45 protein-coding genes (1 of these 45 running past the window's edge) are annotated in these 48,619 nt (G+C 44.7%); 33 read left to right on the plus strand and 12 right to left on the minus strand.

Annotated features, from left to right (window positions below; translation table 11 throughout):
- The 6 genes from AC1U9Z_RS09435 to AC1U9Z_RS09460 all read right to left on the minus strand — a co-directional run.
- Positions 1–897, minus strand: partial view of an NADH-ubiquinone oxidoreductase-F iron-sulfur binding region domain-containing protein gene (locus AC1U9Z_RS09435; RefSeq protein WP_479957247.1) — the 5' portion only. 813 nt of this gene lie to the left of the window's left edge; the window shows 897 of its 1,710 coding nt (coding positions 1–897); the start codon lies at positions 895–897; its stop codon lies off the left edge, out of view.
- A gap of 22 nt (positions 898–919) precedes the next feature.
- Positions 920–1,399 (minus strand): NADH-quinone oxidoreductase subunit NuoE family protein, encoded by a 480-nt coding sequence (locus AC1U9Z_RS09440; RefSeq protein ID WP_479957248.1) that lies wholly within the window; start codon positions 1,397–1,399, stop codon positions 920–922.
- A 200-nt stretch (positions 1,400–1,599) separates the two neighbouring features.
- Positions 1,600–1,809 (minus strand): hypothetical protein, encoded by a 210-nt coding sequence (locus AC1U9Z_RS09445; protein WP_333529524.1) that lies wholly within the window; start codon positions 1,807–1,809, stop codon positions 1,600–1,602.
- Positions 1,810–2,160: 351 nt separating this feature from the next.
- On the minus strand, positions 2,161–4,107 hold the full coding sequence (locus AC1U9Z_RS09450; RefSeq protein WP_479957249.1) for a [FeFe] hydrogenase, group A: 1,947 nt from the start codon (positions 4,105–4,107) through the stop codon (positions 2,161–2,163).
- A 27-nt stretch (positions 4,108–4,134) separates the two neighbouring features.
- Positions 4,135–6,018, minus strand: a complete 1,884-nt coding sequence (locus tag AC1U9Z_RS09455; protein ID WP_479957250.1) for an NADH-ubiquinone oxidoreductase-F iron-sulfur binding region domain-containing protein — start codon at positions 6,016–6,018, stop codon at positions 4,135–4,137.
- Positions 6,019–6,031: 13 nt separating this feature from the next.
- Positions 6,032–6,520 carry a complex I 24 kDa subunit family protein gene (locus tag AC1U9Z_RS09460; protein ID WP_479957251.1) on the minus strand — a complete coding sequence of 163 codons (489 nt, stop codon included), beginning with the start codon at positions 6,518–6,520 and terminating at the stop codon, positions 6,032–6,034.
- 583 nt (positions 6,521–7,103) lie between these two features.
- On the opposite strand from AC1U9Z_RS09460, the gene nadE reads away from it, so the two are divergent.
- From nadE to AC1U9Z_RS09550, 18 genes are all read left to right on the plus strand, one after another.
- Positions 7,104–7,829: an NAD(+) synthase gene (gene nadE, locus AC1U9Z_RS09465; protein ID WP_333530913.1), complete on the plus strand. Its 726-nt coding sequence runs from the start codon at positions 7,104–7,106 to the stop codon at positions 7,827–7,829.
- Positions 7,830–7,903: 74 nt separating this feature from the next.
- Complete coding sequence (locus tag AC1U9Z_RS09470) at positions 7,904–8,632, plus strand: YebC/PmpR family DNA-binding transcriptional regulator (protein WP_333530912.1); 729 nt, start codon at positions 7,904–7,906, stop codon at positions 8,630–8,632.
- A gap of 66 nt (positions 8,633–8,698) precedes the next feature.
- Positions 8,699–9,313, plus strand: coding sequence for a hypothetical protein (locus AC1U9Z_RS09475; RefSeq protein WP_479957252.1), 615 nt, complete (start codon positions 8,699–8,701; stop codon positions 9,311–9,313).
- 216 nt (positions 9,314–9,529) lie between these two features.
- On the plus strand, positions 9,530–10,021 hold the full coding sequence (gene ruvC, locus AC1U9Z_RS09480) for a crossover junction endodeoxyribonuclease RuvC (RefSeq protein ID WP_333530909.1): 492 nt from the start codon (positions 9,530–9,532) through the stop codon (positions 10,019–10,021).
- Entirely contained in the window at positions 10,018–10,617 is a 600-nt protein-coding gene (gene ruvA / locus AC1U9Z_RS09485; RefSeq protein WP_479957253.1) for a Holliday junction branch migration protein RuvA, read from the plus strand. The genes ruvC and ruvA overlap by 4 nt, the downstream gene beginning before the upstream one ends.
- Positions 10,618–10,632: 15 nt before the next feature.
- Entirely contained in the window at positions 10,633–11,667 is a 1,035-nt protein-coding gene (ruvB, locus tag AC1U9Z_RS09490; RefSeq protein ID WP_333530907.1) for a Holliday junction branch migration DNA helicase RuvB, read from the plus strand.
- Between the two features lie 542 nt (positions 11,668–12,209).
- Entirely contained in the window at positions 12,210–12,764 is a 555-nt protein-coding gene (locus AC1U9Z_RS09495) for an epoxyqueuosine reductase QueH (RefSeq protein WP_333530906.1), read from the plus strand.
- Entirely contained in the window at positions 12,765–12,989 is a 225-nt protein-coding gene (locus AC1U9Z_RS09500) for a DUF2905 domain-containing protein (protein ID WP_333530904.1), read from the plus strand. It abuts the gene before it with no gap.
- 147 nt (positions 12,990–13,136) lie between these two features.
- On the plus strand, positions 13,137–14,162 hold the full coding sequence (gene queA, locus AC1U9Z_RS09505) for a tRNA preQ1(34) S-adenosylmethionine ribosyltransferase-isomerase QueA (RefSeq protein ID WP_333530903.1): 1,026 nt from the start codon (positions 13,137–13,139) through the stop codon (positions 14,160–14,162).
- Positions 14,163–14,170: 8 nt separating this feature from the next.
- Positions 14,171–15,283: a tRNA guanosine(34) transglycosylase Tgt gene (tgt, locus tag AC1U9Z_RS09510; RefSeq protein WP_333530902.1), complete on the plus strand. Its 1,113-nt coding sequence runs from the start codon at positions 14,171–14,173 to the stop codon at positions 15,281–15,283.
- 75 nt (positions 15,284–15,358) lie between these two features.
- Positions 15,359–15,640 carry a preprotein translocase subunit YajC gene (gene yajC / locus AC1U9Z_RS09515; RefSeq protein ID WP_333530901.1) on the plus strand — a complete coding sequence of 94 codons (282 nt, stop codon included), beginning with the start codon at positions 15,359–15,361 and terminating at the stop codon, positions 15,638–15,640.
- Positions 15,641–15,796: 156 nt separating this feature from the next.
- Positions 15,797–16,459, plus strand: coding sequence for an HD domain-containing protein (locus tag AC1U9Z_RS09520; RefSeq protein ID WP_333530900.1), 663 nt, complete (start codon positions 15,797–15,799; stop codon positions 16,457–16,459).
- Between the two features lie 87 nt (positions 16,460–16,546).
- Complete coding sequence (secD, locus tag AC1U9Z_RS09525) at positions 16,547–17,779, plus strand: protein translocase subunit SecD (RefSeq protein ID WP_479957254.1); 1,233 nt, start codon at positions 16,547–16,549, stop codon at positions 17,777–17,779.
- Positions 17,780–17,792: 13 nt separating this feature from the next.
- Entirely contained in the window at positions 17,793–18,671 is an 879-nt protein-coding gene (secF, locus tag AC1U9Z_RS09530; RefSeq protein ID WP_479957255.1) for a protein translocase subunit SecF, read from the plus strand.
- A gap of 197 nt (positions 18,672–18,868) precedes the next feature.
- Positions 18,869–19,171 (plus strand): ACT domain-containing protein, encoded by a 303-nt coding sequence (locus AC1U9Z_RS09535; protein ID WP_333530897.1) that lies wholly within the window; start codon positions 18,869–18,871, stop codon positions 19,169–19,171.
- Between the two features lie 23 nt (positions 19,172–19,194).
- On the plus strand, positions 19,195–20,553 hold the full coding sequence (locus tag AC1U9Z_RS09540; protein ID WP_333530896.1) for a PFL family protein: 1,359 nt from the start codon (positions 19,195–19,197) through the stop codon (positions 20,551–20,553).
- A 133-nt stretch (positions 20,554–20,686) separates the two neighbouring features.
- Positions 20,687–21,601 carry an RluA family pseudouridine synthase gene (locus AC1U9Z_RS09545; protein WP_333530895.1) on the plus strand — a complete coding sequence of 305 codons (915 nt, stop codon included), beginning with the start codon at positions 20,687–20,689 and terminating at the stop codon, positions 21,599–21,601.
- Positions 21,602–21,777: 176 nt separating this feature from the next.
- Positions 21,778–22,071 (plus strand): DUF5665 domain-containing protein, encoded by a 294-nt coding sequence (locus AC1U9Z_RS09550; RefSeq protein ID WP_333530894.1) that lies wholly within the window; start codon positions 21,778–21,780, stop codon positions 22,069–22,071.
- A gap of 4 nt (positions 22,072–22,075) precedes the next feature.
- Here AC1U9Z_RS09550 and AC1U9Z_RS09555 read toward each other — a convergent pair whose 3' ends face one another.
- The 3 genes from AC1U9Z_RS09555 to AC1U9Z_RS09565 form a co-directional block, all read right to left on the minus strand.
- On the minus strand, positions 22,076–22,531 hold the full coding sequence (locus AC1U9Z_RS09555) for a DUF441 domain-containing protein (protein WP_333530893.1): 456 nt from the start codon (positions 22,529–22,531) through the stop codon (positions 22,076–22,078).
- An 85-nt stretch (positions 22,532–22,616) separates the two neighbouring features.
- Positions 22,617–23,432 (minus strand): phosphosulfolactate synthase, encoded by an 816-nt coding sequence (gene comA, locus AC1U9Z_RS09560; protein ID WP_333530892.1) that lies wholly within the window; start codon positions 23,430–23,432, stop codon positions 22,617–22,619.
- A gap of 123 nt (positions 23,433–23,555) precedes the next feature.
- A complete protein-coding gene (locus tag AC1U9Z_RS09565; protein WP_479957256.1) occupies positions 23,556–24,995 on the minus strand; it encodes an MFS transporter in 1,440 nt (479 codons plus the stop codon).
- 125 nt (positions 24,996–25,120) lie between these two features.
- Here AC1U9Z_RS09565 and AC1U9Z_RS09570 point away from each other — a divergent pair, with 125 nt between their 5' ends.
- Positions 25,121–25,396 carry a YqhV family protein gene (locus AC1U9Z_RS09570; protein ID WP_333530890.1) on the plus strand — a complete coding sequence of 92 codons (276 nt, stop codon included), beginning with the start codon at positions 25,121–25,123 and terminating at the stop codon, positions 25,394–25,396.
- Between the two features lie 26 nt (positions 25,397–25,422).
- Here AC1U9Z_RS09570 and AC1U9Z_RS09575 read toward each other — a convergent pair whose 3' ends face one another.
- A complete protein-coding gene (locus AC1U9Z_RS09575; RefSeq protein ID WP_479957257.1) occupies positions 25,423–25,614 on the minus strand; it encodes a helix-turn-helix domain-containing protein in 192 nt (63 codons plus the stop codon).
- A gap of 204 nt (positions 25,615–25,818) precedes the next feature.
- Here AC1U9Z_RS09575 and AC1U9Z_RS09580 point away from each other — a divergent pair, with 204 nt between their 5' ends.
- From AC1U9Z_RS09580 to AC1U9Z_RS09630, 11 genes are all read left to right on the plus strand, one after another.
- Positions 25,819–27,147 carry an acetyl-CoA hydrolase/transferase family protein gene (locus AC1U9Z_RS09580; RefSeq protein WP_479957258.1) on the plus strand — a complete coding sequence of 443 codons (1,329 nt, stop codon included), beginning with the start codon at positions 25,819–25,821 and terminating at the stop codon, positions 27,145–27,147.
- A gap of 432 nt (positions 27,148–27,579) precedes the next feature.
- Entirely contained in the window at positions 27,580–28,137 is a 558-nt protein-coding gene (gene pyrR, locus AC1U9Z_RS09585) for a bifunctional pyr operon transcriptional regulator/uracil phosphoribosyltransferase PyrR (RefSeq protein ID WP_333530888.1), read from the plus strand.
- A 235-nt stretch (positions 28,138–28,372) separates the two neighbouring features.
- Positions 28,373–29,311, plus strand: coding sequence for an aspartate carbamoyltransferase catalytic subunit (locus AC1U9Z_RS09590; protein ID WP_479957259.1), 939 nt, complete (start codon positions 28,373–28,375; stop codon positions 29,309–29,311).
- Positions 29,295–30,575 carry a dihydroorotase gene (locus AC1U9Z_RS09595; protein ID WP_479957260.1) on the plus strand — a complete coding sequence of 427 codons (1,281 nt, stop codon included), beginning with the start codon at positions 29,295–29,297 and terminating at the stop codon, positions 30,573–30,575. The genes AC1U9Z_RS09590 and AC1U9Z_RS09595 overlap by 17 nt, the downstream gene beginning before the upstream one ends.
- 158 nt (positions 30,576–30,733) lie before the next feature.
- The gene (carB, locus tag AC1U9Z_RS09600) at positions 30,734–33,955 is read left to right on the plus strand and encodes a carbamoyl-phosphate synthase large subunit (protein ID WP_479957261.1); all 3,222 of its coding nucleotides are present in this window, start codon (positions 30,734–30,736) and stop codon (positions 33,953–33,955) included.
- Between the two features lie 147 nt (positions 33,956–34,102).
- Positions 34,103–34,891, plus strand: a complete 789-nt coding sequence (locus AC1U9Z_RS09605) for a dihydroorotate dehydrogenase electron transfer subunit (RefSeq protein WP_333530884.1) — start codon at positions 34,103–34,105, stop codon at positions 34,889–34,891.
- Positions 34,888–35,802 (plus strand): dihydroorotate dehydrogenase, encoded by a 915-nt coding sequence (locus AC1U9Z_RS09610; protein WP_479957262.1) that lies wholly within the window; start codon positions 34,888–34,890, stop codon positions 35,800–35,802. The genes AC1U9Z_RS09605 and AC1U9Z_RS09610 overlap by 4 nt, the downstream gene beginning before the upstream one ends.
- Before the next feature lie 22 nt (positions 35,803–35,824).
- Positions 35,825–36,562, plus strand: a complete 738-nt coding sequence (gene pyrF, locus AC1U9Z_RS09615) for an orotidine-5'-phosphate decarboxylase (protein WP_333530882.1) — start codon at positions 35,825–35,827, stop codon at positions 36,560–36,562.
- Complete coding sequence (gene lspA / locus AC1U9Z_RS09620) at positions 36,563–37,012, plus strand: signal peptidase II (protein WP_333530881.1); 450 nt, start codon at positions 36,563–36,565, stop codon at positions 37,010–37,012.
- A 9-nt stretch (positions 37,013–37,021) separates the two neighbouring features.
- Complete coding sequence (gene pyrE / locus AC1U9Z_RS09625) at positions 37,022–37,597, plus strand: orotate phosphoribosyltransferase (protein ID WP_479957263.1); 576 nt, start codon at positions 37,022–37,024, stop codon at positions 37,595–37,597.
- An 89-nt stretch (positions 37,598–37,686) separates the two neighbouring features.
- Positions 37,687–39,156 (plus strand): alkaline phosphatase family protein, encoded by a 1,470-nt coding sequence (locus AC1U9Z_RS09630; protein ID WP_333530879.1) that lies wholly within the window; start codon positions 37,687–37,689, stop codon positions 39,154–39,156.
- A 36-nt stretch (positions 39,157–39,192) separates the two neighbouring features.
- Here the strand turns inward: AC1U9Z_RS09630 and AC1U9Z_RS09635 are convergent, their stop codons facing one another.
- Positions 39,193–40,965 carry an Rqc2 family fibronectin-binding protein gene (locus tag AC1U9Z_RS09635; RefSeq protein WP_333530878.1) on the minus strand — a complete coding sequence of 591 codons (1,773 nt, stop codon included), beginning with the start codon at positions 40,963–40,965 and terminating at the stop codon, positions 39,193–39,195.
- Between the two features lie 161 nt (positions 40,966–41,126).
- Here AC1U9Z_RS09635 and AC1U9Z_RS09640 point away from each other — a divergent pair, with 161 nt between their 5' ends.
- Entirely contained in the window at positions 41,127–43,877 is a 2,751-nt protein-coding gene (locus AC1U9Z_RS09640) for a calcium-transporting P-type ATPase, PMR1-type (RefSeq protein WP_479957264.1), read from the plus strand.
- Between the two features lie 223 nt (positions 43,878–44,100).
- Here the strand turns inward: AC1U9Z_RS09640 and AC1U9Z_RS09645 are convergent, their stop codons facing one another.
- Positions 44,101–45,915, minus strand: coding sequence for a methyl-accepting chemotaxis protein (locus tag AC1U9Z_RS09645; RefSeq protein WP_479957265.1), 1,815 nt, complete (start codon positions 45,913–45,915; stop codon positions 44,101–44,103).
- A 383-nt stretch (positions 45,916–46,298) separates the two neighbouring features.
- Here AC1U9Z_RS09645 and AC1U9Z_RS09650 point away from each other — a divergent pair, with 383 nt between their 5' ends.
- Both AC1U9Z_RS09650 and AC1U9Z_RS09655 read left to right on the plus strand, forming a co-directional pair.
- Entirely contained in the window at positions 46,299–47,492 is a 1,194-nt protein-coding gene (locus tag AC1U9Z_RS09650) for a pyridoxal phosphate-dependent aminotransferase (RefSeq protein WP_479957266.1), read from the plus strand.
- Between the two features lie 111 nt (positions 47,493–47,603).
- Positions 47,604–48,290 (plus strand): TraR/DksA C4-type zinc finger protein, encoded by a 687-nt coding sequence (locus AC1U9Z_RS09655; RefSeq protein ID WP_479957267.1) that lies wholly within the window; start codon positions 47,604–47,606, stop codon positions 48,288–48,290.
- The last annotated feature ends 329 nt before the right edge of the window (positions 48,291–48,619 follow it).

Genomic DNA, 48,619 nt, shown 5'->3' on the forward strand with positions numbered 1-48,619 from the left:
AATCTCAATATCGAAACAAAAGTCTGTCCCCAAAATATTGTTGCCTAGTAAGCCAATTTCTCTGGACCGTTCTAAAGCTTTATTAAAGTGGTCAATGGCCCGTGGATATTCCAAGCGAATATAGGCAAATCCTTTACTTGCACCCACAGCATAACCGCCAACGGTCATGGCTTCAATTACGGAATAGGGGTCATCCTCTAATACCGAGCGATCCATAAAGGCACCCGGGTCACCTTCGTCACCGTTGCAAACAATATACTTTTGATCAGACTGCTGATCCAAAACAAATTGCCATTTTACACCGGTGGGGAAACCAGCACCACCACGACCCCGTAAACCGGACTTTTTAACCTCATCGACGACCTGTTGGGGGGTCATTTGCTTAAGCGCTTTAGCCAAAGCTTTATAGCCATCCATTGCTATGTATTCTTCAATGGATGTTTGGTTGATTAAGCCACAATTCCTTAGGGCGTTGCGTTTTTGTTTTTTGAAGAAAGTCATATCATTTTTGCGTGGTTGAATGGAACCATCGGCAGCATGATAACAAAGTCTTTCAACAACTTTGCCGCCCATTAAATGAGTGGATACAATGTCATCCGCATCTTCCGGTTGTACCCGGCAGTAGTAATACCCATCTGGAAATACTGTAATCACTGGCCCCATTTCGCAGGTACCCATACAACCGGTAACCACAACTTTAACCTGGTCTTGTAGGTTATTTTTCGTAATGGCTTCCTGGAGAGATTCCAGTGTATTTTTGCAGCCAATGGAAATACATCCAGTACCACCGCAAACTAACACATGATATTTGTAGTTGTCGGAGGGTTCTTCACCCAAGCGTAATTTTATTGTTTCTTTAGCAGTTGCTCTTAATAATTCGAGCTCTGTAAAATTCATATATTTCACCTCCCTGGAGGTATTATTCATATTTTGCTAATACTTCAGAAACTTTTTCAGCAGTCATCCGAGGGAAAACTTCCCCATTAACTGTCATTACGGGGGCAATGCCGCAGGCCCCTAAGCACCTTACTAAATCCAAACTAAAACGGCGATCCTCAGTTGTATTACCAGCCTTAATACCCATTTCTTTTTCCAACATTACCTGAACCTCAGGTGCTCCTTTAACGTAACAGGCTGTGCCAAGACAGAGGTTAACGGAATGTCTTCCTCTGGGACGTAGACTGAAAGCTGCATAAAAGGTTGCAACTCCGTATACATCGCTGAGAGGCACCCCTAACTCTTCTGCAGCTTTAACTAAGATATCTTTGGGTAGGTAGCCGTGTATTTCCTGAATACCTGCCATTACCACAATAAGTCCATTGGGATTGCCCTTATATTGGGCAAACAGTGCATCTAATTTACCTTCTTGATTACAGTTGCATTTGCATTCTGCACCCATGTTTGGTTCCTCCTTTCGTCGGAAGCGTATTTTTGATTTGCGCTTCTGTTATTGTTTAATAGTTGATAGAATTGCTTGGTTCGATATCACCACCCTCCAAATAATACTTATGAGAACAAAGAAAGATTAATCCGTCATGCATAGGATTAATACACAGTATTTTTGAAATTTTACAAAAAAACGCTACAAAGGGAGTGGCATTAAGCGAAAATCGGTTGACCATAATGGTCAAAAAGGGGAGTAAAATCCTTAGTAAGCCCTGAAGTTAAGAAGATATATTGATCATAGGCGTCAACACAGGGTTCAAAAGTTGGCATATCTGGCATATTTATGCTAATTTCATTGGTGATGGAGTTATTGGCAATAGCTGTGATAATGATCTGCCCGTTGACTAGTTGTTGTAAGACCAACTGTCACACCTCCATTACTAAATATTCTATAACTTTCTTTTTTTTAAAAATGTCATTGACATGACAAAAAATACATTAAAGTGTGTCTAGTGATACTTATTAAAACATTAAAAATATTCAAAAAATTATAATTTAGGTTTATTCTACTCCAGTTTGTTCGTAAGCGTCAAGTACTTTTAAGCCAACTTAATTAATAATATTTCGACAACCGGTCTTAGTTTATCTTAGTTTTATATGTATATTTTAAACGCAGAAAGTATGCCGCTCCCCCTAACAATTGCAGCATTTAACAAAAAGAAATGTCGCTAGCTACAAAGTAGTTTCGCGACATTTCTTTTTGTTTATTCATATTTAAAGTTTGATCGAGTTAAGGACATTCTCGGGGCTGACATTCATAATGTTGTTGTTTACTTTAATGGATACCCCATCACCGCAGTTTTCCAGGCAAAAGGCACCTTTTATTTTGATCGGTAAGCCAGCTAATTTTTCAATAACAGAAAGGGAACCTTTTTTGATGCAGCCTTCGCCAAGACACACGGTTATTTCCGGTCCATCAGCATCCTGCAGGGTAATTTCATTACCGGCAATACGCTTTTTGGGATGATAATGGGTATGAAGTTCCTGGTGTGTCTCATGGTTGCAGCAACCACCCCAGTATTTCTCAAAGATATGGTTAAGATCTTCGTTGTCCTGGGCCTTGTGCAATTCTAGTTTTGCATCGATTTGATAAATTTCTTTGGCTCTGGCCTGACGGTGTTCCGAATCATTTTGGCAGGGCTGACCGCCGCCGCCTACACAACCGCCTGGGCAAGCCATAACTTCTACAGCCTGAATATTAAGTTCTCCGGTTTTAATCTTTTGAATTAACTCTTCTGCGGCGGCAAGTCCATTAACCACGGCTAGCGTTAGCTTATTGTCACCGACATTGATACTGGCAATTTTGGTGTCATTCATGCCCCGGGTAAAATCGATGTCAATTCTGCCATCCGCATTCAGTAATTTACCGGCTACATAACGAATGACCGATTCCATTACACCGCCGGTGGCACCAAACAACACACCGGAGCCGGTGCCTTGCTGCATTGGCTGATCAAAGGCGGCATCTTCCAGAGCCTCAAAGAGGATACCGGCTTCCCTAAACATTCTGGCGGCTTCCACGGTTGTTAGTACAGCATCCACATCGTAAGAGCCATCTGTGGTAAATTCCGGTCGCTTGGCTTCGTACTTTTTAGCTGTACAGGGCATGATGGAAACAACATACATATCCTGGGGAGCAATTCCCAGTTCTTTAGCATATTTTTTCTTCAGCACAGAGCCAAACATCTGTTGTGGAGAGCGACAACTGGATAAATTATTTAATAATTCGGGATGGAACTGTTCAGCGTATTTTACCCAGCCGGGACAACAGGAAGTAAAGAGGGGTAGGTTTTCACCCTTTACCAGCCTGGTTAAAAATTCGTTGGATTCTTCGATGGTTGTCATATCCGCTGTAAAGACCGTATCAAATACCTTAGCAAAGCCCAGTTTACGTAGGGCGGAGATAATTTTACCCGTTACCTCGATGGACCCAAGGTTGAATTCTTCCCCTAAAGCTGCCCTGGGGGCAGGTGCGATTTGGCAAACCACGGTTTTATTAGGATCGCGCAGGGCGGCCCAAACCTCATCGATGGCTGAAGAGTTAGAAGTCAAGGCGCCGCAGGGGCAAACGGCGATGCACTGGCCACAGTTAATACAGGCCGATTCAGAGAGGGACTGGTCCATCCCAGACACGATTTCTGTACGGGAACCACGGTTCTTAAAGTCCCATACGCCAATGCCTTGTTTTTCCTTGCAAACCCGTACACATAGGCCACATAAAATGCACTTATTGGGGTCCCTAATAATGGAGGGGCTGGATGTATCCACTGGTGCCACAATCGTACGATTAGGATACCGTAACCTCTTAATGCCGTAATCACTGGCGTATTGTTGCAGCTTACAGGCCCCACTGGATTCACAGGTTGTGCATTCCCGGTCATGGTTTGCCAGAAGCAGCTCAAGAACCATTTTGCGGACTTTATTTACCTTTTCGGAATTGGTGAAGACAACCATGCCGTCCATTGGTGCAGTGGAGCAAGAGGTTTGAATCCCCATTTTTTCTATCTCTACCACACATAAGCGACATGCTCCTGCCACCGTTAATTCGGGGTGGTAGCAGAGGGTAGGGATATTGATACCTGCTTTTTTAGCAACGGCTAAAATATTTTTTTCGTCTGTGAAATCGATTATTTGACCATTAATGGTAATTTTTCCACTCATCACGTCACACCCTTTCTCAGATACCGGCTACCTGATCTCGATAGAACCGAATTTGCATTTTTCCATGCAGGCGCCACACTTTAGACATAATTCTGTATTAATAACATGCGGTTGTTTCTTATCTCCGGTAATGGCACCAGCGGGGCAGACTCGGGAGCAGACAGTACAGCCCTTACATTTATCAGGATCAATGTAGTATTCTTTTAAGGCCTGACAGGCACCGGCAGGACATTTCTTATCACGTACGTGAGCCAAATACTCGTCACGGAAGTAACGGAGAGTGGTAAGAACCGGGTTGGGGGCGGTTTTGCCAAGACCGCATAATGAACCGTTCTTAACGTTTTGGGCCAATTCCTCTAACAAGTCGAGGTCGGCCTCGGTTCCTTTACCCTCGGTAATCTTAGTTAACAGGGCCAGAAGTTGTTTGGTTCCTTCACGACAAGGCACACATTTACCGCAGGATTCGTTTTGTACAAAGCCCATAAAGAACTTGGCTGTTTCTACCATACAGGTATCATCACCCATCACAACCAGTCCGCCGGACCCGATCATGGCTCCTGCCTTCATTAGTTCATCATAATCAAGGGCGATGTCTAATTTATCTTCCGTCAAGCAACCGCCGGAGGGTCCGCCAATTTGTACGGATTTATATTTTTTACCATCCCGCAGACCACCGCCGATGTCAAAGACCACTTCGCGCAGGGTGACACCCATTGGTACTTCCACCAGACCGGTGTTTTGTACCTGACCGGCCAGGGCAAAGGTTTTGGTCCCAGAACTTTGTGCCGTACCATAACTTTTAAATAAGGCGGCACCATTATTGATGATGAAGCGAAGGTTTGCTAAGGTTTCTACGTTATTAATAATGGTTGGGCAACCCCATAGCCCTTTAACAGCCGGGAAGGGGGGGCGGGGGCGAGGCATACCACGTTCACCTTCGATAGAGGCAATGAGGGCAGTTTCTTCACCGCAAACGAAGGCACCTGCACCTTCCTTGATATTAATTTTAAAATTAAAGCCACTGCCTAAAATGTTATTTCCTAACAAGCCATGGGCTTCGGCATCGGCGATGGCCTTGCGCATACGCTTAATGGCTAAGGGATATTCCGCCCGGGCATAAATATAACCTTCATCGGCTCCGATGGCGTAGCCGGCAAGCATCATGCCTTCTAAAACCGAGTGGGGATTGCCCTCCATAACGGAACGATCCATAAAGGCACCCGGGTCACCTTCATCGCCATTGCAGATAATGTATTTTTTAGGACCTGGCTGAGAAGCTGCGAAGGACCACTTGCGTCCGGTGGGGAAGCCGCCGCCGCCCCTGCCGCGGAGTCCGGATTCCATTACTTCATTGATAATATCCTGGGGGCTCTTTTCTTGTAAGACCGTACTGATGGCTCGATAACCCCTGTGGGCGATATAGTCATAAATATCATCGGGATCCAAACGACCGCAATATCTCAAAGTGACACGAACCTGACTTTTATAAAAAGGGTTCTCATCCTGGGTTTTAATTTTTTCCCCTGTTTTGGGGTCTTCATATAATAAGCGTTCAACAACGCCATCATTTACAATAGAAGTGTTAACGATTTCCTCAACATCATCTACCTTAACTTTACAATACAACAGTCCGGAAGGTTCAAAGCGGACCAGGGGACCCATTTGGCAGAAACCGTGGCAACCGCTGATATTTACGGCAATTCCCTCATGGCTAACTTCCTCAACCAGTTCCACGCTTGTTAATAAGCCCTGTTCCTCGACTTTTCTTTTTAGTGCTTCATAGACCTTTAAGGAGCCGTTGGCCACACAACCTGTGCCAGCACAGACTAAGATGCGCATCTTTTCTTGTTCCAGGGCGGTCCTAACCTTTTGTCTTAGTTGTTTTAAATCAGCATGGGTTTTAATAAGCATCACTAGTCCCCCCTTAATTTTCACTGGCAGCGGGTGCCAATTTTTTTATCGCTTCAAGAATACCATCCGGTGTCATTTGGCCATGAACTTCATCATCTACAACTACAACAGGGGCTAAACCACAAGCCCCTAAGCAGGATACTATTTCCAGGGTAAACATCAAATCATCTGTGGTTGGCTTGTCTGCAGCAAGGCTCAATTCTTTTCGGATGGCCATATTAATGGGTTCGGAACCACGCACGTGACAAGCGGTACCATCACACACACGAATGACGTATTTTCCCTTGGGAATTAAAGAGAATTGGGCATAAAAGGTGGCCACGCCCAGTATAGTGGCAGGGGAGATCCCCATAGAGGTTGCTATGTAGGTTAATACTTCTTTGGGTAAATAACCGTATTCGGCCTGGGTTTCTTGTAAGATGCCAATTAAATGAGAAGATTTACCTTCGTGTGAGTCAATAATTTTCTGTACTTTTAGTAATTTTATATCTTGATTGTCCATCATAAACCCCCCTTTGGTGTAGAAACAAAAATCCATTGCTTGATCTAAACGAAATAAATTACTTTAAAAATCACCTCTTTTCAGTGAAAAATGATAAATGTGTCATTTGTCACTAAATACTACAAAAAAATAATAAACAAAACTATTAATAGCGTAATTTTAATTGATACAAAAATCTATCTATTTAGTCAATTAACGATAGAATAAAACGATTTTAAACTTTTCAACCGGATATCAAGAAATGGTAAAGAGGTATTTACTAAATCAAAAAAATGGTGGTACTGACTAAATTTTTAATAATTGTCAAAGATTCTGAATATATTATAGTCTTGCAAATATTATATTGTCAATTAAAAATACTTTTTATTGATTGATTAACGTCAGATAATTGCACATAAGAGAAAAAATAGTAATACTATAATCACTAGTGAAAATTGTTACACTAGTGCGGCAATACTGACTATTATTCAAGGATGATAAATTCATGAATTGTGAAGAATTTCTCCATTTTCTTTTCATTTGCGCCTTAGGTTAAGCTATGATATCATGAAGTTATAATTGGCCTAGGGGGGCTTGTCTAATAATGAAGGACTTGGCGGAAAAACTGACGCTATGGGTAAAAGAGCAGATAGAAAAGGCTGGTGCCCAGGGGGCAGTTGTTGGTCTAAGTGGTGGAATTGATTCTGCCTGTGTTGCCGCTCTATGTAAAAGGGCTTTTCCGGACAATGTTCTGGGTGTCATCATGCCCTGTTATAGTAACCCGCATGATGCAGAAGATGCTAAACTTCTAGCTAATACACTATCTGTACCCTATCAAGAAGTTGATCTAAGTGATCCCTTTGATTGGTTCATTGAAAGACTGACTGGACAAGATTATGATATCCATGACTGTGATTTATCCATTGTAAACATCAAGCCTAGATTAAGAATGACAACGCTATATTATTATTCCAATCGTTACAATTATTTAGTGGTAGGTACCACTAATAAGGCTGAGATGGTGGTGGGACACTATACAAAATATGGCGATGGCGGGGCTGATATTCTTCCCTTAGCAAATTTAATTAAATCGGAAGTCAAAGAGTTGGCAAAGGAATTGGGAGTTCCTCAAAGGATTATTGATAAGGCTCCTTCCGCGGGGTTATGGTTTGGCCACTGTGATGAAGAGGAAATGGGTATTCGTTATCGGGATTTAGATGAATATATAATATCGGGCAATGTACCGGAAGAGGTTAGCAAAACAATTCGAAATCTTGAGTTAAAAAGGGAGCATAAAAAATTCATGCCGCCTGTACCACCAGTAGGATAAATAACCAACAGAAAGCTAGGTTTGCCCGGAAAATTGGTGCGAACCGGGCTTTTTTCAAGGAAAGAGGGATTTTTTTGTCTGGACACTCTAAATGGTCAACAATTAAACGTAAGAAAGCTAAGGTTGATGCCCAAAGGGGTAAAATATTTACAAGGCTGTCGAAGGAAATTATTATTGCTGCCAGAAATGGCGGCCCTGATCCAAATGGCAATATGAGGCTAAAGGCAGCCATTGAGAAGGCTAAAGTAGCCAATATTCCAAATGATAATATTCAAAGGGCGATTCAAAAAGGCGCTGGTGGTGGCGACGGGGCCAACTTTGAGGAATTCAGCTACGAAGGCTATGGGCCGGGTGGTGCTGCGATTTTACTAAATGTCGCCACGGATAATCGTAATCGAACGGCCGGTGAAGTCAGACATATTTTAACGAAATATGGCGGCAACCTAGGTGAAACTGGCTGTGTAGGCTGGATGTTCAACGAAAAAGGTATGATTATTATTGATCGCCAGGAAACGGATCTAAGTGAAGATGATATGATGTTGGCTGCTTTGGAAGCCGGTGCCGAGGATGTAAAGGCAGAAGAAGATAGTTTTGAGGTAACGACTGCGCCGGCGGATTTTGGAGCTGTAAAGGCTGCCCTTGAGGAGCAAGGACTGCCGGTGGCTGATGCGGAGTTAACCATGGTGCCGCAAAGTACGGTGAAGCTACAGGGTGATCTGGCGGAAAAGATGAATAAGATGATTGAGTTATTAGAAGATAATGATGATGTTCAAGAGGTCTTTACAAACTTCGAAGAGGAATAAACCGGGGGGACCCGGTTTTGTTTTTTTAAAAAATGGCAATACTAACCATCCAAAGGAGTGGTTAGTATGAGGAGAAGGTTATTATTTTTGGGTCTTGGCAGTGCCATAGCCCTATTTATAGTAGGCATCTGCCTGGATAGTGGTGGGCCTGGTGGCAAGGTAAATTATTTTTCTTCTTTACAGGTATTTGCCCAGGACAAGAAAAAGGCTTTTGGACCAGAGACGATGATTCGGGAGGAAAATATTTTTCTCTGTGGTGACGTTGAAGAGGTGGCCAGAAAGAAGGTCAAATCTCTACCAGTCAATGATGAAAAGGGTCTTAATGATCTCTATGGGGCCCAGGGTTTCAACCTAAATTATGGCAGCAATGAAATTGTGGCTCAACGGAAGGTGGATGAGTTTTGTGGTTATCATCGGAATTTTAGGCATTTAGGGATTCATGATGATAAGGTGGCAATTTATCAGGGGCCGATGGGGTATAATCAAAAGCTTTTAAGGCTTGAGGAGAAAATGCCGGTGCAAACTTTATCTGCGGAATATCAGGTTAAGCTGCAGCAGGTGATGGATTTCTTTCAAATGACGCCTGAGACACAGGCGATGCTGCGTTATGAGTTTGAATTTCAGAATGAGGATGCTTTGAATGCGATATTGGAGAATTTGGATGAACTTCAGGAGGATTAGCGTGTAGGAAAACCCGGTGGAAAAGGCCGGGTTTTTTGTTGGTTATTGCTTGGAAACTCCGTTTTGGTACTAAACTTAGTATAGTGGGTTTTGGCCCATGGCCGATGGCTACAGGAAAACGGTTGATTTCCTTTTTTCAAGCAGGAAATTACTGTGAGAGAACAGAACAATAGTTTGTAGTATAATATTCCCAGCTAGCTATTCTGGAGGTAATGAATGATCATTTTGGGCATAGATCCTGGCACAGCCATTACTGGTTATGGTGTGGTTGAATGTATTGGCAATCGCTACAGACCGATTACTTATAGTTGTTTGCGAACCGGGCCTGAGTTATCGTTGGATCTGAGGTTAAAAAGGATTTATCAGGGACTTTTAGATATCATTAAAACCTACCAACCCCACTGTATGGCGGTGGAGGAGCTGTTTTTTAACAAGAATGCCCGTACTGCCTTAGCCGTAGGACATGCCAGGGGGATTGCGCTGTTGGCGGGGGCTTGTTCGGATATTCCTGTTGCTGAATATACACCCCTACAAGTAAAGCAGGCTGTAACCGGGTATGGTAAGGCCGAAAAGCAGCAGGTGCAGTTTATGGTTAAAATGCTGCTGGGTCTGCCGGAGATTCCTAAGCCGGATGATGTGGCGGATGCGTTGGCCATAGCAATTTGTCATGCCCAGTGGAGTTCAACTTTTGGAGGAAGAATTCGATGATTGCATATGTAAAAGGGATTTTAGCCGGTGCTGGACCTGGCTTGGTGGTGGTGGATGTAAATGGGCTTGGTTATCAAGTCAGGATACCCTCGACAACTCCCTTACCCGCCCTGGGGCAGGAGGTTAAGTTTTTTACTTATATGTCTGTAAGGGAAGATGCAATGCAGCTTTTTGGGTTCTCGGGCGAGGATGAAAAGGAATGCTTTTTAACCCTGCTGGATGTGGCGGGGGTAGGGCCGAAGGTTGCTTTAGCAGTGATTTCTCATTTGCCGCCCGGTCAACTTCAGTCTGCGATTGCTTTACAGGACGTCAGTCAGTTGGTGAAGGTTCCAGGAGTTGGGAAAAAGACGGCCCAAAGGATATTGCTGGAACTTAAGGATAAACTAAAGGGTCTAACGGTGGTAGAAAAGGATCTGCAGCCCAGTTTCACCTTGCCTGGGACGGGCAGTGATGAAGCCGTTGAGGCACTTTTGGCTTTGGGTTATTCACAGACTGAGGCAAAGGATGCTGTGAAGAAGGCCCAAAGAGATGGTTCCATAGCGGACCTGTCGCTATTAATTAAAACCGCTCTCAAAGAACTGGCACCGTCCAGGTAATTTGGAGGTACCTACATGTCGGAACGACTTATTTCTGCTAACGCCCAGAATGAAGATAATGACCTGGAGTTAAGTCTGCGTCCCCGCAGATTAAATGAATATATTGGCCAACATAAGGTGAAGGAAACCATCTCCATCTTTGTTGAGGCAGCACGCTTAAGGGGAGAACCCCTGGATCATGTTTTATTGTTTGGACCGCCTGGCTTAGGGAAGACCACCCTCAGCAATATTATCGCCAATGAGATGGGGGTTAACATTCGCACCACCTCTGGACCAGCCATTGAAAGGCAGGGAGACCTGGCAGCCATTTTAACCAACCTTGGCCCGGGGGATGTGCTTTTTATTGACGAAATCCACCGCTTGAGCAAAGCGGTGGAGGAAATATTATACCCGGCAATGGAAGACTTTGCCCTGGATATCGTCCTGGGTAAGGGCCCGGGTGCCCGCTCCATTCGCTTGGACCTACCCAAATTCACCCTGATTGGTGCCACCACCAGAGCCGGCATGCTGGCCTCACCCTTAAGGGATCGCTTTGGTATCATCAGTAGGTTAGAGTTTTATAATACCGAGGATTTGACCAAAATAGTTACCAGGACCGCGGACATATTAAATGTAGCCATCGAAAAACCCGGCGCCGAAGAAATTTCCCACAGATCCCGTGGTACACCAAGGGTTGCCAATCGCTTGCTGAAACGTGTCCGCGACTACGCCCAGGTCAAGGCCCAGGGGGAAATAACAGCGGCAGTTGCCTCAGCAGCACTGGAATTCTTTGAAGTGGACCCCCTTGGCTTGGATCACACCGACCGCCGTTTGTTACAAAATATCATCGAAAAATTCAACGGCGGCCCCGTGGGCCTAGATACCATCGCAGCAGCTATCAGCGAAGAAACAGATACAGTGGAAGATGTCCTGGAACCCTATCTGATGCAATTGGGACTGATAACCAGAACACCCAGAGGCAGGATTGTTACACCCCAGGCCTATAAGCATTTGGGTATTCCTATGGCGAAGGCAGAACAGGAAAACAATGAGCAAGGAACACTGTTTTAGCTTACTGAAAAACTTTTTAATCATTCGACGGTGCCAGGCACTTGCTCGCTTGTAAGGTTACCTTAGTTTGAAGGACTTTGCTGCGGCAAGAACCAGGCACCTAGGTTGTTAGCTGAAAATAACGGCCATGAGCCATGGACCTTGTGCTTTAAGCCTTAGGCCGCAGGCCATAAATTCTAAACTCTCAGTGAAACTAAAACCTGTCAAACCAGTAAGTGCTATCGTTATCCCCCTGAGCGACTTTGGCGGAGCGTCGTTAATAGCTCTTGACAAGTGGAGGGCGAAATCAGAGGACAAGCAGCCTTAGCTGAGACAGGACGTCGAATCTAAGGCGGACCCTCCCTAAAATGCGGGGACAAGATGATTTCGCCTGGAACGAGTCTTAGAGTACCCTTTAGGGCACAAGATTATCGGCGCGGAGCCCAGGAGCGAAGGGGGATAACGATAGCACCCCCCGCTGATGCAATATTCCCCCTATACACCTTTTGTATTTTAGATATAATGACGAATTACCCAAAACTATTAAAACATGGTGATTAAAAATGAAAAAAATCCTACTACACACATGCTGCGGCCCCTGTTCCATCTACCCGTTGGACACCCTCCGCAGTAAAGACTTCGAAGTCTACGGTCTCTTTTACAACCCCAACATCCACCCCTACACAGAATTTAAAAAACGCCGAGACCAATTAGCCGAATACGCAGAACAGCAAAACTGGCAAGTCATCTTCGATGATGAATACAGACTGGATGAATACCTGCAAGAGGTTGTCCATCGGGAGGCCAGACGTTGCCAAATGTGCTACAACATGCGCCTTAGAAGGGCTGCCCAGATAGCAAAGAAAGGTAACTTTGACGCCTTTACGACCACCCTGCTGGTAAGCCCCTTTCAAAAACATGAACTGATACGAGAAATAGGGGAAAACCTGGCGGAACAATACAACATACCCTTTTATTATGAAGACTTTCGACCGGGCTTTAAAGAAGCTACCACAAAATCCAAAGAACTGGCCATGTACCGGCAACAATATTGCGGTTGTATTTACAGCGAAAGAGATCGATACTGCAAGCCCCCTCACAGAAAGGGAGGAAAATAAGTGGCACCCTTTGAATCCATGGCAAAAATGCTCATATTTGCAGGGGTTTTAATGGTCATATTTGGTGGCTTGCTATTTCTAGGCGGCAAAATACCTGGTATCGGTAAACTACCTGGGGATATTTTTTTTAGAAAAGGTAACTTCTCCTTTTATTTTCCTTTGGCTACTTCCATTCTCTTAAGTATCCTGCTTACTGTGATACTCAATTTATTTTTCAGGCGTTAAGATAAAAAAACAGCCAAATGAAGGAATTAGTAAAAATTCGTCGAAAAACCTAATTTATGCGTTTTTCCAACATTTAGTTATACGGTTAGGAATATTCAGGAATACTACAAATAGGCTATAAATTCCAGACCAAAAGGAGTTTCCAGATTGCAGCTAGCAGATTTTGATTTTGCATTACCGGAACAACTAATAGCCCAGGAACCATTAACACAAAGAGATCAATCCAGATTAATGGTTGTTCACAGGGATCGTGATAAAACAGAGCATAGAAATTTCAGAGACATACTTGAATATCTAAGACCCGGGGATGTGCTGGTAATGAACGATAGCAAGGTTTTACCAGCCCGGATCTATGGGTCTAAAATATCCACCGGAGCAAAAATTGAAGTTTTATTACTCAGGCAAATTTCCACCAACCAATGGGAAACCCTGGTTAAACCTGGGAAAAAAGCTAAGGTGGGCGAAACCCTGGACTTTGGTGCAGGTTTAATGCAGGGGAAAATCATCGGCCATACGGAAGTGGGTGGCAGAGTAATTGAATTTACCTACCAGGGATCTTTTCTGAATGTATTGGAGCAGATTGGTACGATGCCGCTGCCTCCATATATTCGGAAGCCACTGGCGGATAAACAACGTTACCAGACGGTTTATGCCCGGCAAGAAGGATCAGCCGCTGCACCTACCGCCGGGCTTCATTTTACCCAGCAGCTGCTGGAAGAAATTAGAGCTAAAGGAATAAAAATAGTATACGTTCTCCTGCATGTTGGCTTAGGTACCTTTCGACCTGTACAGGTGGAAGATATCACCAATCATCCTATGCATCAGGAATATTATGAAATAACTCCTCAGGCCGCAGAGATAATTAACCAGGCGAAGGAGCAGGGAGAACGCATCATAGCGGTGGGCACCACCAGCGTACGCTGTTTAGAAACATCCTCCAACCCAGAGGGACAAGTGATGGCTGGTTCAGGACTTACGGACATTTTTATTTATCCTGGCTATCGGTTCAAAGTAATGGATGGTTTAATCACAAATTTTCATTTGCCAAAATCCACCCTGCTCATGTTAATTAGCGCACTGGCCGGGAGAGAAAAAATATTACAGGCCTATCAGGAGGCAGTGCAAGAAAACTATCGTTTCTTTAGTTTTGGAGACGCGATGTTGATTATTTAGGAGGAAGTATGCCAGTTAAAATTGAGATTAAAAAGAAAGAAAAACATACCAGAGCCAGGCTTGGGGAATTGACCACCCCCCACGGCGTGGTCGAGACGCCGATTTTTATGCCGGTTGGCACCCAGGCCACCGTAAAAACAATGACTCCGGAGGAAGTAAAACAAACCGGCGGCAGACTGATTCTTAGTAATACCTACCACCTTTATTTACGTCCGGGCCATGACTTAATAAAGGAAGCCGGGGGACTCCATCAATTTATGAATTGGGACGGCCCCATTCTTACAGACAGCGGCGGCTTTCAGGTATTTAGCCTGGGGCCCCTAAGGACCATTACAGAGGATGGAGTGGAGTTCCGCTCCCACATTGATGGATCGAAACATTTCTTTACACCGGAAAAGGTGATGGAAATAGAACAGGCCTTGGGTGCAGATATCGCAATGGCCTTTGATGAATGTGCCCCTTACCCCTGCGATAAGGAATACGCCGTGGCGGCCTTAGAACGCACCACCAGGTGGGCAGAAAGATGCAAAAAAGCCCATACCAGAAAGGATCAAGCCTTGTTTGGTATTGTTCAGGGCGGCGTATTCACGGATCTGCGTGAACGCAGTGCCCGTGAATTGATTGCCCTGGATTTTCCTGGTTATGGTATAGGGGGTCTCTCGGTGGGGGAACCTAAGGAACTAATGTATGAAGTGCTGGATAACCTTATGCCGATCATGCCAGAGGACAAACCACGTTACCTAATGGGCGTTGGCTCACCGGATTGTTTGATTGAAGGGGTTGTCCGGGGAATTGATATGTTTGACTGTGTACTGCCAACCCGCATTGCCCGTAACGGCACGGTATTTACCCGTAACGGCAAATTGACCGTACGAAATGCCGAATATGCCAGAGATTTTTCACCGATGGATAAGCATTGCAACTGCTATGCCTGCCAAAATTACTCCCGGGCCTATATTCGACACCTTATCAAAGCCGATGAAATTTTAGGGATTCGTTTAACAACCATCCATAATTTACATTTTCTACAGGATTTAATGGAAAACATTCGTCAGGCCATTCGTGAGGATCGTTTATTGGCATACCGAGAAGAATTTTTAAAAGTTTTTAATGCAGGATAAATTTTCTTAATTTGGCAGGGAAATAAATAAAAATAAAGAATTTTAAATTGATGATGCAGAAGGGAGGTTCTTGTTTTGAATTTTGGTCCACAGACAGCTTCTATTATTTACATTGTAGCGTTATTTGCTATCCTTTACTTCTTAATGATCAGACCTCAACAAAAAAGACAAAAACAACACGCAGCCATGATCAAAGGTCTCAATGTAGGTGATCATATCGTTACCGTGGGAGGGCTTTTGGGTTCAATCATTAAGATCAAAGAAAACTCAATTGTTGTAAGGATCGCTGATAAGGTACATGTGGAATTGTTAAAAAGTGCCATCGCACAGGTTACCGAAAAGAAAGACGAGGATTAAATAAGTTAAAATTGTCATAGAAAAAATAGAGTAGGCCAGTCCTACTCTATTTTAACATACACAAAAGCCCAAGGCCCATGACTCAAATTCCAAAGCCCAAAAAAGCTGAAGATTTGAAAGTTGATGGCTGCTGACGGCCTAAAAGGAGTGGTTTCCTTGAACATAACTCTAGAAGATGTCAAAGAGAATCCGATGGTCGATGCTTGCATTCGTAAAGGTAATGAGTATCTTGGAGTTATGGGTTTTACCGAACATAGTTATCGGCATATTAACTTGGTTTCCAGTATAGCCAGAAATATTTTAGAAAAATTGGGTAGGCCCCAAAGGGAATGTGAGCTTGCTGCCATTGCCGGCTATATGCATGATATAGGGAACGTCATTAATCGTAATGATCATGGTATTTCCGGTGCCAATATTGCCTTTAATCTTCTATTAAATATGGGTATGTCGCCGGAAGAGGTGTGCATGGTGACTTCGGCTATCGCTAATCATGAAGAACAATATGGCTACCCAGTCAATACGGTGGCTGCGGCATTAATTGTGGCAGACAAATCCGATGTACACCGTTCCAGGGTGCGCAATCAGGATTTTGCTACCTTCGACATCCATGACAGGGTTAATTATGCTGCATCCCATGCCTTTGTTTATGTTAATGACGATATAAGAACCATTACCATGGAATTAAACATAGATATTGAAATTTGTCCCGTAATGGAGTATTTTGAAATATTTCTCAGCAGGATGACCCTTTGTCGAAGGGCCGCAAATTACCTGGGTTGTAACTTTCAATTGGTAATTAATGGAGCCAAATTACTATAATTAGAAGATTGCCTTAATTGACAGGATATTTTAGCGGGTATATAATTATTTTTGTTTATCTGTAGTATAAAAGGGGGAAATTTGGAGATGAAATGGGGTAGAGTACTCAGACTCTTTGCAGTTGTCATCGCAGTAATTGTCATCGCAGCTTTTAGTGTGCAGCCCATCTTCCCGAATGTAAAGTGGCTACCGCTGACGAATCAAATACCTCTGGGCCTGGATTTACAAGGCGGCGTTCATGTGGCTCTGGAGGCCAAGGATACTGACCAGGCCAAGGTAAATAAGGAAACCATGAGACAACTTCAGGAAACCATTGAACGCCGGGTCAATGCCTTTGGTGTTTCGGAACCCATTGTCCAGCAAGAGGGTAACAATCGCCTTATCGTAGAATTGGCCGGTATTAAAGATCCTGAAAAAGCAGTGGAAGAAATTGTAAAAACAGCCTATCTTGAATTTAAAACCGAAGATGGCCATACCATTCTGACTGGTGCTGATTTAAAGAATGCCGTGGAATCCATGGACCCAACCTCCAATGCGGTAGAAGTGGGTTTGGAGTTTAACAATGAAGGTACCAGGAAATTTGCCGAGGCCACCAGTGAAAATGTCGGCAGGCCTATCGCCATTATCCTGGATGATAAAGTCTTACAAACCCCCGTGGTGTCAGAGCCTATTACTGGTGGAAAAGCCAGAATTACTGGCTATGCCAGTCTTGATGAAGCCCATACGATGGCAGTTTTGCTAAAATCCGGTGCTTTGCCCCTGAAAACAGAGGTTATTGAAAAAAGAACCGTAGGTCCCAGTTTGGGTGCTGATTCCCTTAGTAAATCCATTAAGGCTGCAGCCATAGGAATTGTTGCCATTTTCCTTTTTATGTTAGGGTATTATCGTTTACCTGGCATGGTGGCCAACTTTGCCTTGATCGTTTATGGGGTAATCGTGCTGATGATTTATGCAGCCATGAATGTGGTGCTAACCCTACCTGGTATAGCGGCCTTTGTACTGTCTTTAGGTATGGCGGTGGATGCCAACGTTATTATCTTTGAACGTGTAAAGGAAGAGTTAAAGAGCGGCAAGAGTCTGCGTTCCTCTATCGAATCAGGGTTTAAACGTGCCTTTGTGGCGGTTCTTGACTCCAACGTTACCACTCTGATTGCTGCCGTGGTACTTTTCTACTTTGGTTCCGGCCCCATCAAAAGTTTCGCCGTGGCTCTTTCTGTGGGGATTCTGACCAGTATGTTTACAGCCATCACCTTTACCAGGTGGATGCTGCATCTTACAGCAAGTACTGGTATTAAAAATACCAAATTATACGGTGCGTAGGGGGGTAAATTAAATGTTTCATATTATAAAATCCAGAAAAATATTTTATATTATCTCCCTGGTCATTATCCTTGTTGGTGTAGTTTCACTATTCACACGGGGGCTCAACCTAGGCATTGATTTTACCGGTGGTAACTTTGTGGAGCTGAGGTTTAATCAAGCAGTAACAGCAGATCAAATTCGCACTGCCCTAGCTGAGCATCAGTTGGAAGACAGCAAAATCCAAACCAGTGGAGAAAATACGTATATCATCAGAACCCATGCTTTATCCCAGGTAGCGAGTGAAAAGGCCTTTAATGACATTAGTGAAAAATTGGGCGGAGCCACCATGCTGCGAAATGAACTGGTGGGTCCGGTTGTAGGCAAAGAACTTACCAGACAAGCTATTTTGTCATTGATAATTGCTTCTGTTTTAATGATTCTCTATATCACTTGGCGTTTTGAGTTCCTGCAAGGTATATCTGCCATTGTGTCCCAGATGCACGACGTTATGGTAATGGTTGGTTTTGCCTCACTATTACAAATCGAGATAGACAGCACCTTTGTAGCTGCGGTGTTAACCATTATTGGTTATTCTATTAATGATACCATTGTAATTTTTGATCGTATCCGCGAAAATTTGAGAATAAACCGTAAGGAAGAGCTGGCGGAATTGGTTAACAAATCCCTCTGGCAAACCATGGCTCGTTCCATTAATACTGTATTAACAGTGGTGTTTGTGCTGCTAGCATTATTAATCTTTGGCGGCAGCACCATCCACAATTTTATCTCCCTACTGTTAATTGGTGTTATAGTCGGGTGCTACTCATCGATCTTTATTGCAGCTCCAATGTGGTTCGACTTAAGACGAAGGCAAAAGGCACGTAAAGCTGCTGAAAAGGCTACGGCATAATACAACAAAATAAAGCGCGGGGGATAAACCTCGCGCTTTATTTTACTATCAGGAATTATAAGATTTTAAGGATGATCGTATAGAAAAGCGAAGGCTCGTGCTATGGGCTCGCGTGCCCATTAGGGTATGCGTAGCCTTAAGGGCATAAACGAGCCAAGCTTTTCTAAGCATATTCACCCCGATGGAGGAGGAACTTTATGTTAGAGAAACTGGATAGTCAACAGCAAGGCAACAGGATTATCGTCACAGTTATTGGTCAAGACAAAGTAGGTATTATAGCAAAGGTAGCTACGATTTTGGCAGAACACAGCATAAATATTCTAGATATTAGCCAAACCATTTTGCAAGAGTTTTTTGCTATGGTGTTGGTGGCAGATATGGAAAAGAGTAACCTTTCCTTTGAAAACTTAAAGGAAAAACTAAATAACTTGGGCCAGGAATTAGGTTTAAAAATAGATGCTCAGCATGAGGATGTATATCGATATATGCACCGGATTTAATTGTGGCAGCCTAGGAGGTATATATGTACAGTGTAAATGAAGTTCTGGAGACCATTCGTATGGTACAGGAAGAGAATCTTGATATACGTACCATTACCATGGGTATTAGTCTGAGGGATTGCGCCGATGCTGACGCGGCGAAGGCCTGTCAAAGGATATATGATAAGATTACCAAACAAGCAGCTAATTTAGTTAAAACCGGCGAAGAAATTGAACGTGAATATGGTATCCCCATTATTAATAAACGTATTTCAGTCACGCCAATTTCCTTGGTGGCCGAAAGCAGTGCTGCTGATAATTATACAGTTTTTGCTGAAGCCATGGATAAGGCTGCCAAAGAAGTGGGTGTAAACTTTATTGGTGGTTTTTCTGCCTTAGTGCACAAGGGATTTACCAAGGGTGATAGAATATTAATCAACTCAATCCCCGAAGCTCTGGCTGCCACCGAAAGGGTTTGTTCTTCCGTTAATGTAGCTACCACTAAGGATGGTATCAACATGGATGCCGTTTACCTTATGGGGCAAGTGGTTAAGGATTGTGCCGCCAGAACTGCGGATAAGGATGGCTTGGCCTGTGCCAAGCTGGTCGTTTTCTGTAACGTTCCCGAGGACAATCCCTTTATGGCAGGAGCCTTTCATGGTATTGGTGAGGCAGAGTGTGTTGTTAGCGTAGGAGTTAGCGGCCCGGGTGTAGTTAAAAACGCTGTGGAGAAGGTCAAGGGATCTGATTTTGGCACACTGGCTGAAACAGTCAAAAAGACTGCCTTCAAAATCACCCGTATGGGTGAATTGGTAGGGCGAGCAGCTGCCGGAAAATTGGGTGTACCCTTTGGCATTGTGGACCTATCCCTGGCCCCTACCCCGGCAGTGGGTGATAGTGTGGCGGAAGTACTTGAGGCTATGGGTTTGGAATGCTGTGGGACCCATGGTACGACAGCAGCCTTAGCCCTGCTTAATGACGCTGTTAAGAAGGGAGGAGCCATGGCTTCATCTTACGTGGGTGGTTTGTCCGGTGCCTTTATTCCCTTGAGTGAGGATGCAGGTATGATCCGGGCCGCCGAACGTGGTATTCTTACCTTGGAAAAACTAGAGGCAATGACCTGTGTGTGTTCTGTGGGCCTGGATATGATTGCTATTCCCGGGGATACTACCGCAGAAACCATTGCAGCCATTATCGCCGATGAGATGGCCATTGGCATGATCAACTTTAAAACAACCGCAGTTAGAATCATCCCTGCCCCTGGTAAAGCAATCGGCGACCGAGTTGAATTTGGCGGGTTATTAGGCCATGCCCCCATAATTCCTGTGAAACAATCCAGTTCCCTGGAATTCGTATCCAGGGGCGGACGCATTCCCGCCCCCATCCATAGTTTGAAAAATTAACGATATGCAGATTAAGAGCTTTTTAATGCCAATCGGTATTAAAGGGCTCTTTTCTATAATCCGTTCGCCATTAGCCAAAACCGAATGCTACAGCCAAAGGCTAAAAGCTAACAGCTAATTCGAGGTGTTATTTGTGGAATCCTTTACTTATGAAGTAACAGCGGAACGAGCGAAAATAAGGCTTGATATTTTCTTAACCAGCCAGTGTGAGGATCTCAGCCGATCTCATATTCAAAAACTTATTGAAGATGGTTATGTTACAGTAAATGATAAACCCGGTAAAGCGAATCATAAATTAAAGATCGGGGAGCTTGTCTGCATCCAAATTCCTCCGGCTGAGGAATTAAGGGTTGAAGCTGAGAATATTCCCCTTGATATTTACTATGAAGATCGTGATGTGGTGGTGGTAAACAAACCAAGGGGGATGGTGGTTCATCCAGCGGAGGGGAATACCAGTGGCACCTTAGTAAATGCACTGCTATATCATTGCCATGACTTGTCCGGTATTAATGGCATTATGAGGCCGGGCATTGTGCATCGTTTAGATAAAGACACATCCGGTCTGATTATGGTTGCCAAAAATGATCATGCTCACCAAAGCCTGGCCCAACAATTAAAGGACAGAACCGTTACCAGACGTTATCAGGCCTTAGTTCATCACAATATAAAAAAAGATGCGGGTACAATCAATGCACCCATCGGCCGTGACCCCAGGGAGAGACAGAGAATGGCTGTGATCAATCGAAATTCTAAGCCGGCCGTTACACATTTTACCGTATTAGAACGCTTTGGTGATTATACCATGATCGAATGCCGCTTGGAGACAGGCCGTACACACCAAATAAGAGTCCATATGAGTTATCTTGGATTTCCATTGGTGGGTGATCCCAAATATGGACCAGCTAAGGACCCTTTTAATTTAAATGGCCAACTTCTGCATGCCAAAATCCTTGGTTTTAAGCATCCCACCTCCGGCCAATACCTAGAATTTCAGTCCCCCTTGCCGGAAGTGTTCCAAAGGGTTCTGCGAAAATTGGGAAGAACTTAGCCATTAGCTATTGATTTGGGAAAACTCCAAAGGACATACAGGAAAGGTCCAAGGCGTAAATAGCCAAGGACCTTTGGTATCGAAGCAGACTGCCATAGCTAACGGCTAACAGTTAATAGCTAAAGGTTGTATAAAACTTTCCCACCTGCTAACAATAATGTTAGGAGGCGTTTTTTATGGAACAGGTAAATCAGGGAATGCTTTCATTACAGAAAAGAATTGACCTATTGGCCAAAAATATGGAAAAAATGAAATTAACGGAATATGTTGAACTGCTCGGGGATACGAAGCGTCTTTTATGGGTTAATTTCATTTCAGGCATTGCCAGGGGCTTAGGCATTGCCGTAGGATTTACCATTCTAGGTGCTGCACTACTGTTTGTCTTACGAAAACTGGTGATGCTTAATTTGCCGGTAATTGGGGGTTTTATTGCACAAGTGGTTCAAATGGTGCAAATAAAAATGTATTAGTCTATTACTGAAACCAGACTAATACTTCTGCGAAAAGAGCTGCAACCCCGGCTGCCATCAGGGGCCCCACCGGCTGGCCGTTAAAAAAGATAATACCGATCACGGATCCCACGATTAAGCCAAAGATAATGCTTGGATCAATTTGCATAAGTTTTAAACCCTCACTGTTTAAGTGGGTAGCTAGTATCCCGCCGACAATGGCCATTAATCCTGGTAGTGAGGAGACATTGTAAAGTAAATCACGGGTGGTAACCTTGTCTGTGGCGATGGGTACTAGAATGGAGAGCAACAAAAATAGCAGGCCTAACTCTAAGCCATGGGTTTCTAAATAGGGAAAAATAAAATCCAATTTACTAAATTGAAATATTAATATAATGCTGGCGCAGCTGGCAATAAGGTTAGATTTAGCCACTAAGCCAATAAGCAGCAAGATTACCATGGTCGTTTCTCCGGAGTACATAGACTTAGCTCCTTTTAATGGACAGGTTTTATATAGAATATATATGCGACCATGGTAACGACTAGCACGAATAAAGTTAGGATGATTATTTTGTATGATGGAGTAAGACTGCTTTAAGGGTATCTGCCCTTAGACCAACCCTTAGGGCCTCCAGTGCCAATACCTCATGAGGATTCACATTGCCGATATTAACATTTGGACCAAATCGGATAATTAACTCCTGTTGTTGCTCTTTAAGGGGAGCTTCCCAGATTAAACGAGAAGCATCACCAATGCCATAGACCAGTTCTTCTAAATCCGACACAATCAAATTACCATCCTTATCATAAAGTCCAACTGCTTTGCCAGACTCCCGCCCTTCCACAATTACATGGGTAGCCCCATAGGACAAATCATGATTAACTAACTGAACAATTTCCTTAATCTCCACCTCATCATTGGGATCCTTCTTACCCACCTCCGTTAAAACCTTGAATCCCATTTCCACTGCAGTTGTAATTGCCTCAGCACGTAGGTTTAAATCCAGATCAATTGTACCATCTGAAACCTCAATGGCTGTGAAGCCAAAATCCCTGGCCATTGCCAAATATTGTCTGAGCTTGTCCTGAAGGATTGCTACTTCTAAAAATGTACCCCCGGGGTAGATATCGACACCATGTGAACGTACTAAGTGGATTTTCTCTTCTAAAATATCGTTATCATACAATGCTGAAGTGCCAAAACCAAGTTTTAAAAAATCAATGTAGTTGGCGGACAGGTTTAGAAGGTCTCTCGTCTCACCCAAACCTAACCCTTTGTCGATGACCATAGACATACCGGTTAAGCGAGGTTTACTTATTCTCTTACCCAATGGAAATTGGAGTAGTTCCTGCCAGGAGTATTTCCCCCCACGAATGTTCATTAACCAACAGCTCCTCTCACGATCCGCTAAGGCGGAACGTCTGACACCTCCTTTTTATACGTCATAGGAATGTGAAAGGCTTTATTCTGAGATTAATTTATGCCGTGATCCCTTTAGTGGTCACTAATTTTTGGACTCGCCATTATTTACCTGTACAACCTCATTTATCCTATCCATTATCCTATCCATGCTTTTTTCGGGCATGGGCTTACGGGTAACGAAAGATGATTTAGAACGCCAAGTTAAGGAATTATAAATTAAGAAGGAATGTTTTACCTGTTTAACAATAATCTGTTTTGGTTGCTTTGGCTTTGCAGTACTATCCTTCTCCTGGGATGATTGAATTGCCTTAACCTTAATAAAGATAAAGGAAAGGATTGCAGATACCGCAGCCAAACCGGCTGAGGCCCAAAACATAATATCTGGCCCCTTTGATACTAACCATCCAAATAAGGGAGGTCCTGCGGCAACACCAAGAAAACGGACACTGCCATATAATGAGGTCACTAAGCCTCTTTCATCCTTTTCCGTTGAGCTGGTAATTAAAGTATTGAGGCAGGGCAACACGAAACCAGTACCTATTCCCGCCACAGAAATGCCAACAAAAAAGATATAGACATTATTAAATAAAGGTAGTGTGACTAAGGATGCGGCAATTAAACTGTGTCCAATGACCACCAGCCATTTCATTAATTTAAATTTCTTTTTGATTAAGGCACCGGTAATATAGGAAGTTGTACTCATAAATAATAAAGGGATGGCAAGGACGGCACCCTTTCTAACACCTTCCAGACCATATTTTTTTTCCAGGTAGTCGGAAAGATAAAATAATACCCCGAACAGGATTAAAAGGGCTGTAGAACCTGCAAAAAAACTGGTTAAGAGCAAGGGAGATTTTTTCTTAAATATTTTCTTAATGGAGCTAACATACTCATTTACCTTTTTGGGTTCCTTTTTTGACTCAGGTTCTTTACAAAAAAACCAAACTCCCAGGATAACGATGGCGATAACAATGGGAAAGAAAAAGAAAATGGCCCACCAGGCGATTAAAGCCACCAAGGAACCAAGAATGGGGCTGGCTACTTTACCCAAACCATTGGAAGCTTCAATGACACCCAAGGATTTGGCCCGTTCCTTTCCTTTCCATAAATCCCCGCAAAAGGCCATGGCGATTGGTGCTGTGCCCGCAGCACCAATACCTTGGATAATCCGGCCCCCCAAGATCCAGTGAAAAGCGTTCTCTTTAAAAATTAAGGCGGCAGCACCAGCCAGGAGTCCCCCTAGCCCATATAAAAAAAGACCGGGGATAATTATTTTTTTTCTACCAAAACGGTCTGATAAAAAACCGGCGAAGGGTATAACAATTCCCGCTGGCACAGAGAACAGAGTAATAAGTAGACTAATTTGCATTTGTGAGACATTGAGCGATTTTGCCATTTGTGGCATTACAGGAATTAACATCGAATTTCCCAGTACCATGATTAAGGGAATACCGGCCAGAGCTGCCAATGTAAATTTATTCACTTTGTTTTCTTGCTGTCCATTGGATGCTGCCTGCGACAAAAAAATCACGTCCTTAAATTTGTGATCAGCGAAAATATTTTGTCTCCGAAACGATATTCCTATGCATTTAACAGGTTCAACCAGCATATTTAAAGTTATGGAAAAAATAGCAACGGAGGGATCATGTGTTTTTTGTCGCAGATAAAATAGTTTTTGCCATGGCCATGTTACGCTGTTTATCCGCCAGTATTGAAATGACAGCCGCCATGTTAATGTTAAAATATGGACGGGTAGAAACCGCCCTCAAAATTAATGCCGTTTTAGCTCTGGTCGGACCCTCTGTCATGATTATCGTAACAACCTTAGGTTTGGCAGGCCTCGCAGGAAAGATCTCATTAAGCAAATTAGGAATTATTTTTAGCGGTGTTGCGCTAATATTTTATGGTATAAGCAGACCTTAGATAGCTATGAGCCTTGGGGGTCATAGCTATTTTCTTCTGGTTGTATTTTTTAATATTTGACCTCTATTCCACGTAATTGCTCTTCGATTGATAACTTGTCCGTTTGGGGAGAGCGAAGGAATTACGAACGCTTTGCCTTGCTCCTTAACTCCCTTTTTAATGCGTTTTACTTGGCGTTCGCTTAAGTTTAAAATTTCCGCAGCCTCACGGATAGTCATTTTCCCATCTAGCAGACAACCGCAACATATAGCTTATTTCAGTATCATCCCTTCATTCTATCCAGGGTGACATTTTCTCAGAAACATTTCAGGGTAACATTATTACAGAATTAACACAATATTTCGAGAATAAGTCTTGCTGAAAGACATATTTTCATTTATACTACTATTAACTTAATATATAGATGAAAGGGGAAGCTATTTATGTTTTCAAGTTATGTAGAAGAGTACAAAAAGAAGCTTGTTTCTGCTGATGAGGCAGCAAAAGTAGTAAAATCCGGTGATTGGGTAGAATATGCTTTTGGTATTGCATGTTCTGATGCCTTTGATAAAGCTCTTGCCAAACGCAAAGACGAACTAAAAGATGTAAATATACGTGTTGATATCGGTGCTTACCCCCATTATACCCTGGAAGCCAGCAATGAAGTTTTCACCTGGAACAGTTGGCATGTTGCTGGACATGACAAGGCTTGGATCAACAAAGGGCTTTATTATATTCCTATGAAATTCCATGAAATCGTTCCGATGACAAAAGAAAACTGCGTGCCCAATAATGTTTTTGTCGCTCAGGTCAGTCCGATGGATAAACACGGTTATTTCAGCTGGGGAGCAGGTGCACCAAGTGCAATGGCAGCCTTTGAAACGGCTCAATACAGGATTTTAGAAGTTAACCCCAAGATGCCTCGTGTATTGGGCGGCGGACAGGAATGTATACATATCTCTAGGGTAGATTATGTAATCGAAGTTGATAACAACATTCCAACCTTACCCGATAACCCTCCCAGTGAAATTGATGTTCAGTTAGCTGGAAACATCATCGGTAAATTGAGAGACGGTTGTTGTATCCAATTGGGTATCGGTGGTGTTCCGAATGCTGTTGGTGCGATGATAGCAGCATCCGACTTAAAAGATCTGGGTGTTCACACCGAAATGTATGTCGACGCTTATGTTAAAATGGCAGAAGCCGGAAAAATCACAGGTAAGTATAAAAATTTAGATAAGTATAAGCAAGTGTTCTCATTTGCCATGGGTTCACAAAAATTATACGATTATATTGATGATAACCCCGGTTGCGTAGCTTACAATGTTGATTATACAAATCATCCCTCAATAATTGCACAGATAGACAACTTTGTTTCAATCAATGCCTGCGTTGAGGTAGATCTGTTTGGCCAGATATGTTCTGAGAGTGCAGGAACCAAACATATCAGCGGCACTGGCGGACAGCTTGATTTTGTAGAAGGTGCTTATAAATCAAAGGGCGGACAAAGCTTCGTGTGTACACCATCTGTTAAAGAAATCAAAGGTAAGAGAGTATCTGCAATAAAACCAATTCTAACTCCTGGTGCTATCGTGACTTGCCCAAGATCTGCTGCACATATGATCGTAACTGAACAGGGGATTGCCAATATGAAAGGTAAGAGCACATGGGAACGTGCCGAAGCTTTAATCAATATTGCACATCCTGACTTCAGAGAAGAATTGATCAAAGATGCAGAGTCAATGAATATTTGGAGAAAAAGCAACAAATAGTATCAATATAACTAGTTAAAAACAAAAAAGTCGCAATTGCGGCTTTTTTGTTTTTAACGGATTATTGTGGACAATGAACCGGGCATCCCGGGGCTTCACTCGAATTAAAGCGTTCAAGGGGTTCCTGGCAAAAGCAGGGGGTTGTGGGCGATGGGCCTTGGGGGTCATGGCTATTTTGATCTTTTGGTTGACAGTGGTAAAAAGCAATGATAAACTAAGTTTCGATATAAATCCTTTAAGTTGGTTCAGAGAAGCCGGTAAGGATATAGATTTACTCGTGGATCAGAGTTAAACTATACCTACCGGAAGGTAGGTTTTTTGCATGACTGATAGTATATAACTTTCCGCTGTACATAAACTACTTTATGAATGAATGACTCAAGGGGACGGCTAACGACGAATAGCTAACGACTATTACGGAGGTGTCTAACGATGAATGAACGTGATTTAAAGGAAAAGGCTCAAATACTTGACGATAAAGGTATGAGAAGAGCAATGGTGCGCATTGCCCATGAGGTTATAGAGCGCAATAAAGGGGTCGAAAACCTAGTTTTGATCGGTATTCGACGTCGTGGTGTGCCTTTGGCCCAAAGGTTGGCTAAGTTTATCAATGATATCGAAGGGACCAGTGTGCCAGTGGGTATCCTGGATATCACCCTTTATCGAGACGATTTAACCACTCTGGCTAATCAGCCCCAAGTTCATCAGACAGAAGTAGCTTTTCCCATCACAGGTAAAAAAGTTGTACTGGTGGATGATGTGCTTTATACTGGCCGTACCGTAAGGGCAGCCCTTGATGCCATCATGGACTTGGGCAGACCAGAGGTGGTACAATTGGCTGTCCTAATTGACCGGGGACACAAAGAGATTCCCATTCGGGCTGACTATGTCGGCAAGAATGTTCCCACATCCCGCAAAGAAGTCATATCCGTCCGTTTAGCGGAAATTGATCAAGAAGAAAGAGTCGTCATTCTCGCAGGAATTGAATAAAGTCAACCTGATAGAACCTTTAAATTTGGTCCAGAGAGGCCGGCAAGGTAAATCCTCCAGGGTGAGGAATCAGGCTTAAATTTCCATCGGGAATGAGCCACTTTTCGAATGCCGGCCTCAACCAGATTTGTCTGGTTGGGGCTTTTTTTCTGGCCTTTTATAGGCTGATGGCTAACGTGTTAACCGGGAAAGCTAAGAGTTGTGAAAAGGGTATTGAAATGAGGAGGGTTGATACATGTTTTGGCAGAGAAAGGATTTGTTAGGCTTAAGATATCTGACCCCGGAAGAAATTAATTTAATATTAGACACAGCGGGACCGATGAAGGAAATAATTGGTCGTAAAATTAAAAAGACCCCAACCTTGCGGGGTCGTAGTATGGTAACCCTATTCTATGAGAATAGCACAAGGACCAGATCCTCCTTTGATTTAGCTGGCAAGTTTTTGAGTGCGGATACGGTGGGACTTTCCTCTTCCAGCAGTTCAGTTGCCAAGGGGGAAAGCCTAAGAGATACGGGCTTGACCCTAACTGCCATGGGTGTTGATGTGGTGGTTATTCGTCACCCGGCCAGTGGTGCGGCGGAATATTTAGCCAAGTGTATTCCTGCAGCGGTAATCAATGCCGGTGATGGAACCCATGAGCATCCTACCCAGGCCCTGTTGGACATGTATACCATCAGGGAGAAGAAAGGGAGTTTAACCGGACTAAAGGTAGCGATTATCGGAGATCTATTGCACAGTCGTGTGGCCCGATCGAATATCTGGGGTTTAACAAAAATGGGGGCAGAGGTAAGGGTGGCCGGACCCATGACCCTAATCCCACAGGATATAAAGGCGATGGGAGTCAAGGTTTATACCAAAGTGGAAGAGGCCTTGGCAGGGGCTGATGTAGTCAATGTCCTGCGTATACAGATGGAAAGACAGCAGCAGGGACTCTTCCCTTCAATTAGGGAATATAGCCGATTGTATGGCATCAATCAAAGCAGGTTAGAATTAACGGCTGCGGATGCGATTGTGTTACACCCGGGACCCATGAACAGGGGCGTCGAAATTGACCCACAAATCGCCTATGGCAACCGTTCTGTAATAACCGAGCAGGTAACCAATGGAGTGGCAGTGCGAATGGCTCTCCTCTATTTATTAACTGGGGGTGAATATCATGCGATATCTAATTAAGGGTGGTATTGTGGTAGATCCTGTGTCAGAGACGTTAACTCCCTTGGATATTTTAGTGGAAAATGGTTTGATCAAGGAAGTTGGCGACCTAAATGATCCTGAAGCACAAATCATAGCTGCGGAAGGGAAACTTGTTTGTCCTGGTTTTATTGATATCCATGTTCACCTGCGGGAACCAGGTTATGAGTATAAGGAGGACATCGCCAGCGGCACGAAAGCTGCGGCAATGGGGGGTTTTACAGCCGTGGCCTGTATGCCCAACACCGAGCCGGTGGCAGATAATGCCGCGGTGATCGGCCATATTCTGGCCAAGGCAGCGCAGGCCTCCTGCAAGGTATATCCAATTGGTGCCCTAACCAAGGGCTCCCAGGGCAAGGAATTAACAGAGATGGCAGATTTAAAGGATGCAGGTGTAGTTGCCCTGTCCGATGACGGTATGCCTGTGATGAATGCGGAGGTCATGCGCAGGGTCATGCAGTATGCGTCAATGCTGGATTTAACTGTGATTTCACATTGCGAAGACAGCAATCTTTCTGTCCAGGGTCAAATGCATGAGGGAGCCGTTGCCACCATGCTGGGTCTCAAGGGTATCCCCTCGGCTGCAGAGGAGGTTATGGTGGCCAGAGATATTTTACTGGCAGAATATACTGGCTGCAGGCTTCATTTAGCCCACATTAGTACCGAGGGCAGTGTTCGCCTGGTAAGACAGGCTAAAGCCAGGGGAGTGGCAGTAACGGCCGAAGCAGCGCCACATCATTTTACCTTAACCGAGGAAGCTGTTCAGGGCTTTAATACCAATGCCAAAGTAAATCCCCCCCTACGCTCCCAGGCAGACGTTGCAGCAGTAATAGAGGGGCTGAGGGACGGCACCATTGATGTTATCGCCACGGATCATGCACCCCATGCTTATCACGAAAAGGATGTTGAATTTCAATATGCTCCAAATGGTCTGATCGGCCTAGAAACAGCAGTGGGTCTTACCTTTACAAAATTAATTAAGACCGGTATTCTCACCATACCCCAGGCTGTGGCTAAACTTACCTGTAATCCCTATAAGGTGATTGGTCTGGCGGGGGGCCGCCTAGTGCCCGGCACGGCAGCAGATATTACCATCATCGACCCGGACCTTTGTGAAGTGGTTGACCCAGCAAAGTTAGTCAGTAAAAGCAAAAATACACCCTTTAGTCGCTGGAAGCTCACGGGTATGCCTATATTGACCATGGTGCAAGGCCGGATAATGATGCAGGATCGCAAACTACTGTAGCTATTAGCTGTGAGCGAAATGATAACGATAGCACCTGTTAGTTTGATGGATTTTATTTCCCGGAGGGGCCATGGCCTAGGTTTATTGCCAATAGAAAACTCTAGCCTATAAAAGCAAAGGCTAAGAATACAAACTTTACCCTAAGGAGGAGTTAACCCATGCCAAAAAAGCAGGGTATTAAGAAAGTACTTGTGATAGGTTCTGGCCCCATCGTCATTGGTCAGGCAGCGGAATTTGATTATGCAGGAACCCAGGCCTGCCGTTCCCTAAAGGAAGAAGGGCTGGAAGTGGTATTGGTTAACTCTAATCCAGCCACCATTATGACGGATGCCAACATGGCAGATAAAATATATATCGAGCCCCTCACACCGGAATTTGTCACCCGAATCATTCGTCAGGAGAAACCAGATGGTTTGTTGCCTACGCTGGGTGGACAGGTTGGGCTGAATATCGCCCTGCAGCTTGCGGAGCGGGGTGTTTTAGACCAAGAGGGAGTGGTTCTCTTGGGTACTCCCCTGGACTCTATCCGTAAGGCGGAAGATCGTGAAATGTTTAAATTGATGATGGAACAAATTGGCGAACCAGTACCGGAAAGCACCATCGTCTGCTCCCTGCGTGAAGCCTTAGAATTTGCCGATACCATTGGCTACCCGGTAATCGTACGGCCAGCCTATACCTTGGGAGGCACCGGAGGGGGTATTGCCCAAAATAGGGAAGAACTCAGGGCAGTGGCCATTCGGGGCTTAAAACACAGTTTGATTGGACAAATTCTGGTGGAACGCAGCGTTGCCGGTTGGAAGGAAATTGAGTATGAAGTAATCAGAGATCGTGCGGATAATTGTATCGTAGTATGTAATATGGAAAACTTTGATCCGGTTGGGGTGCACACCGGTGACAGCATCGTGGTAGCACCGGCCCAGACCCTCAGCGAAGAACAGTGTCAAATGTTCCGGGACGCTTCCTTTAATATGATCCGTGCCCTGGGGATTGAGGGTGGCTGTAACGTGCAATTTGCTTTGCATCCCCAAAGCTCTCAATATTATGTCATTGAGGTAAACCCGCGGGTTTCTCGTTCCTCTGCCTTGGCCTCCAAGGCAACCAGCTACCCCATTGCTAAGATTGCCAGCAAAATAGCCATCGGCTTAACCCTGGATGAGATTCGCAACTCAGTGACAGGCGGCACCTATGCTAACTTTGAACCTGTCCTTGATTACCTGGTGCTCAAATTTCCCCGCTGGCCCTTTGATAAGTTCAGCGAAGCCGACCGTACCCTGGGAACCCAGATGAAGGCAACCGGTGAAGTTATGTCCATCGACAGAACCTTTGAATCGGCCCTCTTAAAAGCCATTCGATCCTTGGAAATAGGTGTTTATGGACCAAGGTTGGCAGAAATGACAGATCTATCAGAGGCAGAATTGCTGGATAAATTGGCAAAGGCCGAGGACCAGAGGATTTTTGCCATAACGGAGTACTTCCGGCGTGGTGGTGACGTAAATAAGGCGGCAGAGGTAAGTGGTATCAATGTTTTCTTTTTAGAAAAAATTCATCGGGTAGTAGACTTCGAACAGCAGCTATGCCAGTCAGCCAAGACAAACCTAAGCAAAGAAATCCTGCTAAGGGCTAAGAAATATGGCATGGCGGATCAATACATTAGCTCACTTACGGATATACCTGAAGCAAAGCTAAGGGAATTAAGGAAGACTTATCATATTGAGCCTGTCTATCGGATGATCGATAGCATTGGGACTGAGTCGGAAGCGATTACGCCTTCCTATTACTCCAGTTATGAAGCAGAAAATGAGGCAATTCCCAACCAGTGTGCTAAGATTGTCGTATTAGGCTCAGGTCCTATTCGCATCGGCCAAGGAATTGAATTTGACTATTGTTCGGTACATTCTGTTTGGGCCCTAAGAGAGGAAAATATTGAGGCCATTATCATTAATAATAATCCTGAAACAGTCAGTACCGATTTTGATACTTCGGATGGACTATATTTTGAACCTCTTATTGCCGAGGATGTGCTGCATATTTTAGAAAGGGAAAAACCCCAGGGGGTTATCGTGCAGTTTGGTGGTCAAACAGCTATCAACTTGGCCAAACCCCTGGAGCAAGCGGGGTATCAGATTATCGGCACTTCCGTTGAAGCCATTGATATTGCCGAGGATCGGGAACGTTTTGACCAGCTGTTAACTGAACTGGGCATTCCCAAGCCACTGGGGCGTACTGCTTATTCCGTGCAGGAAGCAACCGTCATTGCTGAGGAAATTGGCTTTCCTGTGCTGGTGCGTCCTTCCTATGTATTGGGTGGACGGGCCATGGAAATCATCTATTCCCAGGAAGAGCTCTTATCCTACATGGCAAGGGCTGTTAAAGTGACACCGGATCACCCGGTGCTGGTGGATCGCTATATGCTGGGCCGGGAGTTTGAAGTGGATGCCATTTGTGATGGTAAAAGTGTCTTGGTTCCTGGCATTATGGAGCATATTGAAAGAGCCGGCGTACATTCCGGGGACAGTATCTCCGTCTACCCGGCCCAAAGTTTATCTGCCCAGCAGCTTGAGCAAATGGTCAGCTATACCAGAAGTTTGGCTCTGGCCCTAAATGTGAAAGGTTTAGTCAATATTCAGTACGTCCTGCATGAGGAACAGATTTATGTTATTGAGGTAAATCCTCGCTCCAGTCGAACAGTACCCTATATGAGTAAAGTAACCGGTATTCCCATGGTCAATCTGGCTACCAAATGTGCCTTAGGTAAAACCCTGGCAGAAATGGGCTATCAAGATGGACTTGTGCCGGATACCGGACTTGTGGCTGTTAAGGCACCCGTATTCTCCTTTGGTAAACTTTCCAATGTAGATGTTTCCCTGGGACCGGAGATGAAATCAACCGGCGAAGTATTGGGGGTAGACCGCCAATTATCCGTAGCTTTGTATAAAGCCATGCTGGCCGCAGGCACAGAGTTTCCTAAGCAAGGAACGGTTTTGGCTACCATAGCCAATCGAGATAAAGCAGAATCCCTCCCGATCATTCAGGGACTCCAGGAATTGGGTTATCAAATATATGCCACCAGGGGTACAGCAGAATTTCTGAAACAACATGGCATTGAAGTTACCGCTGTAAACAAGGTAGGGGAAGGCGGCGAAACCATTGTAGATCTCATCAAGGCCGGCAGGATTGACCTGGTCATCAATACGATTAGCCGGGGTAAAGAACCACAAAGGGATGGCTTTAAAATACGACGCAATGCCGTAGAACATGGTATCCCCTGCTTAACCTCCATGGATACAGCCTGGGCCGCCTTGGAAGTACTCCACGGCATCCAGGAAGGTGAACTGCCGGATTTAGTTCCCCTCCAGAATTATCTCCCTAAGGCTGAGTAAACCTTGCCAATGTTGGTATAAAGAGGGTAAACTTGAATTAGCCGTCAGCTATCCGCTTTATAAGCTTTGGGGGTATTGGCTAAAAAATCATCCGGCTATGATAAGAAAGAATCATCAGCCCATTAATAATTTTGGGGGTGACAGAAGATGTCCAAAATTACGGATGCCAAGGTCTTGGCAGTTTACAATGTGGCACCAAATACCTATTATATGGAATTAGAAGCCCCGGATATTGCCCGGCTTGCTGTGCCGGGCCAATTTGTGCATGTGAGGTGTAGTGATAGCCTAGACCCGCTGCTGCGCAGACCCATATCCATTCATATGGTCAGTCGGCCTAAGGGTGTCTTGGCCCTGCTTTTTAGAGTGGTGGGAAAAGGGACAGAAATGTTGGCACAATATAAGGCTGGCGACAAGGTTAACATAATGGGACCTCTGGGGCGGGGTTTTACACTGCCGCTGCCTGGTTCAAAGGTTGCCGTGGCCGCTGGTGGCATTGGCGCAGCTCCTCTGGTATTTCTGGTACAGGAATTGGCTAACCTGAAATGTCAAATTACCGTTTATTTAGGTGCCAAGGACAAGAAAAGTGTGCTTTGCGATGGGCAATTTGTGCAAATGGAAGCCGAGGTGGTCATTGCCACCGATGACGGTTCCCTGGGTTTTAAAGGTACCGTGCCAGAACTAATGCAGCGGCATATGGATTGGCGTAAAACTGCCCTGACCTATGTCTGCGGCCCTGGTCCAATGATGAAGGAAATATCCTCCATGCTGGCAGAAGCAGATGTGCCAGGTGAAGTGTCCCTGGAAGAGAAAATGGGTTGTGGTGTAGGAGCCTGCCTTTCCTGTGCAGTAAAAATTTCTCATCACGGGCAAATTAATACGAAACGGGCCTGCGCTGACGGGCCGGTATTTCCATCCTGGCAGGTGATCTGGGAGTGAAACCAAATCTAGCGGTAAAAATTGGCCAACTTAAAATGCTTAATCCAGTTACCACTGCCTCTGGAACCTTTGGCTATGGACAAGAATATTCTCCCTATGTCGATATAGATCGTCTGGGTGCCATCGTGGTTAAGGGAACGACCCTGGAACCAAGGGAAGGCAATCCCACACCCAGATTAGTAGAAACCCCAGCCGGTATTTTAAATTCCATCGGCTTGCAAAATGTCGGGGTTGATCATTTAATCCAAGCGTACTTACCCTACTTTGCAAAATTAACAACTCCGGTCATTGTCAATATTTCTGGCAACACCATTGAAGATTATGCTGATTTGGCAGCCAGACTGGATGGTCTTGGGGGCATTGCCGCTCTGGAGGTCAATATATCCTGCCCCAATGTTAAGAAGGGAGGGATGGCCTTTGGCAGTGATGCCAAGACTGCCGCAGAAGTAACGAAAGCAGTTCGCCAAGCCACAACCCTGCCTGTGATTGTCAAACTGTCCCCCAATGTAACGGATATTACAGAAATTGCCAAATCAGTGGAAGCGGTTGGTGCAGATGGACTATCTGCCATCAATACTTTACTTGGTATGGCCATCGATGTCCAAAGGAGAAAGCCAGTCTTAGGCAACATTCTGGGTGGATTATCCGGCCCCGCTGTAAAACCCGTGGCGGTACGGGCAGTGTGGCAGGTGTATAAGGCTGTTACTATTCCCATTATTGGCATGGGTGGCATTATGAATGCTGCGGATGCACTGGAATTTATTCTTGCCGGTGCCACAGCGGTGGCAGTGGGAACGGCCAACTTTGTCAACCCCCGGGCTACCCTTGAGGTACTTGAAGGAATTGAAAACTATTTAATGGAGCATGGTATGAACGACATTAATCAACTGATCGGGGCTGCCCATCGCTAGGGAACAGACCAGAGGAGGCTTTATGATCGATAAAGAACAGAGGGCGAAGGAAAGTTTAATCGTGGCCTTGGATGTTGATACCAGGGAAGAAGCACTTAAGTTGACCCAAGATCTTTCACCCTATGCCGGCTGCTTTAAAGTAGGTATGCAGTTGTTTTACAGCCATGGCCCTGAGATTATTAGACTGATCAAGGATCAAGGGGTTAAGGTCTTTTTAGATTTAAAGCTGCATGATATACCTAATACTGTTGGACAAGCAGCCAGGGTTTTGGCGGGATTAGGGGCCGACATTATCAATGTCCATGCCAGCGGTGGTGTGGCCATGATGCGGCAGGCGGCTGAGGCAGTAAGAGAGAGGGCCTATGCCCTGGCCCAACCAACTCCTTTGGTTATTTCGGTAACCGTATTAACCAGTATGGATCTTCGGGTTTTTAATCATGAAATTGGCATACCTGGGACAATTCAAGATAAGGTCAGGGAATGGGCACACATGACCCAGGAAGCTGGCCTGGATGGTGTGGTAGCATCACCCCGTGAAATTGAAACCATTCGGCAGACCTGTGGCCCAGAGTTTAAGATTATCACCCCCGGTATTCGCCCGGCATGGTCTGCGGCTGGTGACCAAAAAAGAATTATGACACCGGGGGAGGCTATCAAACAGGGGGCATCTTACATCGTAGTGGGACGTCCCATTACCAGTAATGTAGAACCCATTGCAGCAGCTCAGAAAATACGCTCAGAAATAATCGAGGTACTTTAAATGATACGTTTTTTCCTGGTACTGCTTGTAACCCTGGTAATTGATCAACTTAGCAAGTATATTGTGATAAAAAACATGTTGCTGGGGGAATCAATTCCCCTGGTAACTGGAATTTTTCATCTAACCTATATTCAAAATCCTGGTGCTGCCTTTGGTATGTTGGCCGGCAAAACCTGGTTTTTTGTCGTCGTAACCCTATTGGTTTTAGGTGCCATGGCCTTTGGCTATCGCTGGATCCAACAATCCGGGGCTTTATATCAATGGGCCCTGGGCCTGGTAGCGGGCGGAGCCATCGGAAATCTGATTGACCGGATTCGTTTTGCCAAGGTCATTGATTTTCTTGATTTTAGAATTTGGCCTGTTTTTAACCTGGCAGATACAGCCATCTGCATTGGTGTGGGCTTAATCCTGCTGGATACCCTGCGTGAATTTAAAAAAGAAAGGAACTGAGGTTACTGCATGGAAAGAGAAGAAATCATTGAGATATTTACAAAAACGGGTGCGATGCTGACCGGGCACTTCCTGTTGACCTCGGGTAAACATAGCAACCGCTATTTCCAGTGTGCCCAAGTGTTGCAGCACCCCCAATATACCCAGGTACTGTGCCAGGCATTGGCGGAGAGCTTTAAGAATCAGGCTGTTCAGACGGTAATTGGTCCTGCCATGGGGGGGATTTTGGTATCCTACGAGGTGGCCAGGGCACTGGGTGTACGTAGCTTATTTACTGAAAGAGTAAATGGCAAGATGTCCCTGCGAAGAAATTTTTCCATCCAACCGGGTGAAAGGGTACTGGTGGTGGAGGATGTGATAACCACCGGCGGTTCCGTGGCCGAGGTAATTGATGTGGTCAAGGGCATGGGCGGCGAAGTTGTGGGAGTAGGTGTCCTGGTGGACCGCAGCAACGGCCGGGCCAATCTCGGTGTAAGAACCGAGGCCTTATTAACGGTTGCAGTAGAAACCTACGAGCCTGAAAGCTGCCCTCTTTGTGCTGCTGGTACACCCGCTGTCAAACCAGGCAGCCGTCAAATAACCTAAAAATATGCCAATAAAACTCCTCTAGCTGGAAAACCTATAGAGGAGTTTTTTCTTTTCAATGGCTCAAGTGAACAGGCGGGGGTGTTGTAATGCCGCAGTATAAAAGGGTTATTTACATTATCATTGATTCATTTCATCCCAGGGCACTGGAACATTGTATGGCCCGGGGTGAATTGTCGGCCTTTTCTTTTTTAATCCAGAAGGGCAGCCTAGATCCAGACTGTGTATCAATATTTCCCACCATGACCCCAACCTGTACCAGTACATTGGCCACTGGCGCACCACCATCCACCCATGGAATTCCTGGCATGGTTTGGTATCACAGGGGAGAGCGGAGGTTTGTCGATTATGGATCTTCGTGGCTTTCTTTTATTAAAAATGGTTTCATTCAAACGGCCCAGGATTTCTTGTATAATCTAAATCATCGGCAATTGGGCTGGCAGGTACAGACCATTTATGAAAGTTTAGAGCCCAGGGGCTATTATACCGCTGCGGTAAACCCTCTCATATATAGGGGAAATACCGAATATATAGCCCATATTCCCTTCATTTTTAAATTGCTTACCTTGTTTCAACTGGAAGATACGAAAGTATATGGTCCCAAGGGTTTTTGTTTAGGCAGGGCCTATCAACCACCAGGGGATTTGAGGCAGCGTGTTGAGGAAGTGCGTTACTGGGGAAAATTGGGTATTAATGATAAATTTGCGGTTAGGGCGGCCAAATGGTTTTTACAACAGGAAAAGAAACCGGATTTATTAAGTATCTATCTGCCGGATACCGACAGCAAAGCCCATGCGGATAATCCTGATTGCTGTCAACCCTGTTTAACCAGGTTGGATAAAGAGCTTGCCAGTATCTTGGATTGTTTTCCCAGCTGGGACGAAGCCTTGGCGGAAAATATATTTATTGTTGTGGGGGATCACGCCCAGTCTGCCTTAATGCCGGGCAAGCAGTCCTTGGTAAATGTACCAGCTCTTTTGAGGGCATATTCCCAAGCCAGGGCTGGAGAGGATTTTGTGCTGGACAGGGATATTGCTATTTGTTCCAATGAACGGATGGCCTATATTTATATTCTAACATCTAGCCCAGGTATCAAAAAAGATCTCGTTAAGTGCCTAGCGGAGGAACCTAAGATCGATCAGGTCATCCATAAAGAAAATTCCCGCCACCATGTGGTAACGGATCGGGGAGAATTAAGCTTTTGCCAGGGAACCAGTTATTTCGATTGCTATGGCAACGGCTGGGAGGTGACAGGTGCCTGGGAAGCTCTGGATCTAAAAATAAAGGATGGTCAAATCCAATACGGTGATTACCCCAATGCCTTGGAGCGAATCGCCCAATGTTTCGAAAACCCCCACGGCGGCGATCTTGTTATCACAGCCAAACCAGGTTATTTGCTGCTTGGGGAAGGGGTGCCCAAATGGTATGGCAGGGGAAGTCATGGTTCCCTACACAAGGAGGACTCATTGGTCCCCTTAATTATCAGCGGGGCTTCCCAAAAAATCGAGAAGCCCCGGCTGGTTGATATTGTTCCTTTTATAAAGACACTACTGCCTTGAATTAGCGAATAGCCATTAGTGTCAGCAAACTTAAAGCTAATCGGCGGATAACTTTTCCACCAATTCCTCACTGGGGGAAACATATAGGGTTTGTTGATGGTCGTAGATAACCATGCCTGGCTTAGCACCATTGGGTTTGCGCACATGGCGGCGCAAGGTAAAATCAACCGGTACTTTACCTGCTTGCCTGGATTTACTAAACCAGGCTGCCAAAGTGGCTGCTTCCAGGAGGGTTTGTTCAGGCACCTCCCCGGCAATATTACGGATGATTACATGGGACCCAGGAATGTCTTTGGTATGCAGCCAAATATCATCATCTCCTGCTAAACGTAAGGTTAAATAATCGTTTTGTTTATTATTTTTACCTACTAGAATGGTGATCCCTTCTGAAGAGAGGAAGGACATCGGTTCTGGTCTGGTTTTTTCCTTCTTGGCCCGGGATCGAGGGTTTTGCCCCCGGGGTTTAAGATAGCCTTGCTCCTCTAATTCACTTTGTATTTCTTTTAAATCCTCCAGGTGCATGGCTTGGGTAATGGCTGTTTCCACTGCTTCCAGATAGTTAAGCTCGGTTTCGGCCTGATCTAAATGCACCAAGACAGCTTCCCTTGTGTTTTTTGCCTTTAGGTATTTTTTAAAAAATTCCTGGGCGTTTTGTGATGGCGTGAGGGATTGATCCATTGAAATAATCATTTCTTTTCCCTCAGGGTCATAAAAGTTTTGTACCCTGGCCTCCGTGCCTTGGTCAATTTGGTATAGGTTAGCGGTTAATAATTCTCCTTGAATACGATATTCATTTGCCCTTTCAGCAGAATCCAGGGATTTTTGATAAAGGGTAATTTTCTTTTTTAAGCGCCCGATTTCCTTGCGCAGGGTCTGTAAAAGAGAATGACGGAAGGAATCCAGCTGTCGCAGTCCGGTGATCTTTGTATAGTACTGATCTAAAATAACATTCATCTTGTTTTCTTCTCTTTTGAAAGCTTTCATATGTTGTAAATCGATGGCAGAAAATTCAAGGGGTAAAGCCCGGCGGTCTAAAAGAAGGGTGGGTTGAAAACGGCCTGTCTCCAGTACGCTGCTCAGGTATTGTACTTGCTGCCAAAGCTGATTAAGTTCATAGTCACCACAATGCTCCAGCCGGTAGTCCACCGACAAACCAGCCCGGCATACCAACTCACGACAGGTCAGAGGACCCACACCGGCAAACCTTCTGAGAAAGATATCCGCCACCGTTAAATTGATATCTTCGTTCATCATGATTTCCCGAAACAAATCTTCGTTTAATTGGCGCACATCTAATTTATTTTGTGCCGGCGGCGGTAAATAGGGGCGATTCGGCAAAACCTCCCGGTAACGGGAAACTGCATGGGAATAACGATGAATACCATCCACCACGATATTATTGTCGGGATCGACCAGTAGAATATTACTGTGCTTCCCCATAACCTCGCAAAACAGGTATTTTTCCCCGGGACGACCCAATTCATCTCGGGAATCTATGGTAAATTGCAAAATGCGCTCTAAACCAACCTGGGACACGGAACGAATACGGCCACCCTCCAGGTGTTTGCGTAAAACCATGCAAAAAATGGGTGGTGTTAAGGGATTTATATAGGATGCTGTGGTGCAATGAATACGGGCATCTTTGGCATTTGCAGAGATAAGAAGTTTTTGTTTACCTTTCTCCCTTGTATGAATAACCAAGATCAATTCATTGGCATTGGGTTGCTGAATTTTCTCCAACCTACCTCCAACCAATCCATCCGAAAGCTCCTTAGCCACTGCTGCCATAACTAAACCATCAAAGGCCATTTGAATCTTCTCCTTCCACTCCTCTTATTTTAACGGAGCCAACAACCGATGTCATCCTAATTTCTCTCCTGCTACAACCAAATTATGGGTCTTTTTTCAGGACAGGCTGAATAAGCTTGAACTAAATATAAGGACAAACCTGTTTTTGGAGGGATGGCAGCATGACCACTAGTTGGTTTGAATTGAAAAGGCAAGAGGTTATTGACAGACTAAGAACCTGTCCAGAAAAGGGCTTGACAGAACAACAGGCCAAAGAAAGGCTGGAGCAAATAGGACCCAACAAACTTTTGAGCTCAGAAAAAAAACCACCCTGGAAGATGTTTTTGGATCAATTCAAAGATTTTATGGTTTTAGTCCTCATTGCCGCGACCTTTGTCTCTGGTCTGCTGGGGGAATGGGCAGATGCAGTGACCATTATGATTATTGTTGTCATAAATGCGATACTAGGCTTTGTCCAGGAATTTAGGGCAGAAAAATCAATGGAAGCACTAAAGGCCATGACTGCACCGGAGGCCCTGGTAATTCGTGATGGGATCGAAAGGAAGGTTCCCGCAGCAGACCTAATACCTGGTGATATTGTTTTGCTTGATACAGGGGATAAAGTTCCTGCGGATTTAAGATTACTGTCACTGGCCAACTTAGAGATTGAAGAGTCTGCCCTAACCGGCGAATCCTTTCCTGTAAAAAAACGTGTGGAAAATATGGCTGGGGAAACGGAAATCAGCTTGGGAGATACCAGAAACATGGCCTATATGGGAACGGTGATTGTGCGAGGCAGAGGCAAAGGGGTAGTGGTATCCACTGGTATGCACACCGAAATGGGACATATCACCAGGATGATTCAAGAAGCTGAAGAGGATCAAACTCCTTTACAAAGAAGGCTGGAGCAGCTGGGCCGGTATTTGGTAGCCTTTTGCCTGCTGGTTTGTGCCTTAGTTGTGGTACTCGGAATTTTGCGTGGGGAACCAATGTATAATATGTTCCTAGCCGGTGTCAGTTTGGCTGTGGCTGCTATTCCCGAGGGCTTACCAGCTATTGTAACCATTGCACTGGCCATTGGCGTGCAAAGAATGATTAAGAGAAATGCGATTATACGCCGCTTACCGGCGGTAGAAACCTTAGGTTGTGCTACGGTAATCTGCAGTGATAAAACAGGCACCTTAACAGAGAATCAAATGACGGTTCGTGAGATTCTGGTTGGTAATACCCGGGTTAGTGTTACCGGGGAAGGGTACGATCCCAAGGGGGAATTTCGCTTTGATGGCACGAAAGGGCCGGAATTTGCTAAACTTTTAAAATGTGCTGCCCTATGCAACAATGCCAAACTTACCAAGGGTGAAATCTCCATCGGAGGTGTTTTTAGAAACATAGGCAAAGGAAATATGTCCAGTGTGTGGGGCGTAGCCGGCGATCCCACCGAAGGGGCCCTAATGGTCATGGCCGCTAAGGGGAAGGTCTGGCGCAAGGATATGGAAAATGAAGAGAAACGACTGCTAGAACTCCCCTTTGATAGTATTCGTAAGCGTATGTCCGTTATTTATCAAGATGCCAAGGGCCAGTTAACAGCCTATGTTAAGGGTGCTCCGGATGTGATGTTGGATTTATGCACACATAGTTATAAGGATGGTCGGGTTATCCCCCTTAGTGACCAATCTAGAAAAGAAATTCTGAAAAGAAATTCTGAAATGGCTCAAGGTGCCCTGCGGGTGCTGGCCTTAGCCTATCGAGACATGCATGGTGTTAAAAGCGAGGAAGATTTAACCGAAGAAAATGTTGAGCAGCAGCTTATCTTTTTAGGACTTGCCGGCATGATTGATCCGCCCAGACCCTCTGCCGTTCATTCGATTCAGGTCTGTCGTCGGGCAGGTATTCGCACGGTTATGATTACTGGCGATCACCAACTGACAGCCCAGGCAGTGGGCAAGGAATTGGGTCTGTTGACCCGGGGAGCCCAGGTGTTAACGGGGGTTCAATTGGATCAGTTAAGTGACAGTGAACTCCAGCAAGAGGCGGAACATATTACAGTTTACGCCAGGGTAACGCCAAAGCATAAGTTACGGATTGTCCGGGCCCTAAAACGAAGTGGTCACATTGTGGCGATGACCGGTGACGGAGTCAATGATGCTCCGGCAGTGAAAGAAGCGGATATTGGTATTGCCATGGGGAAAGCTGGCACCGATGTAACAAAAGAGGCCTCGTCAATGGTATTGGCCGATGATAACTTCAGCACCATCGCTGCGGCCATCGAAGAGGGTAGGGGTATTTATGATAACATTCGTAAGTTTATCCGTTACCTGCTATCCTGTAATGTGGGAGAAGTGTTAACCATGTTTTTGGCAGTGTTAATGGGTATGCCCTTACCACTGGTACCCATTCAAATCCTTTGGATGAACCTGGTTACGGACGGACTTCCTGCCATGGCCCTGGGTGTAGATCCCGTGGAAAAGGATATTATGTACCGCAGGCCTAGAAATCCTCAAGAAAGTGTATTTTCCCAAGGCTTGGGCTGGAAGATCATGGGCAGCGGCACCGTTTTTGCTCTGGGAACGCTTGTAGCCTTTGCCATCGGTTTGATGATGGGACAAGTGGATTTAGCTAGAACCATGGCCTTTAATACACTGGTATTTTTCCAACTGTTTTTCGTTTTTTCTTGCCGTTCAGAGCATCACTCCATTGTTGAAGTTGGCTTATTTGGCAACCCGCACTTGGTAGTAGCCGTTTTAATATCCGCTTCACTTCAACTGGCTGTAAACTATATCAGTTTCCTGCAGCCGATCTTTCACACCGTTCCGTTGGAACTGAAACATTGGCTGATTGTTCTAAGCATCGCGATCCTGCCTCAATTCCTGGGCACCATCGGCAAGGCCATAAAAGATCGGGCCAAGGAGAGAATTATGTATATTAAGGCGTAATTTAAGAAGCTTCCACTGCCTGAAAAGGTAAGTGGAAGCACAAGGGGACGGTTCTTTTGTGTTGTTCTATAGAACAACACAAAAGAACCGTCCCCTTGTGCTCTGCTGAACTGTCGCTCAGATGACAAAAATTTTTCATTCTCTGCTGGTGCCGCGGGCGGCATGTTGAACTATCCTAAACTATCCTAAAAATGGCCCAAGGCGCATGGCCCACGGCCAACCGCTATATCCTAAACCGCCCGGCAGTATCCTTTAATTCCTCCGCCATATTGGCCAGTGTCTCGCTGGAAGCGGTCAGTTCTTCCATGATGGCAGATTGTTCTTGGGCTGTTCCGGCAATGTTTTGTACGCCTGAGGAAATTTGTTGGGTAGAAATTGCAACATCTTGTATTTGTGTATTTAGTTCTTGGATAGATAGCAATATCTTCTGGAAGGAATTGGCCACCTGATGGACGATGACACTGCCCTTAGCAACCTCTTCCTGTTCAAAGGCCATGGTTTTGACGGCATTTTTGGATTCAGACTGCATAGTGGAAATTAATGACTTAATCTCCTTTGCGGCAGTGGCACTTTTTTCTGCTAGTTTTCTTACTTCTTCAGCCACCACGGCAAAGCCTCGTCCTTGGTCACCGGCTCTGGCTGCTTCAATGGCAGCATTTAAGGCTAATAGGTTGGTTTGATCGGCTATTTGTGTAATGATTTCTACTATTTGTGTAATACGGCCAGAGGTGTTATCCAGCTCTTGAATAACTCCTGCAACATTTTCTGTGGAACCTTTGATGGATTCCATCTGCAACTCAATTTGCTTTAGCTCTTGTCGGCCATTTGCTGCGGATTGGCTTGCTGTTTCGGAGGCTGCTTGCACCCGGACCGTGTTTTCGTTTACTTTTTCTACAGTGGCTGCCAGCTCAGTCAAGGTAGAAGATTCTTCGTAGGCTGATACAGAAGATTGCTGGGTACTGGAAGTTAGTTCTTGGCTGGCTGCCGATATGGTTATTGCTTTGTCGCTAATATGATGTACCAGATCCTTCAAGGATATGGACATTTGATTAAAGGCAAGGGCCAGGGTACCTATTTCGTCGCGATTACTTATTTTAATTTCATCACCTGTTAAATCCCCTTCGGCAATTTTGGCCACACTTTGTTCCAAAAGAATAAGGGGTTTAGCAATGATATTTGAGACATAGAAAGCAATAGCAAGTCCCATTAGCAGGGCAAAGGCGATAATGATGCTGATCGTCTTAATTACGTCATCAACGGCGTGGTTAACGCTGGCATGTTCTGTTTGTACTAACTCATTGACGTAGGCAATTAAATTTTGTCCGGCTTTTACCGTGTTACCCACTGTACCTTTATCCTTTAAGGTTTGCTCCTGAAGAGCTTGTAGAATAGTGAATTCCACTGGGATGTTGTCTTTATCCATTCGTTCTTCCGACGCTTCTTTGCTGGGGGGAGTTTGTCTAAGATTAATTAAATTACCTGCGTAGGCTTTATAAATTGAAACATGGCGATCATATTCGTTATATAGTTCTTTACCCTTCTCGGTCTGTAATTTAGATCGGAGTTGTGTCAGGGAGGCGTTCATTTCGGAAATTTTCTCAGTATGTTGACTCAGGTAATCCGTATCACCCGTTAAGAGATAGTTTCTTAAATCCAGACCGGATTTTTGTAAGAGAATAAGGGATTCATTGGTTTCGTTAATGACCAGAACCCGTTGCTCAATTAGTTGATCATAATTGGCCTTAATTGTTTGCATATTTCGGTAGGATAAGCTGCCCACGAGGATAAGTAATATAAGGACTAAACCAAAACCAATAAAAAGTTTCCTTTTGATCGGATATCGATTGTTGATCGTATTATGATTAAAAAAATTGCATTCCCTGCAAAAGGGAATTTTTTGGGCCACCGTTCCTTGAACCTCACCCCTACAAAGGGTACTTGCGACTTTCCAACAGTCATTACCTAGTCCCTTAGTAAAAGCGGGGCATGCCGCCTTCCTTTCTTCAGGGCATTTCAAATAATCCCAACAATTGGCCACGCTATTGCCTCCTTAAGTAAACATTACCAAAATTTTCACATTTACTAGATTCTATCAGTTTACTGTACCATCGTCTATAAAAATGTGACAACTTTAGACGTTGATTGATCTAAAATATTGTAAATGTGGTATGATAGTAGGCGCCAGTCCAAAAATGGCCATGAGTCGTGGTTTTGGTCTTTTTTGAGTGCTGTTTTTGCAAAAATACAATATACAACCCGTTGCGGTGTTGAAATAACCCCTAGTAAATTGTTATACTTTTCACGGCATGAGCTTTAGCTCTTAGCCGTTAGCCTTTGGCTCTTAATCTTTATTTCTCTTACATAAATAATAGCTCAAGGCCCATGGCTCATGGCAAATATATAAACTGGGAGAGAATACTTATGAAATTAGCACAAAGAGCAGTAAATATCAGTCCTTCACCAACCTTTGCCATTGATGGCAAAGCCAAACAAATGAAAGCAGCTGGTATTAAAGTTATCAACTTTGGCGTTGGTGAACCAGATTTTGAAACACCTGAAAATATCAAAGCCGCAGCCATAGAGGCCATTAAGGCTGGGGAAACTCGCTATACCCCTGCGGGAGGCACCCTGAAGTTAAAGCAGGCCATTGTTGATAAGCTTTTTAGAGAAAATGGCTTGGAGTATCAAACAAATCAAATTACCGTTTCCGTAGGTGCTAAACATTCCCTATATAATGCCTTTCAGGTACTGTGTGAGCCAGGTGACGAAGTAATTTTACCTGCCCCTTATTGGGTTAGCTACATTGAACAAATTAAACTTTCTGGTGCCGAGCCTGTAATTTTACCTACCAGACAGGAAAATGAGTTCAAACTAACCCCCAAGGAATTGGAGCAAGCGGTTACCCCTAAAACAAAGGTATTACTGCTCAACAGCCCCAGTAATCCCACTGGTTCAGTTTATTCTCGCGAAGAACTAGCTGCCCTGGGAGAAGTTTTGACCAAACATAACATTACCATTGTTTCCGATGAAATTTATGAAAAACTGTTATATGATGGCTTAGAACATGTTAGTATCGCTGCCATTAGCCCCGAGCTGAAGGAAAATACCGTCGTCATTAACGGCGTATCGAAGGCCTACGCCATGACTGGTTGGCGGATTGGCTACTGTGCTGCTCCTGCCCCTGTGGCCAAGGCCATCAGCGACTTGCAATCACACTCTACCTCCAACCCGACATCGATCTCCCAAGTGGCCAGTGTCGTGGCACTCAGCGGCCCTCAAGAGACAGTGTCTGAGATGGTGGCAGAATTTGAAAAACGTCGCGACTACATGTTAGAGCGGTTAACCTCAATAGCAGGGGTAACCTGTCCCAAGCCAAATGGTGCTTTCTACCTCTTCCCGGATGTTAGTGCTTATTTTGGCAAAAGCTATCAAGGCAAAGCAATAAATGATGGTGCAGAATTAGCTAACCTTTTACTAGAGATAGCAGAGGTAGCAGTGGTGCCGGGAGTTGCCTTTGGATCGGATGATAATATTCGTTTATCCTATGCCACTTCCATGGAGAATATCAAAGAGGGATTAGACCGGATTGAAAAATTCCTGGCAGAGCTGCAATAATACTCTTTCCCCCAATCAGTGTATTTTAAAAAGGACCTGGGCAAATTAATCTTAAATTTGTCTGGGTTTTTCTTTTTAATTACAAGGTTCTAATGAATTGGGGGTACTAAATTGCTGACACCAGAACAATTGGCTAAATTTAAAAATGAGCTTTTAGCTATGCGGGGAAATATGTTAGAACGGATTGAAGGAATGAATGAAGGTGGCATGGGAGAATCCATGTCCAGCTCCATTAGTGAATTATCCACCTATGACAATCATCCCGGTGATGTTGGAACGGAGATGTTTGAAAGGGGTAAAGACTTTGCTCTGAGGGAAGATGCCATGACCATGGTGGGTGCCATCGATGATGCTTTGGATAAAATGGCAGCAGGAAAGTATGGTCTGTGTGAAGTATGTCACAAGGAGATTTCCCCCGCCAGATTAGCAGCAGTGCCCTATACGACCCAATGTATCGACTGCAAATCCAGGGATGAGCACCTGCCTAAACCCCATGAGAGAACGGCGGAGGAAGATATCCTAGAAGTTCCCTTTGCCCGCACTTGGAAAGATGATGATAATTATAATGGTTTCGATGGCGAAGATGCCTGGGAGAGCGTAGCCATCTGGAACGAACACGCGGAGTGGTCCCAGGCCGGCTCCTACTACGGTGATAAGGAAATGATTGTCGAGGAACACCTGGATACCTTTGAAGATCCTGACCTAGTACCTTATGAAATCGATGAAGAGGGAGTTATTTATGAGTCCTTTAAGGGTGTGGATGATGAAAGTTCACCCTATGAAAGGATTGATTCATAGCCGTCAGCCTTTTTAGGCCATGGGCTTAGGACTCACGGGACGGTTTGTCGGGACTCACGGTGGACTCACGGGGACGGTTCTTTTGTGTCGATTTCATCGACACAAAAGAACCGTCAGACTGTTACAAAACTGCTAATTCATCTCACACATTCATGCAGCGTTGAGGACAGAATGCAAGGATTTTATCAGAAATTTACGCAAGTGGCTCAAAACGCAAAAAACACCTCGTGCAACCGCCTTCAGACTGTCCATGATTCCCTTAAATCCCAATACCTTTACCGCTCTTTTTAGATTGTAGCCTAAAAAGAGCAAAGCAACCTCACTGCGCA

It is taken from the genome of Desulfotomaculum sp., from assembly GCF_982386235.1.

What these genes read in the sequence shown, in the direction of transcription:
- AC1U9Z_RS09440 (WP_479957248.1), bottom strand. Translation starts at nt 1,399, where the DNA reads ATGGGTGCAGAATGCAAATGCAACTGTAATCAAGAAGGTAAATTAGAT.
- AC1U9Z_RS09450 (WP_479957249.1), bottom strand. Translation starts at nt 4,107, where the DNA reads ATGAGTGGAAAAATTACCATTAATGGTCAAATAATCGATTTCACAGAC.
- AC1U9Z_RS09455 (WP_479957250.1), bottom strand. Translation starts at nt 6,018, where the DNA reads ATGCTTATTAAAACCCATGCTGATTTAAAACAACTAAGACAAAAGGTT.
- AC1U9Z_RS09460 (WP_479957251.1), bottom strand. Translation starts at nt 6,520, where the DNA reads ATGGACAATCAAGATATAAAATTACTAAAAGTACAGAAAATTATTGAC.
- nadE (WP_333530913.1), top strand. Translation starts at nt 7,104, where the DNA reads ATGAAGGACTTGGCGGAAAAACTGACGCTATGGGTAAAAGAGCAGATA.
- AC1U9Z_RS09475 (WP_479957252.1), top strand. Translation starts at nt 8,699, where the DNA reads ATGAGGAGAAGGTTATTATTTTTGGGTCTTGGCAGTGCCATAGCCCTA.
- ruvC (WP_333530909.1), top strand. Translation starts at nt 9,530, where the DNA reads ATGATCATTTTGGGCATAGATCCTGGCACAGCCATTACTGGTTATGGT.
- ruvA (WP_479957253.1), top strand. Translation starts at nt 10,018, where the DNA reads ATGATTGCATATGTAAAAGGGATTTTAGCCGGTGCTGGACCTGGCTTG.
- ruvB (WP_333530907.1), top strand. Translation starts at nt 10,633, where the DNA reads ATGTCGGAACGACTTATTTCTGCTAACGCCCAGAATGAAGATAATGAC.
- AC1U9Z_RS09495 (WP_333530906.1), top strand. Translation starts at nt 12,210, where the DNA reads ATGAAAAAAATCCTACTACACACATGCTGCGGCCCCTGTTCCATCTAC.
- tgt (WP_333530902.1), top strand. Translation starts at nt 14,171, where the DNA reads ATGCCAGTTAAAATTGAGATTAAAAAGAAAGAAAAACATACCAGAGCC.
- secD (WP_479957254.1), top strand. Translation starts at nt 16,547, where the DNA reads ATGAAATGGGGTAGAGTACTCAGACTCTTTGCAGTTGTCATCGCAGTA.
- secF (WP_479957255.1), top strand. Translation starts at nt 17,793, where the DNA reads ATGTTTCATATTATAAAATCCAGAAAAATATTTTATATTATCTCCCTG.
- AC1U9Z_RS09535 (WP_333530897.1), top strand. Translation starts at nt 18,869, where the DNA reads ATGTTAGAGAAACTGGATAGTCAACAGCAAGGCAACAGGATTATCGTC.
- AC1U9Z_RS09540 (WP_333530896.1), top strand. Translation starts at nt 19,195, where the DNA reads ATGTACAGTGTAAATGAAGTTCTGGAGACCATTCGTATGGTACAGGAA.
- AC1U9Z_RS09550 (WP_333530894.1), top strand. Translation starts at nt 21,778, where the DNA reads ATGGAACAGGTAAATCAGGGAATGCTTTCATTACAGAAAAGAATTGAC.
- AC1U9Z_RS09555 (WP_333530893.1), bottom strand. Translation starts at nt 22,531, where the DNA reads ATGTACTCCGGAGAAACGACCATGGTAATCTTGCTGCTTATTGGCTTA.
- comA (WP_333530892.1), bottom strand. Translation starts at nt 23,432, where the DNA reads ATGAACATTCGTGGGGGGAAATACTCCTGGCAGGAACTACTCCAATTT.
- AC1U9Z_RS09575 (WP_479957257.1), bottom strand. Translation starts at nt 25,614, where the DNA reads ATGACTATCCGTGAGGCTGCGGAAATTTTAAACTTAAGCGAACGCCAA.
- AC1U9Z_RS09580 (WP_479957258.1), top strand. Translation starts at nt 25,819, where the DNA reads ATGTTTTCAAGTTATGTAGAAGAGTACAAAAAGAAGCTTGTTTCTGCT.
- pyrR (WP_333530888.1), top strand. Translation starts at nt 27,580, where the DNA reads ATGAATGAACGTGATTTAAAGGAAAAGGCTCAAATACTTGACGATAAA.
- AC1U9Z_RS09590 (WP_479957259.1), top strand. Translation starts at nt 28,373, where the DNA reads ATGTTTTGGCAGAGAAAGGATTTGTTAGGCTTAAGATATCTGACCCCG.
- AC1U9Z_RS09595 (WP_479957260.1), top strand. Translation starts at nt 29,295, where the DNA reads ATGCGATATCTAATTAAGGGTGGTATTGTGGTAGATCCTGTGTCAGAG.
- carB (WP_479957261.1), top strand. Translation starts at nt 30,734, where the DNA reads ATGCCAAAAAAGCAGGGTATTAAGAAAGTACTTGTGATAGGTTCTGGC.
- AC1U9Z_RS09605 (WP_333530884.1), top strand. Translation starts at nt 34,103, where the DNA reads ATGTCCAAAATTACGGATGCCAAGGTCTTGGCAGTTTACAATGTGGCA.
- pyrF (WP_333530882.1), top strand. Translation starts at nt 35,825, where the DNA reads ATGATCGATAAAGAACAGAGGGCGAAGGAAAGTTTAATCGTGGCCTTG.
- lspA (WP_333530881.1), top strand. Translation starts at nt 36,563, where the DNA reads ATGATACGTTTTTTCCTGGTACTGCTTGTAACCCTGGTAATTGATCAA.
- pyrE (WP_479957263.1), top strand. Translation starts at nt 37,022, where the DNA reads ATGGAAAGAGAAGAAATCATTGAGATATTTACAAAAACGGGTGCGATG.
- AC1U9Z_RS09630 (WP_333530879.1), top strand. Translation starts at nt 37,687, where the DNA reads ATGCCGCAGTATAAAAGGGTTATTTACATTATCATTGATTCATTTCAT.
- AC1U9Z_RS09635 (WP_333530878.1), bottom strand. Translation starts at nt 40,965, where the DNA reads ATGGCCTTTGATGGTTTAGTTATGGCAGCAGTGGCTAAGGAGCTTTCG.
- AC1U9Z_RS09640 (WP_479957264.1), top strand. Translation starts at nt 41,127, where the DNA reads ATGACCACTAGTTGGTTTGAATTGAAAAGGCAAGAGGTTATTGACAGA.
- AC1U9Z_RS09650 (WP_479957266.1), top strand. Translation starts at nt 46,299, where the DNA reads ATGAAATTAGCACAAAGAGCAGTAAATATCAGTCCTTCACCAACCTTT.